Raw genomic sequence first — 41081 nt, forward strand, 5'->3', positions numbered from 1 at the left:
CCCTAACTTCTTGTTCACGAAATCAATAATCCCAAACTTCTTAAATACCCCAGTTACTAATCCCAGATGATCCAGGTTCTTCGTTTGTAAAATTTCCATTTTGAATACAGCTTGCATATAACTTTGTGAAATATCCTACACGAAAAAACTTTAAAATGCTTTATTAGGCGTGATCAATGTGTGTTGAAACATCATCATGATATTTTTTCTGATAGCACATTTTTGCCTGCGTTGTCCAATCGATTTCTTGTGTGCAGAGTAAACGCTCAACAAGTGAGGCATCAACCTGTTTTTCATATACAAGCTTTTGAATGATGCGTTTTTCACCATAGCCTTTTAATAGACTTGCACGAATTAATTGTTCTGCAAAACGCTGATCAGATTGCCAGCCTTTTTGTGCAAACTCATCTAAAAGCTGAACAATCTCAACATCAGTAAGTTTGGCACGCTTCAATAATTTCTGTTGAAGCTGTGCTTTTGAGTAATCCTGCTTAGATAGAAGAAAAAATAAGTAATCACGCTCACTTGGCATTGGCATCATCAGTTTCTATGGCCACACCTTGCTTGGATTTAGCTGGCAGCAACTGTGTTAGGATTGCATCATGCAACCGTGTTTTGATCTCTGTATTTTCTTTTAAGTAATTGCGAACATTATCTTTGCCTTGACCAATTCGCTCACCATTATAGCTGTACCAAGCGCCTGATTTTTCAATCAATCCATGTTTCACGCCCAGATCAATCAGCTCACCCTCTAGCGAGGTTCCCTCTCCATACATAATGTCAAATTCAGCCTGTTTAAAAGGAGGAGAAACTTTATTTTTAACGACTTTAACCTTTGTTTCATTCCCAAGAATTTCATCACCTTTTTTGATTGGACTACCACGACGAATCTCAAGCCTTACTGATGAGTAAAACTTCAGCGCATTACCCCCGGTTGTGGTCTCAGGATTACCAAACATAACCCCAATTTTCATCCGAATCTGGTTGATAAAACAAACCAGCGTATTAGAGCGCTTAATGTTTGCAGTAAGCTTTCTTAATGCCTGTGACATCAAACGCGCCTGAAGCCCCATATGTGAATCACCCATATCCCCTTCAATTTCAGCCTTTGGTGTTAATGCTGCAACAGAGTCAACCACAACGATATCAACACCGCCTGAACGCACCAGCATATCGGTAATCTCCAAGGCCTGTTCACCCGTATCGGGTTGTGAGACAATCAGGTTTTTCAAATCAACCCCTAAAGCCTCTGCATACACTGGATCCAAAGCATGTTCAGCATCAATAAAAGCTGCCGTGCCACCTTTTTTCTGGCATTCTGCAATTGCTTGCAAGGTCAATGTTGTTTTACCCGAAGACTCAGGACCATAAATCTCAACGACTCGACCCTTTGGCAAACCACCAACACCAAGTGCAATATCTACCCCTAATGATCCTGTTGATATCACATCGATATCACGCGCTAAAGGCGCATCTCCCATACGCATAATAGAGCCTTTGCCAAACTGTCTTTCAATCTGTGACAGCGCTGATGATAATGCTTGTTCTTTATTACTCATAAATCACTCTCTATACAATAAAACAGTTAATAATGTACCATTTATCCCTAATGAACAAAAGGAAAATTAATGGCGCACACTACGTGCAACACAGGACATTTATTTTGATTTGTAAATCATTTTAATCAAGCTTAGACAATACAGTGATGATAGTCCAATCACAACGTAAATAACCTTTTCCCATACAGAAGAAAATTTAAAGATTTCATGCACGATATTAAAATCAAAAACTGCCAGCAAAAACCAGTTAAAGCCACCTATAATAGTAATTAAAGTTAAAATCGTATTGATAAATCGCATATTCGCTTCCTTATTGCTGTCATGTTACACATCAAAATTGTAGACAATCACACACCTTTTTCCAAGCAATTTCACTGGGACTTAATTGCCTTATATGCGGCAGATAAATATAACCACATCGAATAGACTGTTAAAATCACGGCCACATAAAGCAAAATAAAGCCAAAAATAACCCATAAATCCGTTAAGCTTTTAGGCTTAAGCAGCAACAAAAAGATTGCACCCATTTGGCACGCTGTTTTCACTTTCCCAACAAATGATACTTTTACAACAGAGCGCTGACCAATTTCTGCCATCCATTCACGCAATGCAGACACAATAATCTCTCGACAAATAATGGCAATAGCAGGAATTGCCACCCACGCGTAAGGATATAGCGCAATTAACAAGCCTAATGCCGTTGCAACCATGAGCTTATCAGCAACAGGGTCTAAAAAAGCACCCAGCTTTGTTGTCTGTTTAAAATACCGTGCCCAAAAACCATCAAGCCAATCTGTAGCTGCGGCGATTAAGAAAATTGTTGCACTCACCCCATGATGATGAGGAAAAGGCACATAAAAAGCCACGATAAGTATCGGGATCAAAAGCACACGCAACATGGTTAAAATATTCGGCACCGTCCAAATCATCTGTGCACCACCACCTTTATTTTCTTTCCTTGATTGATAATACGCATTTAAGCCTACCTTGTTCCAGTATGACCAAAGCCACCTTGCTGCCTTACTGTTGTATCGGTAAACTCATCAACAGCAACGAAATTTGCCTGAATAACAGGCACGATTACCAGTTGTGCAAAACGCATTAATGGCGTGATTTCAATGGGTGCATTGGATCTGTTCCAACACGAGACCATAAGCTCACCTTGATAGTCCGAATCAATCAATCCCACGCTATTACCGAGAATCAATCCCTTTTTATGGCCTAGCCCTGAGCGAGGCAAAATCATTCCTGCCATACTCTCTTGTCCGATATGGATTGCAATACCAGTTGGCAGGAGCTCACATTGGCCAGGCTCAAGCACTAAGGGTGTTTCAATTGCTGCGCGCAAATCCACACCAGCAGAACCACTGGTGCCATATTCAGGTAAACTTGAAAAAATATCAGGACGTAATAGCTTCAGCTCAATAGTTGGTTTCATCATACAGCTCTACATAAAAATAAATATAGGGGTATTGTAAAAGAAAAGCCGCAAGCTGCCAATCTTAAGTCAATTTTTTTCATTAAAAACTGAAGTTACACACTTCCCATTTTTGCATCTTGCTTAAATTATTTTATATTTTGCTGTAATTATTTTGCACTCATCGCATGGCAGGTATAGCCTGTATTTGTGGCGACAGAAAATGCTTACAAAACAGTAAGCGCAATTGCTGGTAAGATGCACTAACTTAATCTGTCACACTACAAAAATAATCATATAAGAACACATTCTTAGCCATTGCTTTGTTTAAGGCATAAAATTTGCACCTAAGCGTATACAAAATAAGCTTGAGCATCTTACCTTAAAGTAACAACATACTTTTCAATGTATAAACCCGTTCATTTTAAAAGGAGTTTTTTATGGGGATTAAACAACTGCAAGACCAATCGAAGGCTTTAACTGATTTAATCACGCTATTTACAGAAGAAGTTAAACAATATGAACAGGAGAATAATAAATTTACCAGTCAATATGAATTACGTATGTCTTTGGAAGAAAAAAGACAACGCCGCTTTGATAATACTATTAATATTGCCTTTGGTATGGCAACTGCCGCAGCAACTTTTTTCGCCGGCCCACTTGGCTATGCCATTGCAACAAGCATTCAGTCGATCTATGAAGCCTCACAGGTTGATGCCAGCATGAAGGTGCGCGTTGCTAATACAATTTTAGCTTCAGTCACATCTGGTATGAGCAATTATATAATTGGACAGACCGTCAATAGTAATATTCGCCAATTCAGTATGAATGATCCCATAACAGGACAAAAAAACTACGATCCAGACAGCGAGCTCTACACAGCAAAATACAAGGCACAAAATTGTATCAACGAGTTTTTAAATACGATGAAAATGCAAGGACAGATACAAGCCATTCAAATTGATAGCCTAACTGAAGAGAAACAATTTGAAAAAACTATCGAGTATATACAGCAAAATCAAAACCAATATGCTGAATTTGCGCTTAAACAGGCTATTATTTTAGTTTCTTTCAACATCTGCCAGCTTAGAGCCTTCCAATCGGATAATACAATTTTAATGTATCATGCATTAACAAGCTTCACGCAACGCATCCAGATTGCAGATAGCCACTTAGGCGCCAAAGCAAGGCAAGTCTATGAGCGCTTCTACCAAGATAAAGATAAAATACAGACAATTACAGCAGAACAAGCCAAGGATATTCGGCAAGAATTGCTTAAAAAAGTGATTGACTCAGAGGTCTTTGCAAAGAATACCAGTTATACACGCAAATATAAAAAGCTTAATATTACAAATGAAGCTGACGAAACATTTCTTATTTATAACAACACTGTATCACCTCAAGATAACTTCACTATTGATCGTGAACAGTTTTTTAATGTCATTGATACAAAATTGAAAGTGTGGGCGTACTTTAACGATTATAATCGCTTTTTTGATAAAAAACTTGGTAGTGGCGTTAAAGAAAAAATCATTGCCTATATACCAAATAACGCTAAATCACACTGGAAGGATACATTTAGCAATGATGAGCGCGTGCTTGATATTATTATTATTTACTTGCTTAACACCCTACCCAATCTGATTTTATCGGAACCTATAAGCAACTTTGTCATTATCGGTATTCAAAAGGATACGAAACAAGAAAAACTTATAAAATACTTAAGTGCACTTTATGTTGCTATTACGAGCGCTTGTTATTTCTATTTGGAATTTTACTCGTTACATAACCGCATGGCAGGGCGTTCAAGCATTCGCCAAACACATATCAATAAGGCTGTTGCCTATGTTTTTATGTTTGTAGCGAAAATGCAACCATTATTATTAGCACCTTTAAGACGCATCAAATTGCTTCCAACCCTATCGAAAGAAAATCGTGAACACTTGAATTATTATGGCCTTAATGATGATAGCTGCAATAATCTACATAACGAGTTTTTAATGTCTCAAACATTCTATAACCATTTTAATTTCCAATATGTAAAAGCTTTTGCTGAAAACACCACCCCCATTGATCACGGTATTGCTAATAACTTAAGAGATCAGCTTGCACAACAAGTTAACACAAAGCTCTTAGAATTAATTCGCCTTTATGATTATAATAGTGATAACAACACTTATACCGAGCATACAGATCTGGATGAGCGCTTTGCACAAAAGCTTTCCAAGCCCTCTACCTACCTTTCGCTAGGACGCACAAACACGCAAAAAACACAACTATCGACTAGCGAGGAAGACTTTGATAACATCAGCACCTTTTATGAAAACCAGCCTTATGTTTTCGGTGGTATTGCCGTGCGTTTAGGAGATATTGATGAAGGCAATGAAAAAAGCAGTTATGGAGAAAAAGGTCAAACTTATCTTCATGCTTCTATCTCAAGCTTAAACAATGCAATTGGTGCAACCAGTGATCATCCAGAAATTAATAAGGCAGCACGTTATACAGCTCTGAGAAAAAGCTTTTTAAAACAGCGTTTGAGTTTACAGGCATACCATGCAAAAAAAGCATCAATCGAAGATGTTCTTGAAAATATTGAGGAGGTTTTGGTTTTGCTTTCAGCAGAAATTTTTGATCATGAAGAAGAGGCTATTTCATCCATCAATACCAAACTAGAAGCAGACGAAAGGGAAAGGAAAAGACAACAGATTCTCAGAAATACAAGTAAACGTCACGAACAAAGAGATCAGGCAAGAAGGCAAGCAAGAAAAGAAGCGCGAGATGCTAGGGAGAAATCATTATTTAAATATCGGGAGATATAACTTACATATCTACAGCAGCCGGATGTTTTGGCAATCCTGGCATCGTCACCATGTCGCCACAAAGTGCCACGACAAAACCTGCACCACTTGAAAGTTTTAACTCTCTAATGGGTAAAATATGGTTAATCGGCGCACCTAACATTTTAGGATCTGAAGAAAAGCTGTATTGTGTTTTTGCCATGCATACCGGGAGATTTTGCCAGCCACCATCTTCAACCACAGCAAGCTGCCTTTTTGCTAACTGGCTGATTTCTATATCTGCCGCCTTATACACTTTTCGCGCAATCGTGCGCATCTTATCTGCCAGCGGCATTTCATCCGGATAAAGATATTTAAAATAATTTGGCTGTGTATCAATGGCTTCTATTACAGCATTGGCAAGCTCAACTGCGCCACTACCACCTTCTGACCAATGCTTTGCCACGATGGCCTGAACTGATCTTTGCCGGCAAAAGGCTTTAATACATTCAATCTCCTGTTCAGTATCACCTGACATATGATTAATTGCGACAACAACAGGCACACCAAATTGTGTTAAGTTATCAAGGTGACCTCCCAGGTTGCTTAAACCAGCTTCAACGGCTTGCAAATTTGGCGCCCCTAATGCATTTTTTGCAACACCACCATGCATTTTTAAAGACCTCACTGTCACCACACATACTGATGCAGATGGTTTAATGCCCGATTGCCTGCATTTAATATTAAAAAATTTTTCAGCACCCAGCCCTGAACCAAAACCCGCTTCAGTCACGACATATTCACCCAGGTCCATTGCCGTTTTTGTTGCAATAATTGAATTACAGCCATGTGCAATATTGGCAAAAGGCCCTGCATGCATTAATACGGGATTGCTCTCAAGTGATTGAACCAAATTTGGCTTTAATACATCTCCTAATAAGCGTACCATTGCATTGATACATTCCAGCTCATAAGCATAAATGTAGCGATTTTCAGTCAAATGCCGCCCAAGCATAATCCGAGATAACCTTGCCTTTAAATCATCCTCATCCTTGGATAATGCGACAATAGCCATGATTTCAGAAGCTGCAGTAATCTCAAATCCTGACTCTCTGGTAAATCCATTACGCTTACCGCCTAAACCAACGATAATATTTCTTAGGCAACGATCATTCATATCCATAACCCGTTTCCAACTGATCTGCTGAGGATCTAGCCCAACGCCATTTTCGCGAAAAATCACATTATCAATGATTGCCGAAAGCAGATTATGTGCACTGGTAATCGCATGAAAATCTCCTGTAAAATGCATATTTATTTTTTCAGCCGGACATACCTGAGAATAACCACCACCTGTCGCCCCGCCTTTACTCCCAAAATATGGGCCAAGACTTGGCTCACGAAGGCATAATATACTTTTTTTACCTAGCTGACATAACGCATCGTTCAACCCGATTGAGGTTACCGTTTTTCCTTCTCCTGCAGGTGTTGGGCTAATTGCAGTTACTAAGATGACTTTACCTTTATTTGCAGACTTGGGCATATCCCTATGCCAACAGTTGATTTTTGCCATATAGTGCCCATAAGGATCCAATATATCATTATTTAGCCCGATTTTGGCGCCAACATCGCAAATTGGATGTATTCTGGTATTTTGAACGATTTGCTGATCAATGCTAAACATGCGAGCTCCTCATTATTTTATCAACTTGCAAGCTGATCACCTAAAGGCATTTGTTTTTGTGGATCAAAAAACGGCGTCTCTGAAACAACTGCTTTTGCACCATTTTGCTCGCCTTCAATTAAAACATCACAGGTAAGCTTTGTCCCTACTTTTGTGTACTCTATTGGAACCATTGCCAAGGCAATATTCTGACCAAGCTTAGGCGAGTAAAATGCACTTGTAATATAGCCTATTTGTTTTTGATGGCTTTCATCAAAAACCAACCAGAAATCAGGATTATACCAAGTAATCGGCACTGTTGTTTCAATGCAAAGTCCTACAAGCTTCCGTGAAACGCCTTCCGTTTTAATTTTAGCAAGTGCCTGTTTTCCAACGTAATCATCTTCTTTTTCCAAATCTACCTGCCATGCCAGACCACACTCAAATGGGTTTGTTTCGATATCCATGTCTTGCTTGTAAGAAAGGATCCCTGCTTCAATCCGGCGGATGTGTCCTGGCGCAATGACGCGTAAATTAAATTCTTTGCCAGCCTCAAGCACGGTATTCCAAAGCTTATCTGCATCATAGGTCGCATTTCTAAGATAAATTTCATAGCCAACTTCGGCAGAAAATCCACTGCGCGAAATCACGACATCCATACCGTTTAGTGTAGTTTGCCATAAACGATAGTATTTAATCGAGTCAATCCCTAAACCAAATAATTTACGCATTAGCGCTTGTGATTTAGGCCCTTGAATCTGCACAGGAGAGACATCAATTTCTTTAATACTAACATCATATTGCCAATTATAATTTAGTGCTTTTGCCCACAGTAAGACATCTGAATCCGATATTGATAACCAAAACTCATCTTCAGCCACACGAAGTAGAACAGGATCATTAATAATACCGCCTTCTTCATCGCATAATATCACATAACGCGCCTGGTTGACTGGGCATATTTCCTTCAAATCCCGTGTTACCAGTCGATTTGTAAATGTTAAGGCATCTTTACCTTTAATTTGAATTTGACGCTCTACGGCAACATTCCACATCGTCACATCTTTCGTCAAGGCTTCATACTCTGCCATCAACCCCCCTTCTTCTTCAGGAGTGTAACTACGTGGATGATACATATTATTATAAACCGTTACGGTATTGCAGCCAGCTTCCATCGATAAATGCCAAAAAGGTGACTTGCGAATACGTGTTGAAATCAGCATATTAACATCTGCATTACCACTTTGCCTGAGATTGACTGGAACATTGCGTTTTTTAGTTTGGTTTATTTGATACATTGCATCTGTTTCTAGTGTGTAGTGCTGTGCTGTATTTTTCATCGGACTTTCCTCCTTGTTATTGGGGTTGACAGAGCATGTAAAGGCATCAAAAATAAGTTCATGCTTCCTTTTTAACCATCTGGCTGTTGGTTTAAATCCACCAAAAGTATAAAAATGCAAACCTTTGATAAAAGAGTCTGGCCTCGTTTGCTGAAAACTTGCCAGATGATTAATGATTTCTTCAGGTGACCAGCGCCCTGCAAAGCGAAACCATCTTGTTGGATTGCGCACTATCATTGATAACAGTTTCAGCCAGCCAATATTTGCTAATTTAGCAAAAGCCAGCAGTGCCTTTGGCTTTGTTGGTCCTGGCAATCCCATATAAACAGGCAACATCTGCACACCTGAAAGCTGATTCTGCCACTTTAGAATACTTTTTGCATGAAAGACAAACTGTGTAATAAAATAACATCGACAAGGTTGCAACTGTGCCCATTGAACCTTGCATTGAATAGCTTTAAACAATTCATCCTGTTTAATCTTTGGATGTCCTTCAGGATGTGCCGCAAAACCAATACTTTCAAATGCATTGCCATCAAATAAATTCGTTTTCAACAGATCTACCGTGCTTTGAAAGCACCCCAATGACTTCTCCCGATCCCCTGCCAATAATAATACATGTCGAACGCCTGCATTTTTAAGCGCATCAACATAACGGTATAGATGCGATTGGTCTTTTATATGCCGTGCTGGGATGTGCGCAACAGGAATCCCGCCATAGCTTTGCACGATAACAGCTGTTTCGATAATTGCTTGAAAGTCTTCATTAGGCAAATAAGTAATATAAAGATATTGTCCAGGAAGGATGTAATTTTCAAGGTCAGTTATTTGATTAAATATGCGCGGAACAATCTCAATTGACGCCTGTGATAGCCAACGGTTTACTATCACATTAATATCTGCCATATTCATTTTTACTGGCCTTATAGTTTGTTGTCCTTGCTGCTGGTTAGCGACACCAACTACTGATTCACTGCCTCCTTTTTAGCATACGAATGCTTACCGGTTCCAACATAATCACCATCACTGACGATTAAATATTCATTCCGTATTGGATTACCAGCAAAGAAGTTTTCTAAAATTTCTCTGACACCATCAGCATAGCGTGCTTGCGCAGACAGGCTTGTTCCTGAGGTATGGGGTGTCATCGCATTTTTGGGCATCGTTCGCCATGGATGATCTTGCTGTGCGGGTTGCGGATACCAAACATCGCCTGCATAACCGGCAAGATGTCCAGATTCAATGGCATCCTTGATATCATACTTGTTACAAATCTTACCGCGTGCCGTGTTAACGATATAAGCCCCTTTTTTCATTTTGGCTAATAATGTTTTATCAAATAATCCATCAGTTTCAGCGGTCAATGGACAATGAATAGACAATACATCCACCGATGAAACTAAAGACTCAATGGAATCATGATAAATTGCATTAAGGCTTTTTTCTGTCTGCGCATCTAAACGATAACGGTCAAAATAATGAAGTTTTACATCAAAAGGCTTCATTCTACGCAACACCGCCAGCCCAATACGACCGGCGGCAAGCACACCAACATCCATCCCTTCAATATCATAAGAATCCTTGACACAATCGGCAATATCCCACCCACCTGATCTGGCAATTTCGTGTTGTGTCATATAATCACGAACCAATGCTAACATCATCATGACAGCATGTTCAGCAACACTGATACTGTTACAAAAAGTCACCTCAGCAACCGTGATGCCTTTTTTATTCGCCGCAGCCAAATCAACATGGTCAGAGCCAATACCTGCAGTAATGGCAAGCTTTAGGTTTTTTGCCTTTTCTAAGCGTTCAGCCGTAAGATATCCTGGATAAAAGGGTTGTGAAATGACAACATCGGCATCGATTAAATGTCGATCAAACTCTGAATTGGGTCCTTCTTTATCTGAAGTGACAATGAATTCATGCCCCTGTGTTTTAAGGAACTTCTCAAGCCCAAGCTTCCCACTAACACTGCCTAAAAGCGTGCCAGGCGTGAAATCACGACCTTGTGGTGTAGGGAGTGTCTGTCCATCTGGGTAGTGTGACATATGCGGCAAACTATTACGGTAATAAGATCTTGGCATACCATCTTTTGGATCTGGATATAATACACACAAAACTTTCATCACTTAATCTCCTTGTTTCAATTTGTCAGTCAATATGTAATATCAACAACCTTCCTATCTATGCACCTACGCGTTTCTTACGCTAAATTCATAAGAGATACCAAGTTCATATATACTCGCATCACTTTATAAAGCATATGGCTTTTATTTACAGCGTATTCTTTCACAAAAAACACTCAGATAAATAACGCTTGAACCTATGTATCTAAAGCAACTTTAGCACTTCTGCCCGCCATTTTGTATAGATAGCAATAAAAAAATTGTAAAAAAATCCTTACCGTAGAAAAAAGACAAAATTTGCATCTGCTGTATAACCACACTTGCATTAATGCAGCCCGATATTCTATTGTGTTATTAAGAAATTATTTTATGTGCATGCTCTACAGAGGGTTATTATGGAACGTGATATCATGCAATATGATGTTATTATCGTTGGTGCCGGACCTGCTGGTTTAAGTGCAGCTATTCGCCTTAAATGCCTGGACTCAAATAATAAATTGTCTGTTTGTGTATTGGAAAAAGGTGCAGAAGTTGGTAGTCATATCATTTCAGGCGCAGTCATTGAAACAAGCGGGCTTGACATGCTTATTCCAGACTGGAAAAATAAAGGTGCACCGCTGAATACACCAGTGACACAAGAAAAATTTACATTTCTCACAAAAAACAAAGCTTATAATATTCCCATTAAACTGCTACCTGATGAATTACATAATCACAATAATTACATTGTTTCTTTAAGCAACCTTTGCCGCTGGCTTGCTGAACAGGCTGAGGCACTAGGTGTAGAGATATTTTCAGGTTTTGCTGCCAGCCAGCTGCTATTTGATGGTAACAATCGTGTTATTGGCATTCGAACCAATGACTTAGGTATTGATAAACAAGGTAATCACAAAGATACCTTTATGTTAGGCGTTGATATTCATGCAAGATATACCATACTTGGAGAAGGCTGCCACGGCTCGCTTGCAAAGCAGGTGATCAATCATTATAAGCTTCGCCAAAATAGTGATCCACAAACCTATGGTATTGGAATAAAAGAGTTATGGGAGATCAAATCCGAAAACCACAACCCAGGCATGGTCATGCACACAGCAGGCTGGCCAGTTGATCGGCACACCTGGGGCGGTTCATTTATTTATCATTTAGAAAACAACCAGGTCTATATTGGTTATGTCGTTGGATTAGATTACAAAAACCCTTATTTATCCCCGTTTAATGAGATGCAACGCTTTAAAACCCATCCAGAAATCGCCAAGATATTAAATGGTGGAAAACGCATAGGGTATGGTGCACGCGCCATTAATGAAGGTGGCATTCAATCACTACCAAAGCTGACCTTTCCTGGCGGTTTATTAATTGGTTGTAGCGCTGGCTTTTTAAACGTTGCCAAAATCAAAGGGACCCATAATGCCATGAAAAGTGGTATTATAGCTGCTGATAATATTCATAAAGCGCTATCCACCCAAACGCCAAATCACGAACTTGATGAATATGAAAAAAATCTAAAAGCATCCACGATTTACAAGGAGCTGTACCGGCAACGTAATTTTCGCATCGCTGCCAATAAATTTGGTATGTATTGGGGCATGCTTTACAACGCAGTTGATTTAAAGTTATTTAAAGGAAAACTGCCGTGGACACTACACCATAAGACTACTGACCATAATACACTGATTTTTAAAGACAAGGCTAAAAAGATCGATTATCCAAAACCCGATGGAAAGCTTACATTTGATCGCACCTCAAGTGTGGCTTTAGCCAATGTTTTTCATGAAGAAAATCAACCCTGCCATTTACAATTAGCTGACGATAAAACACCCATTGAGTACAATCTTAAATACTTTGATGCGCCGGAGCAACGCTACTGTCCTGCTCAGGTCTATGAAATCATTTATGAAAAGGGCAAATCACCTTATTTGCAAATCAACTTTACAAACTGTATTCACTGTAAAACTTGTGATATTAAAGACCCTAAGCAGAATATCAACTGGCATACACCAGAAGGTGGCGGAGGTCCTAACTATGCAAACATGTAATTGCTTTAAAATAGTTAACTGGCATCTTTCCAATGCTCAAGCGCCTGCTCAAGCTGAGGTAACACATCAAACAAATCAGCCACCATGCCATAGTCACAATTATTAAAAATTGGTGCATCTGGGTCTTTATTAATTGCCACGATGCATTTGCTGTCTTTCATGCCAGCCAGGTGTTGAATCGCACCAGAAATGCCTACAGCAATGTACAAATCAGGACACACAATTTTGCCTGTTTGACCCACTTGATAATCATTGGTAACAAAACCCGCATCAACAGCTGCCCTTGAGGCACCCACAGCAGCTTTAAGTTTTTCTGCAATCACCTCAAGTCGTTTAAACCCATCTTTACTGCCAATGCCTCGACCACCAGAGATAACTTTTGAGGCTGTTGCTAAATCCGGTAATTCGCTTTTATGCACCTCCCATCCTTCACATTGCACAAGGTTACTATCTGCCAGAGCATCTACTTTTATCACTTGCGCATGCCCGCCGGTAAGGGAAACAGGCGCAAAACTTGCTGCACGAATTGTTATAAGCTGCTTATCAGATGGATTTTTGACGGTGACAAAAGCATTGCCTGCATAAATTGGCCGTATATAGGTTTTATCATTATTAATTTCAATAACATCAGAGACTTGTGGGACATCTAATAACGCTGCTAACCGTGGCATAATATTACGGCCATGCGTTGTATGCGCTTGCAAAATATATTGATAATCCCCTGCCAGTTTTTTAAGTAAAGGCGCGATATTCTCCGGTAATAAATCCTTCAGTGTTTCACTGTCTGCTACATATAGATGCTCAACCAAAGGCAATTGTTTGGCTTTTTCAATAATTGCACCCATTTGACTCCCAGCAATAAAAGCATCCACAGGTAATGATAGCCGCTTCGCTGCTGCTAATGCACTTAAAGAAGCGCTGATAATCTCATTATTCTCATACTCTAAAATAATTAATGCACGCATCACAACACTCCTTTTTGACTGAGCTTATGTAATAAATCTTCGACATTATCAAGCATTTGTCCTTTCCCCCGCGAAGGCGGCTCAGTAACTTTTAAAGTTTGTAGTTTTGGTGTGAAATCCACACCCAGGTCAGTATCTAAAACAACATCTAATGGCTTTCGCTTCGCTTTCATAATGCTTGGCATGTTGGCATAACGTGGTGTATTTAACCTTAAGTCAACGCTAATAACAGCAGGCAAATTAAAGGAAAGGTATTGAAGTCCCTGATCAACCTCCCTTGTAGCGTTGATGTGATTCCCTTCTAGATTAAAACTTGAGACAAAAGTTGCCTGCGGCCAGTTAAGCAACCCTGCTAACATTTGCGGAGCCTGGCTTGCATCGTTATCAATAGCCTGCTTACCCATTAAGACTAAATCAATTGATTCTTGTTCAACAATTTTTTTAAGCGCTTTGGCTACGGCTAACGGTTCGGTTTCAGCATCTGTTTGAATCAAGATACCACGATCAGCACCAAGGGAAAGTCCATGCTGGATGATATCTTTAGCCTTGGCAGGACCAATAGAGACGATAATGACTTCATCAGCAATGCTTGCCTCTTTTAAACGAATTGCCTGTTCAACAGCAACTTCATCAAAGTCATTCATGGCCATCTTAACACTTTCGCTCACCACACCTGTTTGATCTGTCTTGACACTGACTTTAACCGATGAGGCGATCACTCTCTTAACTGCAACTAATACCTTCATCAGCTTCTTAACCTCTTGTTTTGTGGATCATACGGTGAGTCTTCAACGACTTCTGCCTTAAATCGTTCTTTTAATAATTCTACCTCAAGCATTGTGCCAACATCTGCCTTATCAACTGGTACATAACCAATTGCCATCGATTTACCCAGAAAGTGTGCATAAGCACCTGTTGTAACACGACCAACAACTTCATCACCACCTGTGGCATAAATTGGCTCACTGCCAAAAGCATCTCGATCATCAACATCGATTTGCAAAGTAACCAGCTTTGTCTTAATACTTTGTTGCTTTTGTGCCAATAAGGCTTTTTTTCCTGGGAAGTCTTTATCAAAGTCGATAAAGCGACCCATATCAGATTCAAGCAAGGTGTACTCATTAGTCAAATCACTATTCCAAAAACGATATGATTTTTCAATCCGTAATGATTCCAGCGCACGAGTACCAAACAACCGAATGTCAAAAGCCTCCCCAGCGTCTAATAGCATATCAAAAATCTGATTTTGATAAGGAAGTTTATGATGCAACTCCCAACCAAGCTCACCCACAAAGTTCACGCGCATAGCATAAACAGGGCATACCCCCAAGTTAATAGACTGGGCCGACAGCCATGGAAATGCTTTGTTTGATAAGTCAGTATCGGTGAGCTTACTAAGCACCTCTCGTGCATCTGGCCCTACCAGCACTAAAACGCCATAATCATCACTGACATTGCGAATATCAACATATTGGGCAGGCTTTTTATGTCTGCATAACACATCTAAGTCATGCTGAGTAGCTGCCGAACCACTGATGAGATAATAGTGGTTGTCTTTGACCTTAGTAATCGTAAACTCACTATCAACACCACCTGATGGCAACAGCGCATGCGCCAAGGTAATGCGACCGTTTTTTTGTGGCAGTTTATTGGCAACCAGTGAATCTAAGAAATCATGCGCATCTAGACCGGTAATTTCAAACTTTGAAAACGCTGTTAAATCAATTATACCGACGTTATTTCTGACAGCTAAACATTCTTGTTTCACCGGTTCAAAAAAATTGGTACGCCGAAAACTGTATTTATCTTCTGCTTGCATTTTTTCCAAAGCAAACCAATTCGCTCTTTCCCAGCCTTGTTGTTGACCAAAAACCGCACCCTTTGCTTTTAATCGATCATAACACGGTGCTGTCTTGGCGGGTCTTGCTGCAGGACGCTCTTCTAATGGATAGTGTGTAACAAAAACATGTGCATAGGCTTCTTCATTTTTAATCCTTGCATAGTTCTTGTTGGCATACTCACCAAAACGAAGTGGATCAACACCACTCATATCAATACTAGGTTGACCATCAACAATCCAATCTACTAGAAACTTTCCAGCGCCTCCTGCAGCTGTAATGCCAAAACTGTGGCCTTCATTAAGCCAGACATTCTTTAGACAAAACGCAGGGCCAACCATTGGTGCACCATCAGGAGTATAAGCAATTGGGCCATTTACACAATCCTTAACACCCGCCTCACCAAACATCGGTACGCGTTTAATTGCTGCTTCAATATAAGGCTCCAGCCGTTCGTAGTCTGGTTCTAATAACTGCTGTACAAATCCATCTGGCACATGATCAACCGCCCAAGCAGGGGCACCTATTTCATACGGTCCCAAGATTAAACCTTGCCTTTCCTCACGCATATAGTAAGAATGATCCGCATCGCGTAAAACAGGTAATTCTTTTAACCCTTCTTGGTAGCGCTTGATAAGCTCCGGGACTTCATCAGTAACGATATATTGATGTTCAACAGAAACCACAGGAATATCAAGCCCAAGTTTTTTTGCAGTTTCCCGAGCATAAAAGCCAGTTGCCAAAATTAAGTGCTCACAAACAATATCGCCATTACTCGTGTGAACCTGCCAATGCCCATTATCTAGTTGTATAAAATTGTGCGCTTGCGTTTGTCTATAGATTTCAGCGCCATTAGCTCGTGCACCCTTAGCCAAAGCTTGTGTGACATCAGCAGGGGCAATATGACCATCTTCTGGGTGATAAATTCCGCCTAAGACATCATCTACTCTGGCAAATGGCCACAGCCTCTTAACCTGCTTAGGTGTTACCATCTCATATGGCACACCCAACGTATTTGCCGTACCACTGTAATAGCGAAACTCATCTAAGTGGCCTTGGGTTGTCGCAATTCGCAGATTTCCTGTTTTGTGAAAGCTTACAGCCTGCCCAGTTTCTTCTTCTAAACGCTTATATAAATCAACACTGTATTTATGTAACTGCCCTACACTGTAGCTCATTTGATATAAAGGTAATAAACCAGCTGCATGCCAAGTTGAACCTTGTGTTAAATCATGCTGCTCAATCAACGCAACATCACACCAGCCTCTTTTTGTTAAATGATAGAGTGTGCTAACTCCAACGACACCACCGCCAACGACTAAAGCTTTGACCTTTCGTTGCATGAGCACCTTCCTTGTTTGCTTATATCACTGCTTACTTCGATCCTAGCATACAAGACGCCATTCTAAAATGTAATTTTTTCAGGAATTTCCCAGTTATCCACCTTTGCTTATTTTGTTATGATAGGTGAAATGATCAGGAAGCACAGGATTGAAAAGGATGAGAAAATTCATAAGATACAGCTGGCTTATTATTAGTTTTATATGGTTCAACAGTACTTTTGCACATCATATTACCGTGATGACTTATAATACAAACCTCTTGCCTAATATTCCTATCTCGGATTTGACTAAGAACCTGAACCATCCTTTTAAAAGAGCATATTACATTCCTAACGCACTTGACCACTATAAACCCGACATTGTTGCTTTTCAAGAGGATATCGCACCAGTTTCATTTGTAATTCTAAATGCACAGATGCGAAAACATGGTTACCCATATCATTCAAAAGTCGTCGGAATGCCAAGCTTAAAGCATTTAAACCTCTTAAGTGGTGGGGTGATTATCTACAGCAAATATCCATTTTCACAAAAGCCACAATATGCTGTTTTTTCTCGCTCACTAGGCTTGGAAGGCATTGCAAACAAAGGTGCGGTTTTTACACAAATAACCAAAAATAACAAACGCTATAATATCATCTCCCTGCACACACAAAGCTTCAGTCAACCCATAAAAGCAAAAGAGTATGATCGCTGGCGCATTCAAATTGGCCAGCTTAGTCAGTTTATTGCAAATCTGCAAATTCCAGCAAATCAAGCTGTTATTATAATGGGCGATTTTAATGCCGATAGTGGTAAAGCCATCACCGCTGAAAATCCACAAATAGTATTTAACTCACCCTACCAATATTTGCTTAATTCACTAAAGGCACAGCCTGCTGGGATATACAGTAAAGACACATTGCCTTACAGCTATGACAGCAAGACAAATAAGATGGTTACAAGTAAAGAGCAGACAACATTAGATCACATCCTTTGCATGGTTGATTATCAGTGCCCTGATAAGCGCTCTAGCTTAAAAATCATCGCATTACATAATAAACATATCGGTGATATTACAGATCTGTCAGATCATTATGCTTTAATCGGCTCGCTCTACTATCCATAAGCATGCTTAATTTGAAATTTTCGGCATCTCCTTAAGTGACATTGAAAGCGCCTTAATTACCTGCGTCCAGTCTTTTGCTGTTTGCTGCCTGAATAAGTGCAGGCTTTTGTACCATAGACTCGTTTCACCTTCTAATAACCACCGCCAATCAGCTATCTTGGGGATCAGTAACCAGCAAGGCTTATTCATTGCACCAGCTAAATGTGCCGCTGCCGTATCAACACTAATCAGTAAATCCAGATTTTCTATTATGGCTGCCGTATCCGAAAAATCTTTAATATAAGGAGCTACATCAATTAATTTCCCATCCATTTTTTTGCCTTTTGAAGGGAAATTCAGACAATAAAACTGTATATTCTCCATTGAAAAAATTGGCTTAAATAAGCCTAGATCAATCGACCTATTACCATCATTTATATGCTTATCACTGCCTTTTGTGACAATACCGATCTTAAGCTTTTGGTGATTAAAAAGTGTTTGTTTAAAAGACGCTGTTTTATCTTTGTCTGCAAATAAATACGGCACATCAATCGGGATACTCTTCAAATTGATTTGCACCCTATGCATCAAACTCCCTGAAAAGATGTAAAAATCTTCAGTAAACCCTTTTAACGTTGGCTGAACATCATCTACCCAAGGACATGTCTGCATGAGCGTAGCTAATGCTTCTTGACAATGTACAATCACATACGCACCCATTTTTTTGAGATTTTTTGCAAACCGGATAAATTGAATATTGTCACCGCAACCTTGCTCAGTAATGACTACGATACGCTTGTTGTTTAAATCCTCTCCCTGCCATATAGGAAGATTTATGTTTTTCGATTGTAAATTCACAATTGCTGAACGATGCTCGTAACATGCAAGCCCTGTTTCATAGTCACCAAGGGTAAGTTTAACCAGTGCTAAATTATTTAAGCAAGCATGGTAGTCTGGTTTAATTTTAATTGCCTTTTGATAACAATCTGCAGCCTTCTCAAAGGCGCCTTGTGACTGGTAAAGCACCCCTAAGCTGTTATAATAAATAGCCTTAGGCACAATGCTTAATGCTTTTTTTAAAAGCTTTTCAGCCATTTCATCTTCGCCGATGTCTGCATGTAAATTTGCCAGATTATACATACAGTCTGAATAATCCGGTGCAATTGTAATCGCCTTGTAATAGCATTTTTTTGCCTCATCAAACCACCCCTTTTCCTTGTATAAAAGTGCCAGATCATTGTAGCACTCAGGGAAATTTTCCTTAATTGTTAATGCTTTTTTATAAAAATCCTCAGCTTTAGCTAATTGGCCTTGATGTCTATATTTTAAGGCCATTTGATAAAAAAACTTCGCTGTGTCTTCATTCGTGAATGACGCCATATCGGCGGGATTAAAATAATCTGATATCACGGTCAATCTCCTGTCAACTGGTCATTTTGACGTTTACGCAAAATAAATTCAATACAACATTCGGCAACAACTGTACGCGTTTGATCAAAGTTTTTTGCTTTCAACTGATCACGAAAGAAATCTCGAACAAGTTCAATTTTTTCAACTTCAACAACATCCGTGAACGATGCCAAAAGCTCAAACACATTAATTGAAACCGGCGACCATGATGATTTTTTATGAATTGTAAAGCTATGTTTATGATCATGGTTAAATCGACTTGGCCAGTGTCCTAACTCATAAAGATCTTCATCAGGAACTGTAATCACTAAATATCCGCCTGGCTTAACAATACGTATCCAATTTCCAAGCCCTTGTTTTGGGTCATGTAAGTGCTCCAGGCAATGGCTTGAAACTACAAAATCATAGCTTGCATCATCAACCCCTTTCATATACTGCGCATCACCATCTTGAAGATCCCATATACGCACGGAACGCATCAATGGGAAAACGCCAACATATTGTCCCATTGGATCAGGTTTACCGCCAATATCGACCCCATTGCCAACAAAATAGCGCTGATGAAATGCACCAATATTATAACGTCTTTTGGTCGATTTGCTCTGCTCATACGGCATGGGGGGCCTCGCTTTAAACTGCTTTAGATAGAATCCAGTATAGTCAAAAACAATAATAATACGCCCTTAAAATCCAGCAGAAATAACTTTTGTTAATTTTTTACCAGAATTATTTTAATCGAGGGTGATTTATACCGTAAAATTCAGGTAAGATGGAATATAAAGCATGTGCAAACAAATAATACAAGAATGTGTAGACCAGGTATTATCAGTTATCGCACTGCTTAAAAGCCCATGCTATATAAAGGGAGGGATATACAAATGGTGCAGAACTATTCAATCTGGTCACTGATCAAGCATGCCTTAAGTGGCAAAAAATGGACACCCACCTGGCAAAAAACAATATCACCTAAACCCAGTTATGATGTCATTATTATTGGTGGTGGAGGGCATGGATTAGCAACAGCTTATTACCTTGCCCATACATTCAATATCACCAATGTTGCTGTTGTGGAAAAGGGATGGCTTGGTGGTGGCAACGTTGCAAGAAATACGACAATTGTTCGTTCAAACTACCTCCACACACCCAGCGCAATGATTTATGAACATGCATTAAAGCTTTGGAAAACTTTAAGCGCTGAGCTTGTATATAATGTCATGTTTAGTCAGCGTGGTGTTTTCAATCTTGCACATGATGAAACTGAAAAAAGAGATATAAAGCGACGGGTGAATGCCAATCAATTAAATGGTATTCACAGCCAGTGGAAAGAACCAGATGAAATTAAAAACCTCTGCCCTATTATTAATATTAATGAAAACTGCCGGTTTCCTGTATTAGGCGGATCCTTTCAACCTGATGGCGGAGTAGCACGTCATGATGCTGTTGCGTGGGGGTTCGCGCATAAGGCATCTCTTGCAGGAGTCGATATCATTGAACAATGTGAAGTTATTGATATTAAGACCAATCAAAATCGCATTAGTGAGATTATTACCACAAAAGGTAATATTAAAGCGGGGAAGGTTGCAATTGTTGCTGCAGCTAATTCAAGCGTCTTAGCCAATATGGCCGGCTTTGATATCCCGATTAAAACGCACCCCCTACAAGCACTTGTTAGTGAGCCTGTCAAACCGATTATGCCAACGGTAGTCATGTCCAACGCTGTTCATGCCTATGTTAGTCAATCAGACAAAGGGGAACTGGTCGTTGGAGCAGGTATTGATGGTTTCCAATCTTATGTGCCAACTGGCAGCTTTAATGTTATCGAGGCATCTATAGCAGCACTGTTGCAATTGTTTCCGACCTTTAGCCGGCTTAAAATGATGCGCCAATGGGCAGGAAATGTTGATATTGCACCAGATGCCAGCCCCATTATCGGCCATACTCCCGTTAAAGATCTCTATATCAACTGCGGTTGGGGAACTGGCGGCTTTAAAGCAACACCTGGTTCAGGTTATGCACTTGCTCATACGATCGCTTATGACAAAGTACATGAGACAAATAAACATCATACACTTGAACGGTTTTTCACTGGTGCTTTGGTTGCCGAGCATGGCGCTGCTGCTGTTGCACATTAAAAGCAACCAACAAGGAGGCAAATATGCTTGAAATCAAATGCCCATGGTGCGGGCCACGCGCACAATCTGAATTCAGCTATGGTGGGCAGGCACACAGAAGCTACCCAAACAACAATGCTGATTTTACTGATAAACAATGGGGAAATTATTTATTCATTCATGATAATACCAGGGGCACACTATATGAACAATGGTGCCATTGCCATGGTTGCCGGCGCTGGTTTAATGTTGCGCGTGACACCACAACCAATGAAATCCTGGCTATTTATGACCTCAATCAACCAAAACCAGATTTTTCAAATCAGGAAAATTCGCATATCAACGTTAAGGAGTAATCACTTATGAAAGAACAGCCTTTTCGTTTGAAAAACCATCCACATAAAGAAAAGATTCACTTTACGTTCAATAATAAAAGCTATCATGGTTATGCTGGTGATACACTAGCATCAGCATTATTGGCAAATGGCGTTAATCCTGTTGCTAGAAGCTTCAAATACCATCGTTGTCGTGGCATTTTTTCAAATAGTGTGGAAGAGCCAAACGCGCTAATTCAACTAGAACCTGATGCCTCTTGTACCCAGCCTAATATACGAGCAACTGAAATCCACCTCTATGATGGATTAAGAGCAAAAAGCCAAAATTGCTGGCCAAATGTAAAGTGGGATCTTGGTGCTATTGCTCAGTTATTCAAACCATTATTAAGCGCAGGTTTTTACTACAAAACATTTAAAAAACCACAAAGGTTATGGCCTTGGTATGAAAAAAATATTCGCAAAAGCGCAGGTCTTGGCAAAGCACCAGCAGAAAATGATCCAGATCATTATGCACGGCATTATGCCTTTTGTGATGTGCTTGTTATTGGTGGAGGATGTGCAGGATTATCTGCAGCACGCTGTTTTGTTAATAAAGGCTTGAAAGTCATCATATGTGAACAAAAAAACTGGGGAGGCTTTCTAAACAGTGAGCCAATGATTGATACGGATATTTTATTGAATGATGAGCCTGCCAGCTTATGGGTAAAAGAAACGCTAAAGGCACTTAACCAGGATGATCAGATCATCCTCTTATCACAAACAGTTGCCTTTGGACACTATACAGATGGTTATATCAATTTACTGCAAACACATTTTACCAAACCCTCGCCACATACTAAACAACCAAGACAAACACTATGGCAGGTTCGCGCAAAATCTGTAATACATGCAACTGGTCAAATTGAACGCCCTTTATTATTTCCGGGGAATGATCGTCCTGGCATTATGCTGGCTCAGTCCACTCGCTACTATTTGCACCAGCATGGTGTCGTGCCTGGCAAAAAAGTTGTTATCTTCACAAACAATGATCAAGCCTATCAGTGTGCTTTAGAACTACAACAATGTGATATACAATTACAAGCGATTATCGATGTTCGTAATAACCCTGGGCAATACTGGTTTCACACTGCACAACAAAAAGGTATTAGCGTCAAAACCAATGCTATTATTACAAACACAAAAGGGGTGCATAGGCTACAATCAATTACCATCAAAACACGTAAAGGCTATGAAGATATTGCTTGTGACTTGCTGGCAATATCAGGCGGGTTTGATTCTGTAATTAACCTTTGGAGCCATGCAGATGGGCAAGTTGTTTATAATGAAAAGCTTGGTAGTTACTTGCCAGGAATGCCAAGACAAAAAAATCAATTTGCCTGCGGTGGATGTAACGGTACACAGTCCTACCAAGATGCAATGCACCAGGCGAATCAAACTGCTAGTACATTGTCACTTTTACTTGGGAAATCCCCTCAAAAGCATGAGCCAAAAGTGAAAGAACCGGTATTTAGTGAGTCAACACACCAATGGTGTCTTATTGATTTAACCGATAAGAAACAAGCTCAGAACACCTTTATCGACATGGCTTCTGACGTCACTGTTTATGATATTCAACAGGCCGTTGATGAAGGCTTTTGTAATGTTGAACATGCCAAACGCTATACCACATGTGGCATGGCACCTGATCAAGGGAAAACAAGCAATGTGAACTTATTTTATGTACTTGCCAGGCTATTACAAATGCCACAATCACAAATCGGCACCACAACGTTCCGCCCGCCTTACACTCCTATCACATTTGGTGCTATTGCTGGATTTGATCGCGGGGAAAATGCGATTGCACCCAATCGCACTACCGCTTTACACGATTGGCATATTAAACACGATGCTGTCTTTGAAAATGTTGGCCATTGGTGGCGAGCACGCTATTATAAAGCTTTTGAAAATGAAACGATGGATCAAGCTGTCTTGCGCGAGTCTTATGCCGCAAGACAAGCTGTTGGAATGCTTGATGGTAGCACTTTAGGTAAAATTGATATCCAAGGCCCAGATGCAGCAGAATTTTTAAATCGCATTTATACCAATGGCTGGAAAAAACTGCAGATTGGCCGGTGTCGTTATGGCGTCATGCTTGGTGAAGATGGAATGGTAATGGATGATGGTGTTACCGCAAGGCTAAGTCAAAACCATTTTCATATGACGACAACTACTGGCAATGCAGCAATTGTTTTGAGCTGGATGGAACGCTGGCTACAAACCGAGTGGACTGATTTGACCGTTTATTTAACTTCCGTTACCGAGCAATGGGGGGTTATCAGTATCTCAGGTCCCAAAAGCTTTGATGTGCTTCATTCACTTCTGGTAGATAAAAGTAATATTTTAGCTAAAGACATTTCACCACTAGATGTAAAAACCGGCACGCTAAACCATAATAATATAGAAATACCAATTCGTATTTTTGGTGTTGCTTTTAGTGGCGAAATTGGCTATGAAATTAATGTCCCTACTCGCAACGCAAAAGCAATCTGGGCGTATATTTATCACCTTGGACAACCTTATGGGATCACGCCTTATGGCACCGAAACCATGCACTTATTACGCGCTGAAAAAGGCTTTATTATCATTGGACAAGAAACCGATGGAACGATTACGCCTTATGATTTGGATATGTCATGGGTTGTTAATGATAAAAAAAGTGATTTCATTGGAAAACGCTCACTTTATCGAAGCGATACACAAAAAATTGATCGCAAGCAACTGGTTGGACTCTTACCTGAAGATAAAAACCACGTTATTCCAGAAGGTACAAATATTATTGCCTCGCAAACCATTGACGCAAAACCTGTAACAATTCTTGGTCATGTAACTTCAAGCTACTATAGTCCCAATTTAAAACGAAGCTTTGCCTTAGCACTCATTAAACAAGGAAAAGATTATCCAGATAAAACAGTCTATGCGGCCTACCCTGAGAAAAATCAAACAGTAGCAGCCAAGATCGTAGATAAAACTTTTTTATAACAGGAGATTGTTAATGTCTGATAAAGGTGCAAACTGGATTGATTACTATCAACAGATTAATATTCGTGGCACTCAAGAAAATGAGGATTTTTGCCAATGCTTACAAAGCACCTTAAATCTGGCGCTACCGACAAAAGTTGGCCAGACAAGTGTTAGCAGCACACAAAAACTTATGTGTCTTGGACCAGATGAATGGTTACTTGTCTCAAAGAATCGCTATGATGTATTTGATAATTTATGGCAGATAAAAAAACAACTGACACAAAAAGCAATTCACATTAGCATTGTTGATCTTTCACATGCACGTGATGTCTTGCTATTTGATAATACCAATGATCAGCTCAATCATTACTGTCCGCTTGACTTCTCTACTGAGGCTTTCCCAGTAAATACAGCAGCACAAAGCAAGCTTGGGCATATTGATGTCATTTTCTATCGCTTGAATAAAACACAGTATGAGCTTTATATCTTGCAGTCAATGAAATCGTATACCGATGAATTATTGAGCTGCCTCACTTAAGAAACTGAAGTTTAGAGTTTCAGAATGTTTTTTAGTGCACGGGGATTTTTAAATCGACTTATGGCATAGAGATTGGCAGGCTATAAGTGCAAACAACATAACAGACCACTTCATTTACCTATGTGTAATTAAACCTATACATTTTTGCGGTTAAGACTCAAGCTTAAGTGCATTATAAATTCTGGATGATCTGGAACCACGGTTATTTTCCACATATGTTTGAAATAATATAGAGTCGCTAGTTTTGTTTTTCCAGCCTTCATTTGCAGATGTTTTACTGAAAATACCAGAGTGGGCTTTACCGTAATCGTGTATATCTTTGGCAAGGTTGATATTGTTTGTCGACAAGTCACCCTTGCCATTTTTAGAATATTTATCATAAAGTTCTAGTGCTTTTTTTGTTCGAGTGCCATCTCGTGCATTCTTCCTAATATCCTCGATGTTCTTTGCACTATCTATAATCGAACCTCTTTTTTTGAAACGAGTTGTTTCGCCTTCAAACAAGGCATTGTATATTTTTGTAATTGCAGTTATTTCTGGTGATTTTTGAATGTTTGATTCTGTTTTATTTTTAGGTTCGCTATTTGGATCATACTTAGTATTTCTGGCAGTTTGATAAGTACCAAAGACATTTTTGTGAATGCACGAGATATTTTCAGATAGAATCTCACTAGTATTCGTGATATCAACTTTCATTATAATATCTTTCAAATCAGGTCGATAGTCTGGATCTTCAACGGCGCTTTTTAAACCATGATGTATTTTTGCAGCCTTAAAAGCTCGCCCCATTGAAGATTGACTTTTTTTGTTTCCATTTATTTTTTCTAAAAACTGAAATTGCTTAAATGCATTATCTATATCATTACCTATATTCAATGCAAGATTTATAATTATATAACAAAACGTACCTGGTTGATCATTACCATTTTCTCTGTTGAGCTTTTCGTAAATATCATCACGCTCATGCTCAATAGGATCTTTAGGCTGTTGATTAAACTGACTAAAATTAAATGTAGGTTTTTTAAAATTATTAGTATGAGCATTTGATTTATTTTGTGATGTTTTAGTAGGTTCTTGATGGTGCTCAAAAAGATAATTATATCTATCGTATGCCTGTTGTAGTATTTTGAATGCTTTATCCGCGTTCTCTTTATCATCTTGGTTTTTATCTGGATGAAGCTGGACTGCCAACTTTCTGTATTGTCGTCGGATATCTTCTTTTGATGCATTATTTTGCAAGTTAAAAACCTTCAATACATCTTCTTTACAAGCAGAATTGAAGTTAATCTTGTCATATGATAGTAATCTAGTAATTTCAGGCTTTGACATTTGCAGCACCCCCAAGTTTTTACATTAATTACACAACAATAACATTTATACTTATCTTTTAAGAACCGTAGAGTTACGCATTTTAACTTCGGTTGATAATGTGGAGATTACCGGAATTAGTAAATTATTTATCAGCATTTAAGAAATAACTGAAAGCGTAAACCCACGTAAGATTTAAGTCCATCACATCATTTCACCATGCTACTTTATGTGCTCCCTGCCAATAAGCCCAATTAACTCAGCATAGTAAACGTGCTTGTGTCAACAAATCACGCAAAAAAAGAATACGTTTTCACTTGCACCTTTAGCTTGGTGTCTATATACTGCTTGGCGTAAATTCAAGGGTTATATAGAGAAATGTTGGCGAATAGAAAACTGTACAAAAAACACTTTTTTGCTTTCCAAAGCCTGTTGGTGATAGGTGGCAGTTTATTGTGTTTTTTTTGGGGCGCAAGTTATGCTTATAGCTTTTTACTTGGTGCCGTTTTAATGTTTGCAGCTAACGTTATTTTTTTATTGCGTCTTTTTTTGAAAAAAACGCAATATCATCCCCTAAAAGAGGTTTGTATTTTATATGCTTGCGAGTTTGCCAAGCTTTTTGTAGTAGCAGTTGGTACTGTTTTGATTGCTATTTATATACAACCAAAATTCCTTTCATATATTGCAGGTTTACTCGTATTGCAACTAGCAATGTGGTTTATGCCGCTTTTTATGAAACTAACTACTTTTAACAGCAAATAAACCCAACCAAAAGAGACGGATTATGGCAGCAGGAGAAACATTGACTTCTTCACAATATGTAAAACATCATTTACATCATTGGCAAATTTCACTAGGCGATTCTGCTTTTTGGCAGTTGAATATCGACACGCTCATCGTGAGTATTGTCTTAGGTGCCCTATTTCTTACCGTGATGTATATTGGGGCAAAAAGGGCTTCACCTGATGTGCCAGGCAAACTGCAAAATATGGTTGAATCTCTTTGTGAGTGGATTGATAACTCAGTTGCCAGTACATATCATCACAAACGTAATTTTGTAACCCCACTTGCCATTACCATCTTTGTCTGGGTGCTATTAATGAATTTCATGGACTTAATCCCTGTCGATTTGGTTGGCTGGACAATTACACGCATGACAGGCTCTTCTGAGTATTACTTTCGCTTAGTGCCAACGGCTGATGCGAACTTGACCTTTGGGCTGTCGATTACGGTTTTCCTTTTAATTATTTTTTACAATTTAAAAGCTAAAGGCGCTTTTGGCTTAACCAAAGAGATATTCAGCGCGCCTTTTGGTATCTGGCTATTCCCATTGAATATTGCTTTTCGTCTTATCGATGAGCTTGTTAAGCCTTTATCGCTGTCACTGCGGTTATATGGGAATTTATTTGCCGGTGAGCTAATCTTTATTTTGATTGCCTTGTTACCTTGGTGGATTCAATGGACACTAGGTGGTTTATGGGCAATCTTCCACATTTTGATTATTGTCATCCAGGCCTTTGTATTTATGATGCTCACGGTTGTTTATCTCAACCTGGCACAAGATGCACATTAAAAAATTAATAATAGTTTCAACCATCAAAAAACAAAAGTAAAAGGAGAAAAAAATGGAAATGTCACTACAAGTTTTAGGTCAGCTAAACGGTCTAACAGCAATTGCTGTTGCACTACTGATTGCCTTACCAGCGCTAGGTACAGCAATTGGTTTTGGCGTTTTAGGTGGTAAATACCTAGAAGGGGTTGCACGTCAACCTGAGTTAAGTGGGATGTTGCTTGGCCGTATGTTTATTGTGGCAGCTTTCGTTGATGCGTTTGCCGCAATTTCAATCGCTATTGGCTTTTTAGTATTATATGCAAACCCGCTTGCGATTAATGGTCTAAGCCAAGCTGCTGCAAAGGCTTTAGGTGCTTAAGTTTTGCTGATTTATTGCATTCACAAAAACATGAGCCTATCCCAAAGGAGAAATCATGGATATTAATATCACCTTAATCGGCCAAATAATCACTTTTGCCATTTTTGTTGGTTTTACGATGAAATTCGTCTGGCCACCGCTTAAAAAGGCAATGGATGAGCGAAAGGCTAAAATTGCTGATGGCCTTGCCTCAGCAGATCGTGCTGAAAAAGAGCTTGAGGTTGCACGGCGTAAAGCAAATGAAATCATTCATGATGCCAAAGCACAAGCAACTAAAATCATTGAGCAGGCAAATATGCGCGCTATGCAGATTGATGAAGAAGCCAAAGAGACTGCTCGCGCTGATGCAGAGCGTATTAGAAAAGCTGCCAATGATGAGGCTGAATCACAGATTCGCCTAATGAAGCAGCAGCTTCGTAAAGAGGTTGTCAACATTGCCGTTTCTGGTGCTGAGAAGTTGATCCATAAAAATATTGATATGACGACTAACAATCAGTTATTAGAAGAGATGGCTGCTGAGCTATAAACCAAAGAGGTAAACTTAATGACAGATATGACACCAATTGCCAGACCTTATGCACAAGCAGCTTATGAGTTTGCAAAAGAAAAAGGCGTTGTTTCAAATTGGTCAAGCATGTTGTTAAACTTAGCAGAATCTATCAACAACCAAGACATTCAAGCTTTACTCAATAACCCTGTCTATACACAACAAGACATTGCTGAGCTTTTAATCTCTACTTTATCTCAAGTATTAAGCGAACACATGATAAACTTGATTCGCGTTATTGCAGGGCATAAGCGTCTTGCTGTCATTCCATGGATTTATGCTTTATTTTTGCAATATAAATCAGATGATGAAAAAGCAAAAACAGCAACAATCACAACAGCCTATAAAACATCGGCAGAGTATATTGAGAAATTACAACAAAAGCTTGAGCGCAAGTTTAATTGTGCGATCAATGTTAAAACAGCAATCGACCCCAAATTAATTGGTGGTGCCTTAATTGAAGTCGGTGACCTTGTTATCGATGGCTCAATTAAAGGTAAATTGGCAAAATTACAGCATGAATTACAAGCTTAACAAAATTAGGAAGAAAGATTATGCAACTAACTTCAGCAGAGATTAGTGGACTAATTAAAGAAAGAATCGAGAAGTTTGACAATACGCCTGAGACGAAAACTGAAGGCACTATTGTAAGCGTTTCTGATGGCATTATTCGCATCCACGGTCTAAACGATGTCGCCTCAGGTGAAATGATTGAGCTACCAGGCAATGTTTATGGTTTAGCATTAAACTTAGAACAGGACTCTGTAGGTGCCGTTGTTCTTGGTGATTATGAACACATTCAAGAAGGCCAAAAAGCCTATTGCACGGGCAGAATTCTAGAAGTTCCAGTGGGTGAAAGCCTATTAGGCCGCGTTGTTGATGCACTTGGTACGCCAATTGATGGCAAAGGTGATATTAAAACATCACAAACCGCACCGATTGAAAAAGTCGCACCTGGCGTTATTTGGCGTCAATCCGTTGACCAGCCTGTTCAGACAGGAATTAAAGCGATCGACTCTATGGTGCCAATTGGTCGTGGCCAGCGCGAGCTTATTATCGGTGATAGACAGACTGGTAAAACTGCCGTGGCTATTGATGCGATTATTAACCAAAAAGACACCGGTGTAAAATGTATTTACGTTGCCGTTGGGCAAAAAGCGTCATCTGTTGCTGATGTTGTACGAAAACTAGAAGAACATGATGCATTAGCACATACAATTATCGTTGCTGCAAATGCAGCAGATTCAGCTGCTTTACAATACCTGGCACCTTATGCTGGATGTGCAATGGGCGAATATTTCCGTGATCGTGGCGAAGATGCCTTAGTTATTTATGATGATTTGACAAAACAAGCCTGGGCATATCGCCAAATTTCATTATTGTTACGCCGTCCACCAGGTCGTGAAGCTTACCCTGGCGATGTCTTTTATCTACATTCACGCTTACTTGAGCGCGCAGCACGCGTCAATGCTGAATACGTAGAAAAGCAAACCAATGGTGAAGTCAAAGGGAAAACAGGTTCATTAACAGCCTTACCAATTATTGAAACGCAAGCTGGCGATATCTCAGCCTTCGTTCCGACCAACGTTATTTCTATTACTGATGGACAAATCTTCCTGGAAACAGATTTGTTTAATGCAGGGATTCGTCCAGCAATCAATGCCGGAAACTCTGTGTCACGTGTTGGTGGGTCTGCACAGACCAAGATTATTAAAAAACTTGGTGGTGGTGTGCGTTTAGCACTTGCACAATATCGTGAGCTTGAGGCATTCTCACAGTTTGCCTCAGATCTTGACGATGCAACCCGTGCACAATTGCAACGAGGTGAGCGCGTAACTGAGCTTATGAAACAAAAACAATTTTCACCTTTAAGCATTGCGAAAATGGCACTATCTTTATATGCTGCAGATAAAGGGCACCTTGATGATATTGAACTTAGCAAAGTGGGCAGTTTTGAAAGTGCACTACATGCTTATGCAGAAAGTCAGCACAAAGCATTTTTAGATGAGCTAAATCAAAAATGCAATTATAATGATGAAGTCGCAGCAAAGCTTGAAACCATCATTAAAGAGTGCAAAGAAACGCAATCTTGGTAGGAGAAAAGCATGTCTGGTAGCCGCGAGATTCGCACGAAAATTAACAGTGTGAAAAACACCCAGAAAATCACGCGCGCAATGGAACTTGTTGCGGCAAGTAAAATGCGAAAAGCACGTGATAGAATGGAAGAAGCACGTCCCTATGCACACTATGCGCGCGATATTATTGCACATGCAACACGCGCCAGTATGGAGTATGCACACCCCTATTTCCAAAAACGTGAAATAAAGCGTGCCGGATTGATTGTTGTCTCAACTGATCGTGGCTTATGTGGCGGTCTGAATATAAATTTATTTAAAGAGGTACTAAAAACAATCCGAAGTTATCAACAGCAAAAAATTGATGTTGACCTATGTCTAATTGGTGCTAAAGCAGAAAGTTTTTTCAAGCGTTTATCAGGTGTTAACATTATTTCAGTGGCGAGCTTTCAGGAAAACCAGATCACCATTAGTGAGGTCACTGGTGCTGTTGCTGTCATGATCGATGCATTTGATAACAATAAAATTGATGCACTGAGCTTGTTTAGTAATAGCTTTGTCAACACGATCAAGCAAAAACCAACAAAAGAAGCTTTGCTGCCAATACCAAATATGCATAGCGATTCATCAGCACCACAAACACAAAGCAAGGAACATTGGGATTATATCTATGAACCCGGCGCTAAACGCGTGTTAGATGTTTTATTGGTACGTTATGTTGAGTCACAGGTTTATTGTGGTGTCGTTGAAAACATGGCGTGTGAGCAAGCAGCAAGAATGCTTGCAATGAAAAATGCCACAGATAATGCAGGCGATATTATTAATTCGTTGAAACTACAATACAACAAAGCACGCCAAGCAGTAATTACACAAGAACTTGCTGAAATTGTATCAGGTGCTGCAGCTGTATAGCATCAGAATAAAGTTTAGTATTTTGTAAAGAGGACATAAAAATGAGTATGGGTAAAATTAGTCAAATCATTGGAGCAGTGGTCGATGTAAGCTTTCCACGTGACCAGGTACCAAAAGTTTATGACGCATTAATTGTAAAAAAAGAAGACTTGACCTTAGAAGTCCAACAAGAAATTGGGGACGGTGTTGTTCGCTGTATTGCCATGGGTCCTTCTGACGGTTTAAAACGCGGACTTGAAGTCGAAAACACAAACGCGCCAATTTCAGTGCCTGTTGGTCATGGGACATTAGGTCGCATCATGGATGTACTTGGCAACCCAATTGATGAGTGTGGCCCTGTTAAATGTGACCAAAGACAACCAATACATAAAAAAGCACCTGCCTTTGCAGAACAGGCACTTAGTGCAGAAATTTTAGAAACTGGAATTAAAGTTATTGACCTGATCTGTCCTTTCGCTAAAGGTGGTAAGGTCGGTCTTTTCGGTGGTGCCGGTGTTGGTAAAACCGTAACCATGATGGAACTTATTAATAACATCGCAAAAGAGCATAGTGGCTATTCAGTTTTCGCTGGCGTTGGTGAGCGTACACGTGAAGGAAATGACTTTTACCATGAGATGAAAGAGTCTAATGTCTTAGATAAGGTTTCCCTTGTTTATGGACAAATGAATGAGCCACCAGGCAACCGTCTTCGTGTAGCACTAACAGGACTAACCATTGCTGAGAGTTTCCGTGATGAAAATCGTGATGTCTTGATGTTTATCGATAACATCTATCGCTATACTTTAGCTGGTACTGAAGTTTCAGCCTTATTGGGCCGTATGCCATCAGCTGTAGGTTATCAGCCAACGCTTGCCTATGAAATGGGTGTATTGCAAGAGCGTATTACCTCGACAAAAACAGGATCAATTACTTCTGTTCAGGCTGTTTATGTGCCTGCAGATGACTTGACAGATCCATCACCTGCAACAACCTTCTCGCATTTGGATGCAACAATCGTATTATCTCGCCAGATCGCTGAGCTTGGCATCTACCCGGCTGTTGATCCGCTTGATTCAACTTCACGCCAGCTTGATCCACTTGTTGTCGGTCAAGAGCACTATGATGTTGCCCATAAAGTTCAAGAAACGCTACAGCGCTATAAAGAGCTTAAAGATATTATTGCGATTTTGGGTATGGATGAATTATCAGAAGAAGATAAATTGACCGTCTCACGTGCACGTAAGATTCAACGCTTCTTATCTCAGCCATTTCATGTTGCAGAAGTTTTTACGGGTAATCCAGGTAAATATGTTCCTTTAAAAGATACGATTGCAAGCTTTAAAGCAATTGTCGAAGGTGAATATGATCACTTACCTGAACAGGCCTTTTATATGGTTGGAACGATTGAAGAAGCTATTGAAAAAGCAAAATCATTATAACTTAGGGTGTATTCACAATGTCTGACAAACTCATAACCGTTGACATCGTCAGCCAAGAAGGTTCCGTCTACAATGCTAAGGCAAAAATCGTTAATCTTCGTGGCAGTGAAGGTGAAATGGGTATTTCCTATGGACATACTCAGCTAATTTCCACTATGCCTGCTGGTGTTGTGCGTATTGAGCGAGAAGATGCAGAAGATACACTATATGTATCAGGCGGTATCGTCGAGGTTCAACCACACCAAGTTATTATATTAGCTGATGTTATGGAACGTGCTAAAGACCTAAATCAGGCTGCCGCTGAAAAGGCTAAAGAAAAAGCTCAAAAAGCTTTAGAAGAAGCAAAAGGTGAAAACAAGGTAGATGTTGAAGAAGCACGTAAAATGTTGGCTGAAGCCGAAGCACGCTTGAAAGCGCTCAAGATTCTCAAAGGTGTCAATGCGTATTATCCATCATCAGATGAATAATACATATTTTCTAATAACCCCTAAGTAAGTATTAACAATCTTCTTTGGCTGGGATAACCAGCACTTCTCCTGTATAAATTTTTGCTTTATCCTTCATATTATTAGCTTTTTCAATACAGGCCATGGAAACGTCCTCTTTTTTGGCAATTTTCCACAGTGTATCCCCTTTTTGAATCTTATAATTTTTGACTTTGCTTGTTGGCATATCATTGCTTACATTATTGGCTGCATTAGAAGCGGCTACGCCTTTATCCGATGATCCCATCGTGCTACAGCCTGCAATAAATAAAACGGCTAACATTAAAATCCACAGATTATTTTTCATAAATTTTTCCTCCAGTTTGATACTTGCCTCCCCCAGATGGTAAAAACCTTAGACAACCCATCTTGCTTTACCTATAATTTAAAGTAAATCTAGGTTATTGTTTAGTGTAGCAGAAGGAGTTGATATTATGAATATGAAAGAACTTGTTGAACGAATTTATCAGCAAAACATTCCTATTGAGGAAAAAATCAAGCAACTTAAAGAGATTGAATTAGACTGTATTAATCAAATTGACGCACAAGATCAAAATATGCATCCTGAGCAACATCATCGACTTTCTGAAGGGCTCCGAAAAGCACGGGATTATTTAAGGGTATTGACACAAAGCGAAGGATAGAGTCATTCCAAGAAATACTTAATATTAAGTAAATTTTAATACAAAAGGTATTGATACTAATGTGAGATAATATATTTTAGAATGACTCAAAACTGAAAATGAGATTATCAGACCATATAGCGTGTGCTTATTTTCATTATTATACTTTTAGAACAAAAATATTATATTTTTTAAGTTTTGACCGTAAAGTTGTAATGCTCATGCCAAGCACATCTGCACAGCTGGTTAAATTGAAGCCCGTATACTCTAAAGTTGCCTGAATCAAGCCACGCTCAACTTCTTCATGAATTAAATCAAACATACAACGTGGTCTTATGCAAGCTCTTTGCAAATCCTTGTAGTGATTCTCAGCAACCGCATAAACAAATTTTTCTAGGTAGCTCATTTTGTAATCCTTAACACGCTATATTACTTATTGTACTTTCTATAATAGGTGACAAGGATAAACTTAACCTACAGATAATAACATAAGATACATGGGAAAATTTCTGAAATCCCTATAGATAAAATGATATTAAAGCCGACGTCATTTACAGGTATATTGTTTAATTTTGCCCGTCTTAGCGAAGTTTTTGTCTTTTTTCTTCCACTTTCAAAGCAGCTTTATCTTTCTTATTCTTATCATCCTGCTCAGATATAACCTGCTTTTGATCCTCTTGATCAGCATCTTCAGAGGTGATTAGCTTCTCATCATCTTTTCTTGCTTTTTGTATCAGATCCGCCATCTTATTACCATAAGCAAGTGAATCATCATAGATAAAGCGCAAAGAAGGCGCCACACGCAAATTAATTTGCTTAGCAACTGCACTTCTAAAGAAACCTTTTGCTGATTCAAATGCTTTGAGCAAATCATTAACTTGAACATCCTTATCCACTGAAGAAAAATATACCTTTGCCGATGACAAGTCTTTTGACACATCAACGCCTGTAATCGAAACCCAACGTAGTCTTGGATCTCTGACTTTCTTTGCAAGCAGTGCTACGATGACTTTTTGAATCTCATCCGCAACACGCTGTACCCGTGCTGTTGTTGCCATAATTATATTTCTCTTTTCACTTCTATTGTCTCAAATACTTCGATTTGATCTCCAGCTTTAACATCGTTATAGTTTTTAACGCCAATCCCGCATTCAAGCCCTTTTTTGACTTCATTTGCGTCTTCTTTAAAGCGTTTTAACGATTCAAGTGTCCCTTCATAAATCACAACCTGATCACGAAGGACACGGATTGGGTTATTTCGCTTAATAACGCCATCAATTACCATACAACCTGCAATTGAGCCAAATTTAGATGAGCGGAAGACATCACGAACCTCAGCTACACCAATAATCTGCTCACGCAACTCAGGTGATAGCAAACCAGACATTGCCTGTTTTACATCCTCAATAAGATCGTAAATGACGCTGTAATATCGAAGCTCAACATCCTCAGACTCGGCTTGTTTTTTTGCCGAGGCATCAGCACGAACATTAAAACCAAACAATACAGCCTGAGAGGCTAAAGCAAGGCTTACATCAGAGGAAGTAATCCCCCCGATTCCACTGGCAATAACTTCAACTTTGATATCATCATTCGATAGTTTCGTCAGTGAATCTCTAATCGCTTCAACTGAACCTTGAACGTCAGCCTTTAAGATCACATTAAGTGTCTGCTGGCCATCAGCAGCCTCACCCATACGATCAAACAGGCTAGATAATTTACTGGCCTGCTGTTGCTTTAAACGCTCTTCTTTTTTCTTTTGCGCTCTGTGCTCTGCTACTTCACGTGCGGTTTTATCATCCTTCACAGCGATCATCTCATCACCTGCATTTGGCACGCCAGATAAGCCTAAGATTTCCACAGGTGTTGATGGGCCTGCTTGTTTTATTTTTTGCCCAGTGTCACTAGTCATCGCACGAATACGACCGTACTCAGTACCACATAAAACAATATCACCCTGGCTTAAACAACCACTTTGCACCAAAACGGTTGCAACAGCACCACGCCCTTTCTCAAGTTTCGATTCAATAACAACACCTTTAGCAAAACCTTCATCCACAGCCTTAAGCTCTAGAACTTCGGCTTGTAGTAATATTGCATCTAATAAATCGTCAATACCCTCACCTGATTTAGCAGATACATGTGTGAACATCACATCACCACCCCAATCTTCTGGAATAACATCATGTTGTGATAACTCATTTTTCACACGATCAGGATCAGCTTCTGGCTTATCAATTTTATTAACAGCAACAACAATGGGTACACCAGCAGCTTTAGCATGTTGAATCGCTTCAATTGTCTGAGGCATCACACCATCATCAGCAGCCACAACAAGAATAACAATATCCGTGCTACCTGCACCACGTGCACGCATTGCTGTAAATGCCTCGTGGCCTGGTGTATCTAAAAAGGTGATTTTTCCTTTTGGCGTTTTCACGGAATAAGCGCCGATGTGCTGAGTGATACCACCGGCTTCACCAGCGGCAATACGCGCTTTACGAATATAATCTAATAAAGAAGTCTTACCATGATCAACATGTCCCATAATTGTCACAACAGGTGCACGCGATTTACCCTCATGTGCTGAGGAATCAATCAAGACTGTTTCTTCAATGGTTTCTTCTTTGTGCAGTGTATACGCATGACCAAGCTCCTCAACGATTAAAATTGCTGTTTCCTGATCAAGTGGCTGATTAATCGTTGCCATAACACCCATTTTAATTAAAATTTTAATCAACTCAGCAGCTTTAACAGCCATTTTCTGCGCCAATTCATTAACGGTAATACCTTCATAAATGACTACTTGCTTAGCTTTTTGCTCTACAGGTTTGGTAAACTGCTGTGTTTTAACTTTGCCAGCTGCTTTTTTTGTACCAAACTTCTGCCGTCTTGCAAGCGTTTCTGCCTCATCGTATTGGTAAAGCGATTTTGGCGATTGCTTTTTCTGACCTTTGATTTTTTTAGCCGATTTTTTTGGCTGACCTTCATCATCCAAATCAACAGATTGCGCAGGTTTTAAGCCTTTCTTCTTAGCTTTTTTCTTATTTTCTTTATCTGCCGCACTTTCACGCGAAGTATCCGCTTCTTTATCATCAGCAGTCTCAGTACTTACTTCTGGCTTAGAAATAATATTAAAGCCACTGGATGCTTTTTGAACAGGTTTAGATGGCTGTGGTGCTGTTTCTGCTGGCTTATTTTCTTCAACACCAAGGTTATCCTGAGAAGCTTTTTTATCTTCGATTTTCGGCTCAAGGGCTTCTTCTGAAACACTTTTTTCAGCCTTTTTCTCCACTTTTACTTCAGCAGGCTTTTTCGTTTGTTTTTGTTCTGCAGCGACATCAGCTTTAGTTTGCTTTTCTGAGACTTTAGCATGGATAGCATCATCTTGCTTTTTAGCTGACACACCTTCGCTGGAATCTTGCGCCTCTACTGCGGTTTCTTGCAAATTTTCAGCCTTTGGTTTTACTAAGGTTTTCTTTTTACGCACCTCAATATTAACCTTGCGATTCCCCGCAACTTTCAACTGTGTCGTTTTTTTACGTTGTAATGTCAAAGGCTGTTTCTTCGCTGCACCACTTGTTTGTATATAAGATAGTAATGCATTTTTCTCAGCATCAGTGACCAGATCACTAACTTTATCTTTATGGATGCCTGACTCTTCTAACTTTTTTAATAGCATTTGCGCGTCAATTTTAACAAGCTTTGCTAGTTGACTTACTGTAATTTCTGCCATGACTATTCCCCTCATTGTCCTTTATTACCTTCAAACCACGGAGCACGTGCTGTCATAATAAGCGAGGCTGCCTTTTTCTCATCCATTGGAATTAACTCAATCAAATCATCTGTTGCAAGCTCTGCCAAGTCTTCCATGCAAACCACGCCATTTTGTGCTAATTTCTTAGCCCATTCTTTCGTCATTCCATCCATCGCCAATAAATCTTCTGCAGGCTCTGGACCTGACAAGGCTTTTGAAAGTAATGCAGTTTTAGCACGCTCTTGAAGCTCGGCAACAACCTCCTGATCAAAACCTTCAATCTCAAGCATCTCAGAAGGCTCAACATAAGCGACTTCTTCCAAAGTTGCAAAACCTTCCTCTACTAATGCTTCTGCAATATCTTCATCAATATCTAAAGATTCAACAAAAGTCTGCATCACTTTTTGTGACTCTTGTGCTTGTTTTTCAGCCGCAACAGACTCTGCCATTACATTCACATGCCATCCAGTTAAAGCCGTAGCCAAACGTACGTTCTGCCCACTTTTACCGATTGCCTGAGATAACTGATCTTCTTTAACAGCAACTTCCATCGTCTGTGTATCTTCATCCATCACAATGGATACAACTTCAGCAGGTGATAACGAATTGATAACATACTGTGCCGGGTTTTCATCCCATAACACAATATCAATACGCTCGCCTTGTAGCTCATTTGTAATCGCCTGAATACGCGAACCACGCATCCCAACACATGCACCAACAGGGTCAATACGCTTGTCGTTCGATTTGACCGCAACTTTCGCGCGCGAGCCAGGGTCACGTGCAATATTCATGATATCCATTAGCTCTTCGGCAACTTCAGGTACTTCAAGCTCTAATAATGCACGAAGCATACTATTGCTTGCACGGCTTAATAAAATTTGATATCCCTTGGCTTCAGCATCTATTTTCAGAACACATGCTCTTAGCTTGTCGTTCATACGATAATTTTCTTTTGGCAAAAGCTCTGAACGATACAAAACACCCTCTGCATCGTTACCCAGATCAACCACGATAAAATCTCGTGTCACACGCTTAACTTCACCATAGACAATCTTGCCCACCTTGTCTGTAAAACGCTCAACCATTAAACGTTTTTCTTCTTCTCGTACTTTTTGCATAATGACCTGTTTAGCAGTCATTGCTGCAATGCGACCAAATTCTATTGATTCTAAAGGCTCTTCAAGAATATCACCCACGTTAACATCATGGCCCTTTTCTCTGGCAACATCAACATAAAGCTCTGCGGCATAGTTTTCAATAAAGTGGTCTTCATCAACGATTTCCCATTGACGAAAAGTATCATATTCACCTGTTTTTCGATCAATACTCACACGAATTTTAACATCTTCATTGAAGCGTTTTTTTGTCGCCATTGCTAAAGCTTCTTCCATTGCCTCAAACAATATTTCTTTTGAAACTTCTTTTTCATTGGCAACTGTTTCAATTACTAGCAATAATTCTTTACTCATGTTTCACTCCTGAAATATTTACCTTAGAATTGTGGCACTACGCGCATTTTCTCAACATTGTCAAAGCTAAAGCTCACTTCACCCTCTTCTGTCTTTAAACATACCTGTTCATCAACAACGCTTTCAATCACGCCTTTAAATCGTCGACGACCACCTTCAAGCGCTTCAAATAGTTGCACCTTTACCATAAAACCTTCCAGGCTTTTTGCTTGAATGGCATTAAAGACGCGACGATTCATCCCAGGGGAAGAAACCTCAAGCACATAAGCACGATGGATTGGATCTTCAACATCTAAAACTGCACTGACTGCATGACTCACCTTTTGGCAGTCATCAACTGAAATACCTTCCTCATAATCAATAAAGATACGGACAGTCATAACACCTTCATGCTGACCTGCACCATCAATTTCCAAGCCCCAAAAAATGAAACCCAGATCTTCAACCTCTGGCGCAATCAGCGCACTTAATTGTTCAATTAGCATCCAGAAATTCTCCTCAGATACAAAAAAAGGACTACCCAGAGTCCTTTTTATCACAAAACAAAAAGGCCCCTTCGGGCCCGCGTTTAAAACGTTTTAATAATGGTAGCGGGGGCTGGATTTGAACCAACGACCTTCGGGTTATGAGCCCGACGAGCTACCAGGCTGCTCCACCCCGCATCGATAGGCAATATATTAACAGCTCTTTTACTAAATGCAAGTCTTTTCTCAAACTCCTTAATAAAAACTTTCTTCTTCATGAGAGAAATGCATATAATGCACTGTCAATATTAATATAAACACAAAGGGGAGTCATAATGATCGTCGAAGAAATAGCTGAAGAAATGATGTACCATATAAGCCTGTCAAAGACAATGATCAAACATGCCGATTATGCAATATTGCCTGGCGATCCTGCGCGCGTGGAGCTGATTGCCAAAACACTTGATCCAAACAGTTATCCGCTTGCATCTCATCGGGAATATACATCTTATTTATCTTATATGCGAATCAAGGGTTGAAT

The 41081-nt window shown here is 39.6% G+C and carries 38 protein-coding genes and 1 tRNA gene; 18 read left to right on the forward strand and 21 right to left on the reverse strand.

Annotated features, from left to right (window positions below; translation table 11 throughout):
* Window positions 1–163: 163 nt before the first annotated feature.
* The 5 genes from DNK84_RS01690 to dut form a co-directional block, all read right to left on the reverse strand.
* Window positions 164–538: a regulatory protein RecX gene (locus tag DNK84_RS01690; RefSeq protein WP_162902147.1), complete on the reverse strand. Its 375-nt coding sequence runs from the start codon at window positions 536–538 to the stop codon at window positions 164–166.
* The gene (gene recA / locus DNK84_RS01695) at window positions 522–1559 is read right to left on the reverse strand and encodes a recombinase RecA (protein WP_119342850.1); all 1038 of its coding nucleotides are present in this window, start codon (window positions 1557–1559) and stop codon (window positions 522–524) included. The genes DNK84_RS01690 and recA overlap by 17 nt, the downstream gene beginning before the upstream one ends.
* A 99-nt stretch (window positions 1560–1658) precedes the next feature.
* Complete coding sequence (locus DNK84_RS01700; protein ID WP_119342851.1) at window positions 1659–1859, reverse strand: DUF378 domain-containing protein; 201 nt, start codon at window positions 1857–1859, stop codon at window positions 1659–1661.
* A gap of 71 nt (window positions 1860–1930) precedes the next feature.
* Window positions 1931–2488, reverse strand: a complete 558-nt coding sequence (gene pgsA / locus DNK84_RS01705) for a CDP-diacylglycerol--glycerol-3-phosphate 3-phosphatidyltransferase (protein WP_119342852.1) — start codon at window positions 2486–2488, stop codon at window positions 1931–1933.
* A 53-nt stretch (window positions 2489–2541) separates the two neighbouring features.
* Window positions 2542–2997 carry a dUTP diphosphatase gene (dut, locus tag DNK84_RS01710; protein ID WP_119342853.1) on the reverse strand — a complete coding sequence of 152 codons (456 nt, stop codon included), beginning with the start codon at window positions 2995–2997 and terminating at the stop codon, window positions 2542–2544.
* 419 nt (window positions 2998–3416) lie between these two features.
* Between dut and DNK84_RS01715 the strand changes: the two genes are divergently transcribed.
* Window positions 3417–5795: a hypothetical protein gene (locus tag DNK84_RS01715; protein ID WP_119342854.1), complete on the forward strand. Its 2379-nt coding sequence runs from the start codon at window positions 3417–3419 to the stop codon at window positions 5793–5795.
* Between the two features lies 1 nt (window position 5796).
* On the opposite strand, the gene DNK84_RS01720 is transcribed toward DNK84_RS01715, so the two are convergent.
* The 3 genes from DNK84_RS01720 to DNK84_RS01730 are packed head-to-tail and all read right to left on the reverse strand — an operon-like array spanning window position 5797 to window position 10888.
* On the reverse strand, window positions 5797–7437 hold the full coding sequence (locus DNK84_RS01720; protein WP_119342855.1) for a formate--tetrahydrofolate ligase: 1641 nt from the start codon (window positions 7435–7437) through the stop codon (window positions 5797–5799).
* Between the two features lie 20 nt (window positions 7438–7457).
* Window positions 7458–9668, reverse strand: coding sequence for a glycine cleavage T C-terminal barrel domain-containing protein (locus DNK84_RS01725; RefSeq protein ID WP_119342856.1), 2211 nt, complete (start codon window positions 9666–9668; stop codon window positions 7458–7460).
* A gap of 50 nt (window positions 9669–9718) precedes the next feature.
* On the reverse strand, window positions 9719–10888 hold the full coding sequence (locus tag DNK84_RS01730; RefSeq protein WP_119342857.1) for an NAD-dependent formate dehydrogenase: 1170 nt from the start codon (window positions 10886–10888) through the stop codon (window positions 9719–9721).
* 395 nt (window positions 10889–11283) lie between these two features.
* On the opposite strand from DNK84_RS01730, the gene DNK84_RS01735 reads away from it, so the two are divergent.
* A complete protein-coding gene (locus tag DNK84_RS01735; protein WP_119342858.1) occupies window positions 11284–12924 on the forward strand; it encodes an electron transfer flavoprotein-ubiquinone oxidoreductase in 1641 nt (546 codons plus the stop codon).
* Window positions 12925–12938: 14 nt separating this feature from the next.
* On the opposite strand, the gene DNK84_RS14750 is transcribed toward DNK84_RS01735, so the two are convergent.
* From DNK84_RS14750 to DNK84_RS01750, 3 genes are read right to left on the reverse strand one after another with little or no spacing between them, the layout of a single operon-like run.
* Window positions 12939–13889: an electron transfer flavoprotein subunit alpha/FixB family protein gene (locus tag DNK84_RS14750; RefSeq protein WP_119342859.1), complete on the reverse strand. Its 951-nt coding sequence runs from the start codon at window positions 13887–13889 to the stop codon at window positions 12939–12941.
* Window positions 13889–14635 carry an electron transfer flavoprotein subunit beta/FixA family protein gene (locus DNK84_RS01745; RefSeq protein ID WP_119342860.1) on the reverse strand — a complete coding sequence of 249 codons (747 nt, stop codon included), beginning with the start codon at window positions 14633–14635 and terminating at the stop codon, window positions 13889–13891. Before DNK84_RS01745 ends, DNK84_RS14750 begins: the two co-directional genes overlap by 1 nt.
* A complete protein-coding gene (locus tag DNK84_RS01750; RefSeq protein ID WP_119342861.1) occupies window positions 14635–17070 on the reverse strand; it encodes a GcvT family protein in 2436 nt (811 codons plus the stop codon). The genes DNK84_RS01745 and DNK84_RS01750 overlap by 1 nt, the downstream gene beginning before the upstream one ends.
* A gap of 157 nt (window positions 17071–17227) precedes the next feature.
* On the opposite strand from DNK84_RS01750, the gene DNK84_RS01755 reads away from it, so the two are divergent.
* Window positions 17228–18175, forward strand: a complete 948-nt coding sequence (locus DNK84_RS01755) for an endonuclease/exonuclease/phosphatase family protein (protein WP_119342862.1) — start codon at window positions 17228–17230, stop codon at window positions 18173–18175.
* Between the two features lie 6 nt (window positions 18176–18181).
* Here the strand turns inward: DNK84_RS01755 and DNK84_RS01760 are convergent, their stop codons facing one another.
* Window positions 18182–19564 (reverse strand): tetratricopeptide repeat protein, encoded by a 1383-nt coding sequence (locus tag DNK84_RS01760; protein ID WP_119342863.1) that lies wholly within the window; start codon window positions 19562–19564, stop codon window positions 18182–18184.
* A 2-nt stretch (window positions 19565–19566) separates the two neighbouring features.
* Window positions 19567–20181, reverse strand: a complete 615-nt coding sequence (locus DNK84_RS01765) for a methyltransferase domain-containing protein (RefSeq protein ID WP_119342864.1) — start codon at window positions 20179–20181, stop codon at window positions 19567–19569.
* A gap of 261 nt (window positions 20182–20442) precedes the next feature.
* On the opposite strand from DNK84_RS01765, the gene DNK84_RS01770 reads away from it, so the two are divergent.
* The 4 genes from DNK84_RS01770 to DNK84_RS01785 are packed head-to-tail and all read left to right on the forward strand — an operon-like array spanning window position 20443 to window position 25548.
* On the forward strand, window positions 20443–21696 hold the full coding sequence (locus tag DNK84_RS01770; protein WP_119342865.1) for a sarcosine oxidase subunit beta family protein: 1254 nt from the start codon (window positions 20443–20445) through the stop codon (window positions 21694–21696).
* A 23-nt stretch (window positions 21697–21719) separates the two neighbouring features.
* Entirely contained in the window at window positions 21720–22031 is a 312-nt protein-coding gene (locus DNK84_RS01775) for a sarcosine oxidase subunit delta (protein WP_119342866.1), read from the forward strand.
* 6 nt (window positions 22032–22037) lie between these two features.
* Window positions 22038–25028 carry a 2Fe-2S iron-sulfur cluster-binding protein gene (locus DNK84_RS01780; RefSeq protein WP_119342867.1) on the forward strand — a complete coding sequence of 997 codons (2991 nt, stop codon included), beginning with the start codon at window positions 22038–22040 and terminating at the stop codon, window positions 25026–25028.
* Window positions 25029–25041: 13 nt separating this feature from the next.
* Window positions 25042–25548: a sarcosine oxidase subunit gamma gene (locus tag DNK84_RS01785; protein WP_119342868.1), complete on the forward strand. Its 507-nt coding sequence runs from the start codon at window positions 25042–25044 to the stop codon at window positions 25546–25548.
* Window positions 25549–25698: 150 nt separating this feature from the next.
* Here the strand turns inward: DNK84_RS01785 and DNK84_RS01790 are convergent, their stop codons facing one another.
* Window positions 25699–26877, reverse strand: a complete 1179-nt coding sequence (locus DNK84_RS01790) for a J domain-containing protein (RefSeq protein WP_119342869.1) — start codon at window positions 26875–26877, stop codon at window positions 25699–25701.
* 357 nt (window positions 26878–27234) lie between these two features.
* Here DNK84_RS01790 and DNK84_RS01795 point away from each other — a divergent pair, with 357 nt between their 5' ends.
* Genes DNK84_RS01795 through DNK84_RS01835 form a run of 9 tightly spaced genes read left to right on the forward strand, consistent with a single transcriptional unit; the run spans window position 27235 to window position 34206 of the window.
* Window positions 27235–27618, forward strand: a complete 384-nt coding sequence (locus DNK84_RS01795) for an ATP synthase subunit I (RefSeq protein ID WP_119342870.1) — start codon at window positions 27235–27237, stop codon at window positions 27616–27618.
* A gap of 22 nt (window positions 27619–27640) precedes the next feature.
* The gene (atpB, locus tag DNK84_RS01800; protein WP_119342871.1) at window positions 27641–28429 is read left to right on the forward strand and encodes a F0F1 ATP synthase subunit A; all 789 of its coding nucleotides are present in this window, start codon (window positions 27641–27643) and stop codon (window positions 28427–28429) included.
* A 52-nt stretch (window positions 28430–28481) separates the two neighbouring features.
* The gene (locus DNK84_RS01805) at window positions 28482–28787 is read left to right on the forward strand and encodes a F0F1 ATP synthase subunit B (RefSeq protein ID WP_119342872.1); all 306 of its coding nucleotides are present in this window, start codon (window positions 28482–28484) and stop codon (window positions 28785–28787) included.
* A gap of 55 nt (window positions 28788–28842) precedes the next feature.
* Window positions 28843–29313 (forward strand): F0F1 ATP synthase subunit B, encoded by a 471-nt coding sequence (locus DNK84_RS01810; protein ID WP_119342873.1) that lies wholly within the window; start codon window positions 28843–28845, stop codon window positions 29311–29313.
* Window positions 29314–29331: 18 nt separating this feature from the next.
* Entirely contained in the window at window positions 29332–29868 is a 537-nt protein-coding gene (locus DNK84_RS01815) for a F0F1 ATP synthase subunit delta (RefSeq protein WP_119342874.1), read from the forward strand.
* A 20-nt stretch (window positions 29869–29888) separates the two neighbouring features.
* Window positions 29889–31430 (forward strand): F0F1 ATP synthase subunit alpha, encoded by a 1542-nt coding sequence (atpA, locus tag DNK84_RS01820; RefSeq protein ID WP_119342875.1) that lies wholly within the window; start codon window positions 29889–29891, stop codon window positions 31428–31430.
* 9 nt (window positions 31431–31439) lie between these two features.
* Complete coding sequence (gene atpG, locus DNK84_RS01825; RefSeq protein WP_119342876.1) at window positions 31440–32321, forward strand: F0F1 ATP synthase subunit gamma; 882 nt, start codon at window positions 31440–31442, stop codon at window positions 32319–32321.
* A gap of 41 nt (window positions 32322–32362) precedes the next feature.
* A complete protein-coding gene (gene atpD, locus DNK84_RS01830; protein ID WP_119342877.1) occupies window positions 32363–33739 on the forward strand; it encodes a F0F1 ATP synthase subunit beta in 1377 nt (458 codons plus the stop codon).
* A gap of 17 nt (window positions 33740–33756) precedes the next feature.
* The gene (locus DNK84_RS01835; protein ID WP_119342878.1) at window positions 33757–34206 is read left to right on the forward strand and encodes a F0F1 ATP synthase subunit epsilon; all 450 of its coding nucleotides are present in this window, start codon (window positions 33757–33759) and stop codon (window positions 34204–34206) included.
* A gap of 31 nt (window positions 34207–34237) precedes the next feature.
* Here the strand turns inward: DNK84_RS01835 and DNK84_RS01840 are convergent, their stop codons facing one another.
* A complete protein-coding gene (locus DNK84_RS01840; protein WP_119342879.1) occupies window positions 34238–34531 on the reverse strand; it encodes a LysM peptidoglycan-binding domain-containing protein in 294 nt (97 codons plus the stop codon).
* Between the two features lie 127 nt (window positions 34532–34658).
* Between DNK84_RS01840 and DNK84_RS01845 the strand changes: the two genes are divergently transcribed.
* A complete protein-coding gene (locus tag DNK84_RS01845) occupies window positions 34659–34868 on the forward strand; it encodes a hypothetical protein (RefSeq protein WP_119342880.1) in 210 nt (69 codons plus the stop codon).
* 139 nt (window positions 34869–35007) lie between these two features.
* Here DNK84_RS01845 and DNK84_RS01850 read toward each other — a convergent pair whose 3' ends face one another.
* The 6 genes from DNK84_RS01850 to DNK84_RS01875 all read right to left on the reverse strand — a co-directional run bounded on the left by DNK84_RS01850 (window position 35008) and on the right by DNK84_RS01875 (window position 40738).
* The gene (locus DNK84_RS01850; RefSeq protein ID WP_119342881.1) at window positions 35008–35253 is read right to left on the reverse strand and encodes a helix-turn-helix domain-containing protein; all 246 of its coding nucleotides are present in this window, start codon (window positions 35251–35253) and stop codon (window positions 35008–35010) included.
* A 175-nt stretch (window positions 35254–35428) separates the two neighbouring features.
* Window positions 35429–35905, reverse strand: coding sequence for a 30S ribosome-binding factor RbfA (gene rbfA / locus DNK84_RS01855; protein WP_119342882.1), 477 nt, complete (start codon window positions 35903–35905; stop codon window positions 35429–35431).
* Window positions 35906–35907: 2 nt separating this feature from the next.
* Window positions 35908–38583 carry a translation initiation factor IF-2 gene (infB, locus tag DNK84_RS01860; RefSeq protein WP_119342883.1) on the reverse strand — a complete coding sequence of 892 codons (2676 nt, stop codon included), beginning with the start codon at window positions 38581–38583 and terminating at the stop codon, window positions 35908–35910.
* An 11-nt stretch (window positions 38584–38594) separates the two neighbouring features.
* Window positions 38595–40076, reverse strand: coding sequence for a transcription termination factor NusA (gene nusA / locus DNK84_RS01865; RefSeq protein WP_119342884.1), 1482 nt, complete (start codon window positions 40074–40076; stop codon window positions 38595–38597).
* 23 nt (window positions 40077–40099) lie between these two features.
* The gene (locus tag DNK84_RS01870) at window positions 40100–40561 is read right to left on the reverse strand and encodes a ribosome maturation factor RimP (protein ID WP_119342885.1); all 462 of its coding nucleotides are present in this window, start codon (window positions 40559–40561) and stop codon (window positions 40100–40102) included.
* 100 nt (window positions 40562–40661) lie between these two features.
* Window positions 40662–40738 (reverse strand) — tRNA-Met (locus tag DNK84_RS01875).
* 137 nt (window positions 40739–40875) lie between these two features.
* Here DNK84_RS01875 and DNK84_RS01880 point away from each other — a divergent pair.
* A complete protein-coding gene (locus tag DNK84_RS01880) occupies window positions 40876–41079 on the forward strand; it encodes a nucleoside phosphorylase-I family protein (protein WP_119342886.1) in 204 nt (67 codons plus the stop codon).
* The last annotated feature ends 2 nt before the right edge of the window (window positions 41080–41081 follow it).

The sequence above is a fragment of the Facilibium subflavum genome, from assembly GCF_003574485.1.
Lineage (GTDB): Bacteria > Pseudomonadota > Gammaproteobacteria > Francisellales > Francisellaceae > Facilibium > Facilibium subflavum.

Bases quoted from the DNA above. Each gene is read 5' to 3' on its own strand.
- DNK84_RS01765 (WP_119342864.1), bottom strand. From the start codon at position 20,181: ATGCCGTATGAGCAGAGCAAATCGACCAAAAGACGTTATAATATTGGT.
- DNK84_RS01795 (WP_119342870.1), top strand. From the start codon at position 27,235: ATGTTGGCGAATAGAAAACTGTACAAAAAACACTTTTTTGCTTTCCAA.
- DNK84_RS01770 (WP_119342865.1), top strand. From the start codon at position 20,443: ATGGTGCAGAACTATTCAATCTGGTCACTGATCAAGCATGCCTTAAGT.
- DNK84_RS14750 (WP_119342859.1), bottom strand. From the start codon at position 13,889: ATGCGTGCATTAATTATTTTAGAGTATGAGAATAATGAGATTATCAGC.
- infB (WP_119342883.1), bottom strand. From the start codon at position 38,583: ATGGCAGAAATTACAGTAAGTCAACTAGCAAAGCTTGTTAAAATTGAC.
- DNK84_RS01780 (WP_119342867.1), top strand. From the start codon at position 22,038: ATGAAAGAACAGCCTTTTCGTTTGAAAAACCATCCACATAAAGAAAAG.
- DNK84_RS01730 (WP_119342857.1), bottom strand. From the start codon at position 10,888: ATGAAAGTTTTGTGTGTATTATATCCAGATCCAAAAGATGGTATGCCA.
- DNK84_RS01845 (WP_119342880.1), top strand. From the start codon at position 34,659: ATGAATATGAAAGAACTTGTTGAACGAATTTATCAGCAAAACATTCCT.
- DNK84_RS01720 (WP_119342855.1), bottom strand. From the start codon at position 7,437: ATGTTTAGCATTGATCAGCAAATCGTTCAAAATACCAGAATACATCCA.
- DNK84_RS01775 (WP_119342866.1), top strand. From the start codon at position 21,720: ATGCTTGAAATCAAATGCCCATGGTGCGGGCCACGCGCACAATCTGAA.
- rbfA (WP_119342882.1), bottom strand. From the start codon at position 35,905: ATGGCAACAACAGCACGGGTACAGCGTGTTGCGGATGAGATTCAAAAA.
- atpA (WP_119342875.1), top strand. From the start codon at position 29,889: ATGCAACTAACTTCAGCAGAGATTAGTGGACTAATTAAAGAAAGAATC.
- DNK84_RS01750 (WP_119342861.1), bottom strand. From the start codon at position 17,070: ATGCAACGAAAGGTCAAAGCTTTAGTCGTTGGCGGTGGTGTCGTTGGA.
- DNK84_RS01880 (WP_119342886.1), top strand. From the start codon at position 40,876: ATGATCGTCGAAGAAATAGCTGAAGAAATGATGTACCATATAAGCCTG.
- recA (WP_119342850.1), bottom strand. From the start codon at position 1,559: ATGAGTAATAAAGAACAAGCATTATCATCAGCGCTGTCACAGATTGAA.
- DNK84_RS01835 (WP_119342878.1), top strand. From the start codon at position 33,757: ATGTCTGACAAACTCATAACCGTTGACATCGTCAGCCAAGAAGGTTCC.
- pgsA (WP_119342852.1), bottom strand. From the start codon at position 2,488: ATGATTTGGACGGTGCCGAATATTTTAACCATGTTGCGTGTGCTTTTG.
- atpG (WP_119342876.1), top strand. From the start codon at position 31,440: ATGTCTGGTAGCCGCGAGATTCGCACGAAAATTAACAGTGTGAAAAAC.
- DNK84_RS01715 (WP_119342854.1), top strand. From the start codon at position 3,417: ATGGGGATTAAACAACTGCAAGACCAATCGAAGGCTTTAACTGATTTA.
- DNK84_RS01700 (WP_119342851.1), bottom strand. From the start codon at position 1,859: ATGCGATTTATCAATACGATTTTAACTTTAATTACTATTATAGGTGGC.
- DNK84_RS01745 (WP_119342860.1), bottom strand. From the start codon at position 14,635: ATGAAGGTATTAGTTGCAGTTAAGAGAGTGATCGCCTCATCGGTTAAA.
- DNK84_RS01785 (WP_119342868.1), top strand. From the start codon at position 25,042: ATGTCTGATAAAGGTGCAAACTGGATTGATTACTATCAACAGATTAAT.
- nusA (WP_119342884.1), bottom strand. From the start codon at position 40,076: ATGAGTAAAGAATTATTGCTAGTAATTGAAACAGTTGCCAATGAAAAA.
- atpD (WP_119342877.1), top strand. From the start codon at position 32,363: ATGAGTATGGGTAAAATTAGTCAAATCATTGGAGCAGTGGTCGATGTA.
- DNK84_RS01790 (WP_119342869.1), bottom strand. From the start codon at position 26,877: ATGTCAAAGCCTGAAATTACTAGATTACTATCATATGACAAGATTAAC.
- DNK84_RS01815 (WP_119342874.1), top strand. From the start codon at position 29,332: ATGACAGATATGACACCAATTGCCAGACCTTATGCACAAGCAGCTTAT.
- DNK84_RS01805 (WP_119342872.1), top strand. From the start codon at position 28,482: ATGGAAATGTCACTACAAGTTTTAGGTCAGCTAAACGGTCTAACAGCA.
- DNK84_RS01735 (WP_119342858.1), top strand. From the start codon at position 11,284: ATGGAACGTGATATCATGCAATATGATGTTATTATCGTTGGTGCCGGA.
- dut (WP_119342853.1), bottom strand. From the start codon at position 2,997: ATGAAACCAACTATTGAGCTGAAGCTATTACGTCCTGATATTTTTTCA.
- DNK84_RS01870 (WP_119342885.1), bottom strand. From the start codon at position 40,561: ATGCTAATTGAACAATTAAGTGCGCTGATTGCGCCAGAGGTTGAAGAT.
- DNK84_RS01810 (WP_119342873.1), top strand. From the start codon at position 28,843: ATGGATATTAATATCACCTTAATCGGCCAAATAATCACTTTTGCCATT.
- DNK84_RS01840 (WP_119342879.1), bottom strand. From the start codon at position 34,531: ATGAAAAATAATCTGTGGATTTTAATGTTAGCCGTTTTATTTATTGCA.
- DNK84_RS01725 (WP_119342856.1), bottom strand. From the start codon at position 9,668: ATGAATATGGCAGATATTAATGTGATAGTAAACCGTTGGCTATCACAG.
- atpB (WP_119342871.1), top strand. From the start codon at position 27,641: ATGGCAGCAGGAGAAACATTGACTTCTTCACAATATGTAAAACATCAT.
- DNK84_RS01850 (WP_119342881.1), bottom strand. From the start codon at position 35,253: ATGAGCTACCTAGAAAAATTTGTTTATGCGGTTGCTGAGAATCACTAC.
- DNK84_RS01690 (WP_162902147.1), bottom strand. From the start codon at position 538: ATGCCAATGCCAAGTGAGCGTGATTACTTATTTTTTCTTCTATCTAAG.
- DNK84_RS01755 (WP_119342862.1), top strand. From the start codon at position 17,228: ATGAGAAAATTCATAAGATACAGCTGGCTTATTATTAGTTTTATATGG.